At 74.7% G+C, this 51516-nt stretch carries 34 protein-coding genes and 2 pseudogenes (2 of these 36 running past the window's edge); 17 read left to right on the forward strand and 19 right to left on the reverse strand.

Going from position 1 to position 51516, the window contains the following annotated elements:
- On the forward strand, positions 1 to 3 hold the final stretch of the coding sequence (locus AB0G01_RS30470) for a hypothetical protein (protein ID WP_360952601.1). Its footprint begins 357 nt before the window's first position; 3 of the gene's 360 nt are visible here — the last part of the coding sequence; the start codon falls outside the window, past its left edge; it ends in the stop codon at positions 1 to 3.
- A protein-coding gene (locus AB0G01_RS30475; RefSeq protein WP_360952604.1) for a restriction endonuclease crosses the window boundary here: on the forward strand, positions 1 to 1163 show its 3' portion. The gene continues 1 nt to the left of window position 1, outside the view; 1163 of the gene's 1164 nt are visible here — the last part of the coding sequence; only part of the start codon is in view: it crosses the left edge, with 2 bases visible at positions 1 to 2; the stop codon is at positions 1161 to 1163. The genes AB0G01_RS30470 and AB0G01_RS30475 overlap by 4 nt, the downstream gene beginning before the upstream one ends.
- Before the next feature lie 115 nt (positions 1164 to 1278).
- A complete protein-coding gene (locus AB0G01_RS30480; RefSeq protein ID WP_360952607.1) occupies positions 1279 to 1533 on the forward strand; it encodes a hypothetical protein in 255 nt (84 codons plus the stop codon).
- A complete protein-coding gene (locus AB0G01_RS30485) occupies positions 1523 to 1657 on the forward strand; it encodes a hypothetical protein (protein ID WP_360952610.1) in 135 nt (44 codons plus the stop codon). The genes AB0G01_RS30480 and AB0G01_RS30485 overlap by 11 nt, the downstream gene beginning before the upstream one ends.
- A 282-nt stretch (positions 1658 to 1939) precedes the next feature.
- Positions 1940 to 2587 (forward strand): hypothetical protein, encoded by a 648-nt coding sequence (locus AB0G01_RS30490; protein WP_360952613.1) that lies wholly within the window; start codon positions 1940 to 1942, stop codon positions 2585 to 2587.
- Here AB0G01_RS30490 and AB0G01_RS30495 read toward each other — a convergent pair.
- The gene (locus tag AB0G01_RS30495) at positions 2584 to 3708 is read right to left on the reverse strand and encodes a nucleotide disphospho-sugar-binding domain-containing protein (RefSeq protein WP_360952616.1); all 1125 of its coding nucleotides are present in this window, start codon (positions 3706 to 3708) and stop codon (positions 2584 to 2586) included. The two genes, AB0G01_RS30490 and AB0G01_RS30495, sit on opposite strands and share 4 nt — an antisense overlap.
- A gap of 140 nt (positions 3709 to 3848) precedes the next feature.
- Between AB0G01_RS30495 and rfbB the strand changes: the two genes are divergently transcribed.
- The gene (gene rfbB, locus AB0G01_RS30500; protein ID WP_360952619.1) at positions 3849 to 4856 is read left to right on the forward strand and encodes a dTDP-glucose 4,6-dehydratase; all 1008 of its coding nucleotides are present in this window, start codon (positions 3849 to 3851) and stop codon (positions 4854 to 4856) included.
- Between the two features lie 21 nt (positions 4857 to 4877).
- Here the strand turns inward: rfbB and AB0G01_RS30505 are convergent, their stop codons facing one another.
- From AB0G01_RS30505 to AB0G01_RS30530, 6 genes are all read right to left on the reverse strand, one after another.
- Positions 4878 to 6335: an SDR family oxidoreductase gene (locus tag AB0G01_RS30505; protein WP_360952622.1), complete on the reverse strand. Its 1458-nt coding sequence runs from the start codon at positions 6333 to 6335 to the stop codon at positions 4878 to 4880.
- Positions 6322 to 6936 carry a dTDP-4-dehydrorhamnose 3,5-epimerase family protein gene (locus AB0G01_RS30510; protein ID WP_360952625.1) on the reverse strand — a complete coding sequence of 205 codons (615 nt, stop codon included), beginning with the start codon at positions 6934 to 6936 and terminating at the stop codon, positions 6322 to 6324. The genes AB0G01_RS30505 and AB0G01_RS30510 overlap by 14 nt, the downstream gene beginning before the upstream one ends.
- Before the next feature lie 23 nt (positions 6937 to 6959).
- Positions 6960 to 8357 (reverse strand): NDP-hexose 2,3-dehydratase family protein, encoded by a 1398-nt coding sequence (locus tag AB0G01_RS30515; protein WP_360952628.1) that lies wholly within the window; start codon positions 8355 to 8357, stop codon positions 6960 to 6962.
- A 43-nt stretch (positions 8358 to 8400) separates the two neighbouring features.
- Positions 8401 to 9510 (reverse strand): DegT/DnrJ/EryC1/StrS family aminotransferase, encoded by a 1110-nt coding sequence (locus tag AB0G01_RS30520; protein WP_360952631.1) that lies wholly within the window; start codon positions 9508 to 9510, stop codon positions 8401 to 8403.
- Between the two features lie 56 nt (positions 9511 to 9566).
- Positions 9567 to 10100: a GNAT family protein gene (locus AB0G01_RS30525; RefSeq protein WP_360952634.1), complete on the reverse strand. Its 534-nt coding sequence runs from the start codon at positions 10098 to 10100 to the stop codon at positions 9567 to 9569.
- Between the two features lie 207 nt (positions 10101 to 10307).
- Complete coding sequence (locus tag AB0G01_RS30530) at positions 10308 to 11195, reverse strand: aldo/keto reductase (protein WP_360952637.1); 888 nt, start codon at positions 11193 to 11195, stop codon at positions 10308 to 10310.
- 577 nt (positions 11196 to 11772) lie between these two features.
- On the opposite strand from AB0G01_RS30530, the gene AB0G01_RS30535 reads away from it, so the two are divergent.
- Complete coding sequence (locus tag AB0G01_RS30535) at positions 11773 to 12336, forward strand: LmbU family transcriptional regulator (protein WP_360952640.1); 564 nt, start codon at positions 11773 to 11775, stop codon at positions 12334 to 12336.
- A gap of 54 nt (positions 12337 to 12390) precedes the next feature.
- Here the strand turns inward: AB0G01_RS30535 and AB0G01_RS30540 are convergent, their stop codons facing one another.
- Positions 12391 to 13614, reverse strand: coding sequence for a class I SAM-dependent methyltransferase (locus tag AB0G01_RS30540; RefSeq protein WP_360952643.1), 1224 nt, complete (start codon positions 13612 to 13614; stop codon positions 12391 to 12393).
- 280 nt (positions 13615 to 13894) lie between these two features.
- Between AB0G01_RS30540 and AB0G01_RS30545 the strand changes: the two genes are divergently transcribed.
- The 8 genes from AB0G01_RS30545 to AB0G01_RS30580 all read left to right on the forward strand — a co-directional run bounded on the left by AB0G01_RS30545 (position 13895) and on the right by AB0G01_RS30580 (position 35579).
- A complete protein-coding gene (locus AB0G01_RS30545; protein ID WP_360952646.1) occupies positions 13895 to 14455 on the forward strand; it encodes a GNAT family protein in 561 nt (186 codons plus the stop codon).
- 5 nt (positions 14456 to 14460) lie between these two features.
- Positions 14461 to 14727: a hypothetical protein gene (locus AB0G01_RS30550; protein ID WP_360952649.1), complete on the forward strand. Its 267-nt coding sequence runs from the start codon at positions 14461 to 14463 to the stop codon at positions 14725 to 14727.
- A 13-nt stretch (positions 14728 to 14740) separates the two neighbouring features.
- Positions 14741 to 14944, forward strand: coding sequence for an MbtH family protein (locus tag AB0G01_RS30555; RefSeq protein WP_360952652.1), 204 nt, complete (start codon positions 14741 to 14743; stop codon positions 14942 to 14944).
- A gap of 126 nt (positions 14945 to 15070) precedes the next feature.
- Positions 15071 to 26422 (forward strand): amino acid adenylation domain-containing protein, encoded by an 11352-nt coding sequence (locus AB0G01_RS30560; RefSeq protein ID WP_360952655.1) that lies wholly within the window; start codon positions 15071 to 15073, stop codon positions 26420 to 26422.
- Entirely contained in the window at positions 26419 to 32166 is a 5748-nt protein-coding gene (locus AB0G01_RS30565; RefSeq protein ID WP_360952658.1) for an amino acid adenylation domain-containing protein, read from the forward strand. Before AB0G01_RS30560 ends, AB0G01_RS30565 begins: the two co-directional genes overlap by 4 nt.
- Positions 32163 to 33131 carry an NAD-dependent epimerase/dehydratase gene (locus AB0G01_RS30570; protein WP_360952661.1) on the forward strand — a complete coding sequence of 323 codons (969 nt, stop codon included), beginning with the start codon at positions 32163 to 32165 and terminating at the stop codon, positions 33129 to 33131. The genes AB0G01_RS30565 and AB0G01_RS30570 overlap by 4 nt, the downstream gene beginning before the upstream one ends.
- Positions 33128 to 33883 carry a gluconate 2-dehydrogenase subunit 3 family protein gene (locus AB0G01_RS30575; protein WP_360952664.1) on the forward strand — a complete coding sequence of 252 codons (756 nt, stop codon included), beginning with the start codon at positions 33128 to 33130 and terminating at the stop codon, positions 33881 to 33883. The genes AB0G01_RS30570 and AB0G01_RS30575 overlap by 4 nt, the downstream gene beginning before the upstream one ends.
- 16 nt (positions 33884 to 33899) lie before the next feature.
- The gene (locus tag AB0G01_RS30580; protein WP_360952667.1) at positions 33900 to 35579 is read left to right on the forward strand and encodes a GMC family oxidoreductase; all 1680 of its coding nucleotides are present in this window, start codon (positions 33900 to 33902) and stop codon (positions 35577 to 35579) included.
- A gap of 17 nt (positions 35580 to 35596) precedes the next feature.
- Here the strand turns inward: AB0G01_RS30580 and AB0G01_RS30585 are convergent, their stop codons facing one another.
- Together AB0G01_RS30585 and AB0G01_RS30590 are read right to left on the reverse strand one after the other, a co-directional pair.
- On the reverse strand, positions 35597 to 36874 hold the full coding sequence (locus tag AB0G01_RS30585) for an activator-dependent family glycosyltransferase (RefSeq protein WP_360952670.1): 1278 nt from the start codon (positions 36872 to 36874) through the stop codon (positions 35597 to 35599).
- Between the two features lie 13 nt (positions 36875 to 36887).
- Positions 36888 to 38189: an activator-dependent family glycosyltransferase gene (locus tag AB0G01_RS30590; protein WP_360952673.1), complete on the reverse strand. Its 1302-nt coding sequence runs from the start codon at positions 38187 to 38189 to the stop codon at positions 36888 to 36890.
- Between the two features lie 160 nt (positions 38190 to 38349).
- Between AB0G01_RS30590 and AB0G01_RS30595 the strand changes: the two genes are divergently transcribed.
- Complete coding sequence (locus tag AB0G01_RS30595; RefSeq protein WP_360952675.1) at positions 38350 to 39621, forward strand: activator-dependent family glycosyltransferase; 1272 nt, start codon at positions 38350 to 38352, stop codon at positions 39619 to 39621.
- 217 nt (positions 39622 to 39838) lie between these two features.
- On the opposite strand, the pseudogene AB0G01_RS30600 reads toward AB0G01_RS30595, so the two are convergent.
- The 9 genes and pseudogenes from AB0G01_RS30600 to AB0G01_RS30640 form a co-directional block, all read right to left on the reverse strand.
- Positions 39839 to 39964: pseudogene (locus tag AB0G01_RS30600) on the reverse strand (IS5/IS1182 family transposase); the annotation flags it as partial.
- 10 nt (positions 39965 to 39974) lie between these two features.
- Complete coding sequence (locus tag AB0G01_RS30605; protein ID WP_360952678.1) at positions 39975 to 41237, reverse strand: activator-dependent family glycosyltransferase; 1263 nt, start codon at positions 41235 to 41237, stop codon at positions 39975 to 39977.
- Between the two features lie 9 nt (positions 41238 to 41246).
- The gene (locus AB0G01_RS30610) at positions 41247 to 42500 is read right to left on the reverse strand and encodes an activator-dependent family glycosyltransferase (protein WP_360952681.1); all 1254 of its coding nucleotides are present in this window, start codon (positions 42498 to 42500) and stop codon (positions 41247 to 41249) included.
- Entirely contained in the window at positions 42497 to 43777 is a 1281-nt protein-coding gene (locus AB0G01_RS30615; protein WP_360952684.1) for an activator-dependent family glycosyltransferase, read from the reverse strand. The genes AB0G01_RS30610 and AB0G01_RS30615 overlap by 4 nt, the downstream gene beginning before the upstream one ends.
- 19 nt (positions 43778 to 43796) lie before the next feature.
- Entirely contained in the window at positions 43797 to 44786 is a 990-nt protein-coding gene (locus AB0G01_RS30620) for an NAD-dependent epimerase/dehydratase (RefSeq protein WP_360952687.1), read from the reverse strand.
- Positions 44777 to 45727, reverse strand: a complete 951-nt coding sequence (locus tag AB0G01_RS30625; RefSeq protein WP_360952690.1) for an aldo/keto reductase — start codon at positions 45725 to 45727, stop codon at positions 44777 to 44779. The genes AB0G01_RS30620 and AB0G01_RS30625 overlap by 10 nt, the downstream gene beginning before the upstream one ends.
- A 72-nt stretch (positions 45728 to 45799) precedes the next feature.
- On the reverse strand, positions 45800 to 47701 hold the full coding sequence (locus AB0G01_RS30630; protein ID WP_360952693.1) for an ABC transporter ATP-binding protein: 1902 nt from the start codon (positions 47699 to 47701) through the stop codon (positions 45800 to 45802).
- Positions 47698 to 49209, reverse strand: coding sequence for an aromatic amino acid ammonia-lyase (locus AB0G01_RS30635; protein WP_360952696.1), 1512 nt, complete (start codon positions 49207 to 49209; stop codon positions 47698 to 47700). Before AB0G01_RS30635 ends, AB0G01_RS30630 begins: the two co-directional genes overlap by 4 nt.
- Entirely contained in the window at positions 49206 to 50324 is a 1119-nt protein-coding gene (locus AB0G01_RS30640; RefSeq protein ID WP_360952699.1) for a class I adenylate-forming enzyme family protein, read from the reverse strand. The genes AB0G01_RS30635 and AB0G01_RS30640 overlap by 4 nt, the downstream gene beginning before the upstream one ends.
- Positions 50325 to 51229: 905 nt before the next feature.
- On the opposite strand from AB0G01_RS30640, the pseudogene AB0G01_RS30645 reads away from it, so the two are divergent.
- Positions 51230 to 51376, forward strand: a pseudogene (locus AB0G01_RS30645) (helix-turn-helix transcriptional regulator); the annotation flags it as partial.
- Positions 51377 to 51516 lie beyond the last annotated feature (140 nt).

The following is a 51516-nucleotide window of genomic DNA, read 5'->3' on the forward strand; positions in this document are numbered from 1 at the left end:
TGATCTCCCTTGAGGAGAACGACCGGACCGGCGAGCCCGTGGCGCTGACACCCCTCCAGGAGTCCTACCTCCGGGAGTGCGGTCTGGTCGACGTCCGGCCGAACGGCACGACGTTCACGCTGGTCCCGAAGGCCAAGCGGGTGGGTGCCGTGCACGCCTACGGGCTCGACGTGGTGGTGAACCCCAAGGTCGGCATCCCCCGTCTGCTGTTCATGCTCGGGTACGCGAGGAACCCCGGTTTCCGCCCGGAGAACGTCGAGGGCGTGGAAGCGGACGGGTTGTGGGCCATCGTCGCGGAGACCCTGTGCCGCAACGCCGAACGCGCGCTGGCGCGCGGTGTGCTCGCCGGCTACACCACCGAGCACGCGACGAGCACGGTGATCCGGGGGCGGATCCGGGTCGGGGACCAGATCGGCAGGCGGCCCGGTCTCGTGATGCCGGTGGAGGTCACGCACGACGAGTTCACCGCGGACATCCCCGAGAACCGGCTGTTGCGGGCCGCCATCAGGCGGGTGCTCACGGTTCCCCGGGTCGACGACGGCATCCGGGTCCGGTTGCGCCACCTCCTGCACCGGTTGACCGGCATCTCGCCGCTGACGCGCGGCGCTCCTCTGCCGCGGTGGCACCCGCACCGGCTCAACGCCCCGTACCAGCCCGCGCTGCGGATCGCGGAGCTCGTGCTCAAGACGCTCTCCTTCGAGGTCGGCAGGGACGGCCTGTCGATCGCCGCGTTCGTGGTCAACATGGAGAACGCCTTCGAGGACTTCGTGACCACCGCGCTGACCGAGGCGTGGAGCTCGGGACCCGGCCGGACCGAGAGGCAGTTCCCGGCCAAGCTCGACGCCGGGGGTGCGGTGTCGATGAAGGTCGACGTGGTGCACCTGGTGGACGGCGCGCCCCGGTTCGTCGTGGACGCGAAGTACAAACTGGAGGGCAGGTCGGGTGGGTACCCGAACACCGACCTCTACCAGGTCCTCGCCTACTGCACCGCGCTGGAGGTCGACCGCGCCTGGCTCGTCTACGCGGGCGACGACGCGGTCGTCGCCCCGCACCAGGTCCTGAACTCGCCGGTCACGATCACCACCTGCGCCCTGGACCTCGGCGTCCCGCCGCTGGAGCTCGTCGCGCAGATCGAGCGGTTGGCGCGTTCCGCCTGGACCTGACGTGGTGTCGCCGATCCGGTGGGGTGCGCGGGTCGGTGGGTGGTAGGGCCTGCCACACCCCGGTCGGGTCGCGTGCGGGATCGTCGGGGACGGGGTGCGTTCGTAGGTTGGGGTCATGGGCGACCGGGCGGATGTGGATCGGGTTCGGAATTCCGGTGCCGTGATCCACCTGCTGCTGTGGGTGGGGTTGGGCGTCAGCGGGGCGGTCAACGCGCTCGCTCCCCTGGTGGGTGTCGGGTATCCGACGCGGATCTGGGCGGGTGGTGTGACGGTGGCGTGCCTCCTGCTGTTGATCGTCCACAGGCGACTTACGGCGACCGGAATGCCCGGGAAAGACCTACCAGCGAAGGAGTTCTCCCATGCGATTTAGGATTCTCGGCGGGTTCGCGGCCGTGATGGCGGGCACGTTGTTGATCAAGCTGACGCGGCGCGGGTTGCGTAGGCGCGAGGACCGCCGGACGACCGGATCGGCTCCGCTGCGCAGTGTGGCGTGACCGGAGCGGTCTCCGGGAGCCGCCGCCCTCCACGACGTGGTCGCGGAGGGCGGCGGCTCGGACGTTCCGCATCCTTTGTGGACGGTAATGGGCGCGGCAAGGCGATTCGGCGCGAGGTGGAACCCACGGTGGGTGCGGGCCCGGGTGGTGGTGCCGCAGGGCCGATCCTCGGCGGTCCCGCCTAATTCGATACACTCGAAAGGAATCGTCGAAATCCAGCGTTCGAGGGGTATTGAGCACGTGAATCGACCGAATGGCGTCACCGTTGTCGATCCTCCGTGGTTGAGCGCGTTCATGTGGTTCGGGTTCCCGGTGCTGGGGGCCGCCGCGGTCTATTCGGTGAAGCTGCTGGCCGGGTTGCTGCTGAAGCTCCCCTGGGTGCCGTTCCAGGGACCGCTGCAACTGGTCGACTCCATTCCCGAACCCTGGGCCACGATCGGCGCGATCGTGCTCGGGGCGGTGGCCGGGCTCGTGGTCGCGGTGCTCGGGAAGCACGAGAGCCTGGCGCTCTCGGTCGACCCCGGGCAGATCGTCCTCGCCCGCGGGGACGACTCCACCTCGATCCCGGCCGACCGGGTCGACGCGGCGTTCCTCGACGGCAAGCAGATCGTCGTCCTGGGGCGTCGGCAGGAGGAGCTGGCGCGCGAGTCGTCGGACCTGCGGCCCGCCGAGATCGCGGAGGCGTTCCGGGGCCAGGGCTACCGCTGGCTCGACGCGGACCCGCACCGGGAGGACTACCGGCGGTGGGTGCCGGAGACGCCGGGGCTGCCGACCGGGGCCAACGCGCTGCTCAAGGCGCGCGAACAAGCGTTGCGCGGCAAGGAGAAGTCGGCCGACGACGCGCGCGAACTGCGGGACGAGCTCGCGCGCCTCGGCGTGGTCGTGCGCGACGACAAGAACCGCCAGTACTGGCGGCTGGCCGCCGACTAGACCAGCTTCTCCAGCGATTCCACGACCTCGGTCAGCCCGGGTTGGCCCGCCATCTCGGCCGCGACGTCGAGCGCGGCCGAGGTGTAGGCGGGTGTGCGCACCAGCTCCACGCACCGCTCGGCGATCGCGTCGGGGCCCGCCTCGTGCGGGGCGAAGCTCAGGCCCGACCCGGACCGGACCACGGCGTCGGCGTTGCCCCACTGGTCGTCGATGTGCGGCAGGACCAGTTGCGGCTTCCCGGCGTGCAGGCCGGTCAGGGCGGTGCCCTGACCGCCGTGGTGCACCAGGGCGTCGCACGCCTGGAGCACCTGGGCCATCGGCAGCCGCCCGACGTGGCTGACCTGGGCGGGCAGCGCGGGCCAGTCGGCGGCGACCGCGTCGTCCACCGCCACGACGATGTCCACCCCGTGCCGCGCCACCTGTTCCAGCAGCGGCAGCACGACTTCGCGCACGCCGTTCGGGCCGAACTGCGGCAGCAGGGTGCCCAGGGTGATGATCACGCGCGGCGCGCTCCTGGGGCGGAACAGCCAGGCGGGCAACCGGGCGTCGCCGTTGTACGGCACGTAGCGCGCGCTGCGGTGGTGGGCCATCTCCGGCAGGTGCAGGCTCCGGGGCCACGGGTTGAGCACGAGCGCCGGATCGGGCAGGCCGGTCAACCCGCGCCGCTCCAGGGTGGCGGCCAGCGCCTCCTCCGCGCCGGAGCGGTATTCCGCCAGGGTCGCCGCGCCCCAGTGGTATTCGACGGCCGGCACGTCGTGGTCGGCGGCGGCCAGCGGGCCGGCGAACTCGGCCCGCTCGGCGACCACCACGTCCGGCCGCCACGACGCGACCAGGCTCGACGTGCCGGCCAGGGCGTGGTCGGCCAGCGCGCCGAACGCGCGGCCGTGCGACAGCCGCACCCGCTCGGACGGGCCGTCGGCGCGCGGGGTCGGGGCCAGGTCCACGAAGCGGGGCGCGGTGCCGCTGGTCGCGACCGGCAACCCCGATCGGACCACCGAGTCGGCGAAGTGGTCCGACGTCACCACCAGGACCTCGTACCCGAGCGCCTGACAGGCCCACGCCAGCGGCACGAGGGGGAAGAAATGTCCCGGTAGGGCGACGGTCGTGAACAACACGCGCACTGCGACTCCTGGAGTAGTGGGTATCGCCGGGGCGACCGCCGCACAACGGCGGGTCGACCCCCGGAGAGCACCACGCTACCGGTCGAACAATCGGGATCGCCAAGCCTGTCGCGCCGGTAATACGGCACTAATCTGGACTTATGACCTCATTGCTCGTGACCGGCGCGGCCGGTTTCATCGGTTCGCATTTCGTCCGCTATTGGACGGCGGCCCACCCCGACGACGCGGTGGTCGCGCTGGACGCGCTCACCTACGCGGGCGTGCCGGCCAACCTCGACGCCGTCCGCGACCGGATCACCTTCGTGCACGGCGACATCGGCGACACCCCGCTGGTCAGCGGACTGCTCGACGAGCACGACGTGGAGGTGGTCGTCAACTTCGCCGCCGAATCGCACAACAGCCTCGCGGTGCTGGACCCGGCCCGGTTCTTCCGGACCAACGTGCTGGGCACCCAGTCGCTGCTGGAGGCGGCCCGCCAGGTCGGGATCGGGCGGTTCCACCACGTCTCGACCTGCGAGGTGTACGGCGACCTGGCGCTGGACGCCGAGGAGGCGTTCACCGAGAGCAGTCCGTACCGGCCGCGCACGCCCTACAACGCGAGCAAGGCCGGCGGTGACCACGCGGTGCGCGCCTACCACGAGACGTTCGGCCTGCCGGTGAGCATCACCAACTGCGCCAACAACTACGGCTCGCACCAGTTCCCGGAGAAGGTGCTGCCGCTGTTCGTGACGCGCGCGCTGGACGGGGCGGAACTCCCGGTCTACCGGTCGAAGGACAACCGCCGGGAGTGGGTGCACGCCGTGGACCACTGCCGCGCCATCGACGTGGTGCTGGAGCGCGGTCGGGTCGGCGAGACCTACCACGTCGGCACCGGCGACGAGGCGAGCGTGGAGCAGTTGGCCGACCTGGTGCTGGACGAACTGGGCAAGGGCCCCGAGTTGAAGACGACCGTCGCCGACCGGCCCGGCCACGACCGGCGCTACCTGCTGGACTCCTCGCGAATCCGGGAGGAGCTGGGCTGGGAGCCGACCATCCCGTTCGAGGAGGGCGTCCGCGACACGATCCGCTGGTACGCCGACAACCGCTCGTGGTGGGAGCCGCTGCGCGCCCGCAGCCCGGTGACCGAGGGCGGGTGGGCGCGGTCGTGACCCGCGCGGCCGGGCGGGTGCTCACGCCCGCCCGGCCAGCTCCTCCGGGGAGAGCACGGTGAGGCGCTGCTCCCCGTCGCGCAGCACCCAGCCGACGATCGCCGACGCGACCCGCTCGGTCGGCACGGTCCCGACGCGGCCCATCGGACCGTTCGACATGTCGGTCCACATCTTCGGTGCGCGGGCGAGCAGGACGCGCAGCCCGTGGTGGTCGGCGCAGTACCGGCCGAGCGCTTCCAGCGCCGCCTTCGCCATCACGTACTGGGGCCGCCCGGCCGGGGTGTCCAGGACCGCGCCGGAGGACAGCACGGCCAGCCACGCGCCGGGCCGGAGGTGCGCCAGGGCGGCGGTCAGGGGCAGCAGCGCCGAGGTCGCGCTGGTGTCCAGGAACCCGCGCAGGCCGGGCACCTCGTCGACGTGCAGGGAGGCCACCGGGATCGGCGGGCCGGCCGACAGCACCAGGCCGTCCAGCCGGACCCCCTGCCCGGCCAGCAGGTCGAACGCGGCGCGGACCGCGTCCGGGTCGGTGGCGTCCAGCCGCACCGGCCGGACCGCGTCGCCGAACTCGCGGCGCAGCGCCGCCACCGCCCCGGCCGTGCGCTCGGTGGCCCACACCGTCGCGCCCTGCGCGGCCAGCACGGACACCACGTGCGAGCCGATCCCGCGACTGCCGCCGACGACCAGGACGTGTTTGCCCGCCAACGCCTCGCCGGCGGGCAGCACCGAGGTCGCGGTCCGCCGGGTCGGTCCGGGCACCGGTCGGCGCTGGAACGCCCGGATCTCGGCTTCCACCGGACCGGTCACCGCGTCGACCACGACCGCGCCGGACCGCTCGTCGGCCGTGCGCACCTCGGCGCGGTAGCGACCGGTGGCCGCCCCGTCGCCGCGACGCAACCGCAGGCCCGAGACCAGCGCGTCCCGTCCGGGGATCGTCATGCCCGACAGCCGACTCGTCCACGCCAGCGCGCCGAGCAGCCACGGCGGCACCGCGTCGGCTCCCAGCCGGTGCGCGAGCTGCCGCAGTCCCGCCGGGTCCGGCACGCCGTACGGACCGTCCAGCCGGGACCCCTTCGGGTGTGCGGCGATGCCGTCGGCCTCGGGCTCCCCCGGCAGCGCCACCGCCGCCGGGAACACCTCCGCCGCGTCCGGGTCACCGGTCGTCAGCGCGATCGACATCGCGGTCACGTCTCCGCGCCGCACCGAAACCGACGTCCCGTCCACCACCACGCGGTGTGCCGCGTCGACCGCCACCGGCTGCGCGAACCGCGCGGTCACGCCGACCACGCGGGCCAGCACGTCCGCCGGTACCGGGGCCAAGGCCGCGAGCACGCCCAGCGCGTCGTGCGCGGTCGGCGCACCGGACGGCGTGCGCCGGGCGTAGGACACGTCGACGTGCGACGGGTTGTGGTCACCGCTCGCCGCCGCGAACGCCGCGACGTCCGTGGCGGTCAGGCGGAACGAGCGCTCAGCGGACGACATCCGCGGGCACCCGCGCTTCGATCTCCCGGCACGCCTCGTACCTCGGCAGCACGCCCAGCGCCACCGCCTCCTCCAGCGTGGGCGCGACGGTGTCGCGTTCGGACAGGATCGGCTCCACGTCGTCGGGCAGCGGCAGGCCGAGCGCGGGGTCGAGCAGGTTGACCGACAGCTCCAGGTTGGGCACGTAGCTCTCCGAGAGCAGGTAGGACATCACCGTGTCGTCCTCCATCGCGACGAACGCGTGCCCGACGCCGATCGGGATGTAGAGGGCGCGGAAGTCCTCGGGGTCCAGCACCGACGCGTCCCACCTGCCGTAGGTGGGCGAGCCGATCCTGAGGTCCACCACGATGTCCAGCGCCTTGCCCTGGGCGCAGTAGACGTACTTGGCCGCGCCGGGCGGGGTGGCGGTGTAGTGCACGCCCCGGATCACCCCGCGCTGCGAGCGGCTGTGGTTGGTCTGCGCCACGGAGAACAGCGGTCGCCCGGTCGCCTCGACGAAGGCCGGTTCCTGGTAGGGCGAGGTGAACGCCCCGCGCCCGTCGTGGAAGACCTTCGGGGTGAACTCCAACGCCCCCTCGACCGCTAGCCTGCGCACCTGCATGGGATCGCCCTTTCCTCGTGGCGTCAGAGGCTGTGCACGCACGCCAGCAGGCTGCGCGCCTCGATGTTCAGGTAGTGCCCGTGCCGCAACAGGTCCATCAACTGCCGGGTGGTCATCCAGCAGTAGTCCGGCGGCACCTCGACCGGGAACTCCGACCCGACCTCGACCACCCGGTAGCGGGTGAGGGCGTGGTGGAACCGGCCGCCCTCCTCGGAGAGCACGGTGTCGAACCGGGCGCGGCCGACGTGGCCGGTCGCCACGTCGCGCAGGAACGGGTCCACGGCCGAGACGTCCTGGCCGGGCAGCAACTGCACGCTGGGTGCCATCTCCACGCAGTCCAGGAGGCCGTACTCCTCGCGGGCCCGCACCAGGATGTGCAGCACGCCGGCGATGCGCCGGGCGACGAACACCGCGAGCCCCCGGCCGCGCGGGTGCAGCAGCGGCTGGGTCCACCCGGCCACCTCGCGGTTGGCGGCGGCGACCCGGACGGCGATGATCCGGAAGTCCTCGCCGCGGTCGTCGGTGATCTCCTCGGCGGTCCGGGTCCAGTCGCGCACCGAGGACAGCGGCACCAGCCGCGCGGTCCACTCGCACCGGGTCTTGGCCTCGGTGAACCAGCTCAGGATCTCGTCGGTGCCGGCCACCGACCCGTCGGGCGCGTAGGAGCGGGCCAGCGCCTCGCCGAACTCGCCCGGGTCGGACGGTGCGGCCGGCTCCACGAAGGGCATGCAGGACAGCACGGTCCGCGAGTCCATGTTGACCAGGTTGTCCACCCGCATCAGCTCGCGGACCTGCGCGATGGTCAGCCAGCAGAAGTCCTCGTGCAGCGGCACGTCGTCGTCCACCCGCACCACGATGTTGCGGTTGCGCTTGTGCCAGAACCACGCGCCCTGCTCGGACTGGAGCACGTCGACCAGCACGTCGCCGCGACGCGGCCCGGCGAAGTACTCCAGGTAGCGGGTGGCGCTGCCGCGGTGGACCTGGGTGTAGTTGCTGCGGGTGGCCTGCACGGTCGGCGAGAGCTGGAGGGTGTTGACGTTGCCGGGCTCCATCTTGGCCTGCATGAGGCAGTGCAGGACGCCGTCGAACTCCTTGACCAGGATGCCCAGCACGCCGATCTCGGGCTGGTTGATGATCGGCTGCCACCGGGTGGGGCCGTCCTCGACGCGCAGCCCCTCGATGGTGAAGAACCGGCCGCTCTCGTGGCCCAGGTTGCCGGTCTGCTCCTGGAAGCCCCACCGCTCCAGCTCCGCGAACGGGATCGGCGTGACCTCGAACCGGCCGCGCGCCAGGCGGTGCTCCCACCAGCGGAAGAAGTCCTCGGTGGACATCACCGCGCGGTCCCGGTCGGAGGAGGCCAGGGTCAGCCGGGCTCCGGCGCGGCGCGGGCCGTCGTGGACTGCGGTGCCGGATTCGGTCATGGCGGGCCTCCGGGTTCTGCGGTCGGGTGCGCCGGGGTGTGGTTCACCCGGCGGACAGCACGGTGCGCAGGACGTCGATCACCTTGTCCTGGTCGCCGCTGGTCAGTGACGGGTACATGGGCAGCGAGAAGATCTCCTCGGCCAGCGCCTCGGTCACCGGCAGGGAACCGGGCTCGTAGCCCAGGTGCGCGAAGCCGGACTGGCGGTGCACCGGCCACGGGTAGCTCACGGTCAGCGCGATGTCGTGCCGCTTGAGCTCGGCGAGGATTCGCTCCCGCTCCGGGTGGCGCACCACGTAGAGGTAGTAGACGTGGTCGTTGCCCGGTGCCGGCGCGGGGAGCACGAGTCCGCTGTCCCCCAGGGCTTCCGCGTACCGGGTGGCGACCGCGCGGCGGTCCGCGACGTACTGGTCGAGCCGGGTCAGCTTGCGGCGCAGGATCTCGGCCTGCACCTCGTCGAGCCGGCTGTTGTAGCCGGGGGTGGACACGACGTAGTAGGTGCTCTCCATGCCGTAGTAGCGCAGCCGGCGCAGGTTGGCGTCGACCTGCGGGTCGGCGGTGACCGTCGCGCCGCCGTCGCCGTACGCGCCGAGGACCTTGGTGGGGTAGAAGGAGAAGGCGGCGGCCTGGCCCATCGAGCCCGCGATCCGGCCGTGGTGGCGCGCGCCGTGGGACTGCGCGCAGTCCTCCAGGATCGGGATGCCGTGCCGCTCGGCCAGTTCCCGCAGCGGTGCCATGTCGACGCACTGGCCGTAGAGGTGCACCGGCAGCAGGCACCTGGTGCGCTCGGTGATCACCGCCTCGACCTGGGCGACGTCCATCAGGTAGGTGTCGGCGTGGACGTCGACGAACACCGGTGTCGCGCCGACCGCGTCGATGGCCACGACCGTGGGCGCGGCGGTGTTGGACACGGTGACCACCTCGTCGCCCGCGCCGATGCCCAGCGCGCGCAGGCCCAGCACGATCGCGTTGGTGCCGTTGTCCACGCCGACGCAGTGCGGCAGGCCGTGGTAGGCGGCGAACTCGGCCTCGAACCCGCGGACGCTGCGGCCCAGCACGAGCTGACCGGATCGGAAGACGGTGTCGACGGCGTCGAGGACGTCGTCGCGCTCGTCCTCGTACTCTCCCAGGTAACCCCAGACGTATTGGACCATGGCGGCCCGTCACCTCCCGGTCGCGTGAACGGATGTGCGCGTGCGGACGACGGCTCTCACACGATTTCCTTGAGCAGTTCCACGCCGTCGACGTCCCAGTGCTCGCGGTACACGGCGTGCACGTACTGGTCCCACAGCCGGCCCCGGAACCAGAGGTGTTCGGGCAGCACCGCCTCGGTGCGCACCACGGCCGCCCGGTCGCCGGTGAACCCGAATTCGGCGAGATCCGCCAGGTGTGATTCGAAGTATACTTTCCGGATTCGCCACATGGCAAAGGCGAAATTCACCAGCAGGGCCGCCGCGTCGGCCGCGATGCCCTCGCCGGGGTCGGCCGCGGCGAACACCGCCGCCCGCACGTGCCCGGCCACCGCCAGGTCGCTCAGCGCCGCGTGGCCGACCAGGTCGTCGCTGTCCCGCCGGTACACCAGGAATTGCGCCTGCACCCCGCGCTCGAACCGGTCGAGAAAGACGTCCAGCGCGGGCAGGCCGGGTGCGCCCGCCCGGAACAGGACGTCGTACACCTCCGCGCCGTCCGCGCCGGTCGCCGGGCGCAGCACTATCCGCTTCGATTCCACGTACGGGAACAGCACGATTCGCCACCTCTGCTCACAAAGGCCCGCCGGACCGGCGGGTGCGGGCACTGCCGGACATCGCCGACCACATTCGGCCGTCGATGTTATCCTGCTCATTCAACGGCGGAACGAAGACTATGCCGTGAAGTTAGTTCCGACTCGTCGGAGTCGTCAAGGGAATGCACCCCGGGTCGTTTCGGCGGGCATTCGCCGACCGGCCGGGGGTCAGACCGCCCAGGCTTCGGGGGCGGGTCCGCCGCGACCCACCGGCGGGAACAGCGGGTCGAGCCGGGCGAGCAGGTCGGCGGGCGGGGCCGCGTCCAGGACGCGCACCGCGTCGGCGAGCTCGGCCGCCGTGCGGGCCTCGACGGCGGCGGCGGTCACCCCCTCCCGGGACAGCACCCACGCCAGCGCGACCTCGCCCGGGTCCCGCCCCGCCTCGGCGCAGAGCCGCCGGAACGCCGGGAGGGCCGGCACCTCGCGGCCCCGGCCGCGCAGCGCGGCCGACAGCGGCGAGCGGGCGAGCACGCCGATGCCGTACCGGCGGGCGGCGGGGATCAGCTCGGTCTCGGCCTCGCGCCGGGTCGGGTCGTAGTCGCCGACCTGCGCGACCAGGCCGAGCCGCCGCCTGCGGGCGGCGTTCTCCTGCGCGGCGACGAGGTGCCAGCCCGCCGCGCCGACCACGCCCAGGTAGCGGATCTTGCCCTGGTGGACCAGCACGTCCGCGGCGTGCCACACCTCGTCCCACGCGCCGCGCGAGCCGACCGTGGGCACCTGGTAGACGTCGATCCACCCGGTGCCCAGCCGGGCCAGCGACCGGTCGCAGGAGGAGATGAGGTCCCGGGCGGACAGGGGGCGGCCGGGCGGTGGGCGCACGTCGACGCCGAGCACCACCTTGTCCCGCCGGCCGGGTGCGGCGGCGAACCAGCGCCCCAGCGCGCGTTCCACCGGGTCGGCGCGGCCGTCCCGGTCGGTGGTGTCCCACCAGTTGATGCCCAGCTCCAGCGCCGCGTCCAGCGGGCCGTCGGCACCGCCGTCGAGCACCGCCTCGGCCGCGCCCAGGCAGAGCCGACTGACCTGCAACGCGGTCCGGCCCAGCGTCGTGTAGCGCACACCAGCTCCCGCCTCGTGTCCTTGGGGATTGCCCCACAATGGCAGACGTCCCGGGCCGGGGGCACGACCCGTGGTCCGGCCGATTCCGGCACAAGGCGCACCGGCGGTGCGCCCGCCCATTCCCGGCCAATTCGTTTGTCCCGCGCGCGGGACAAAGAGGCCACTACCCGGAGTCACCGCCGGCCGGAACACGTCATCAACATCACCGACGTGCGAGTTGACAACCGCCGCCAGGTCACCCCACGTAATCATTGCGGCCACCGAGCTAAAGCGGTCCACGCCCAGGTCCACCGCGCGGCGGCCAACCGTGTGGCTACCCGAAGCAATCGGTCGACGTGGGCCTTGTCGCGACCGGACGGAAGATGGCAATGTGCGCGGCGGTACCGCGATACGCCTCGGAAAACAGAATCACGGTCCCCGGCCGGAAATTTTACGGCCGATGAACAGACACCTGGGGGTGGTGAGGATGGTGGTTCGACCGGTAGTCGAGCCGACAGTCGGAAGGAGGCCGTCCGCGGCCGGTGGCGTCCCGGGCCAGTACCGCAGAACGCGGAAGCTGAAGCCGGTGCCGTCGTCCATGACGAAATCCACCAGTCTCGCGTTGCCCAACGGCATCCCGTTGGACGAATGGCGTCGAATAGGCGAACACATCTTCACGGTGCACGACTCGTCGTCGTGGTGGCTCGGCGACTGGCTGATCTACGGCCAGACCCAGTACCCGGACCGGTACAAGCTCGCGATCGCCGAGACCGGGCTGGACTACCAGACCCTGCGCAACTACGCCTGGGTCGCCCGGCAGTTCAGCGCGTCCCGCCGCCGCGAGGCGCTGAGCTTCCAGCACCACGCCGAGGTGGCGAGCTTGTCGCCGACCGAGCAGGACGAGTGGCTCGACCGGGTCGAGCGCTTCAAGTGGTCGCGCAACGGGTTGCGCAACCGGCTGCGGACCAGCAAGGGCGCTCGGCCGGCGGAAGGGGACGCGGCGGAGCCCTACGTGCAGATGGACGTGCCGCCCGACCGCCGGCAGCGGTGGCTGGACGCGGCGGCCGGCGACGAGCTCGACCTGTTGACGTGGATCGTGTCGACGCTCGACCACGCCGCCACCGCGTTGCTGGAGCCCCCGCGCGACGACGCCGCGGGCTGACGGCGTCACTGCCACCGCCACCGCCGTGCTCGCGGCGGTGGCGGTGGCGCGTGCTCAGACCACCTGGACGTCGGGCACGTAGAGGATCCACCGGCCGCCGCCGGCCCGGAAGTCGCGCTCCTTCTCCATGATCTCGTCCGCGTGGTTCCACGCCAGCAGCAGCGCGTAGTCCGGGTAGGGCGAGGAGAAGCGGTCCGGCGGGACGACCGGGATGTGCGTGCCGGGGGTCAGCCGGCCCTGCTTGGTCGGGCTGGTGTCGCAGACGAACGGGACCAGGTCCACGCCGATGCCGCTGAAGTTGAGCACCGTGGCGCTCTTGGCGGTCGCGCCGTAGCCGACCACCCGCTTGCCCTCGTCGCGCAGCCGGGTGAGCAGCGCGACCAGGTCGTCGCGGATGCGCTCGACCTTCGCCCCGAAGGCCCGCAGCACGGCGAGGTCGGCCAGACCCTGCCCGGCCTCGCGCTCCAGCAGCTCGGCCACCGCCGGCGACGGGGTCCGCGCGCCGGCGAGCGCGAGCGTGTAGCGGACCTCTCCCCCGTGCACGCCCAGCCGCTCGACGTCGACCAGCTCCAAGCCGAACCGGGCGGCCATGTGCCGCACCGAGCGCGCGGTGAAGAAGTAGAAGTGCTCGTCGTAGATCTGGTCGAACGACGTGCGCTCCACGATGTCGCCCAGGTACGGGTCCTCGAAGACGAACACGCCGCGCGGGGCCAGCAGCCCGGCCACGCCGCGCAGGATCGAGTCCATGTAGGGGATGTGGCACAGGGTGTTCGCCGCGTAGATCACGTCGGCCGGGCCGTCGGTCGCCCGGATGTCGGCGGCCGTGGACTCCTCGAAGAAGTCCTTGCGCACCCGGACGCCCTTGGCGGCGGCCAGGTCGGCGACGCCGCCGGAGGGCTCGACGCCCAGGTGCCGCACGCCGGCGTCCGCGATGGACTTGAGCATGATGCCGTCGTTGCAGCCCAGCTCGACGATGAACGGGTCCTCGGCGGTCAGCTCGGTGGCGAGGAACCGCTTGGCCAGGTCGCTGAAGTGCGACCGCATGAACGACGAGCCCGAGGACAGGTACGGGTAGTCCTCGTGGAACATCCGCTCGCGGGGCACCTCCTCCACGAGCTGCACCATCGTGCAGTGCGGGCAGACACCGACCGCGAGCCGGAAGAAGAACTCGTCGGGAGCCCCGGCGCGCTCCACGAACGCGTCGGACAACGGCTGGCGACCGAAGTCGAAGAATTCCTCCACAACGCTGCCACAAATACGGCAGTTGGGCTCGGCCACAGCGGTCTCCTCGCGTCCTGGTGAATCCGTCGGTGCGGACCAGTATTCCGCCGGACGGCACCGCCCGGAAGGTCCGGCGCTTTCCCTCTCGACGTCCGCCACGGCCTGCCGCGCATTCGTCCGGCGCGGACCGGGACACCCGGGCGGCGGGAAAAACCGTTGCCGCCGTTGACGGTGCGGAAGTGGTCGACCAGGGTTGTGATCGCGGCACGCGGCTGCTCGTCCCGCCGGCGGGACAGCTTCTCGCCACCGGCCGCTCCCGCGGAACGAAGGTGACTCCGTGCTGCATCCCCATGTGAAATCCCGACGGGTCCGACTGCGCCCGACCACGGCCGACGACAGCGCGACGTTCTACCGGACGCTGCTGCACGCGGGCGTCGAGAGCCTGCCGCCGAGGGCGGCGATCGAGCAGGAGTTCGCCCACCTGGACGCGCTCTTCCTGCTGGAACGCCGGGACACCGGGGAGGTGATCGGCTACAGCACCCTGCACGGGCACAACCCGGCGGGGCACATCGAGATCGGGCTGTACACCGACACCACCCGGGCCCGGCACGGTGTCGGCGGCGAGGGCCTGGTGCTCACCATGAATTACGGATTCGCCGTCTACGACGTCGGCAAGATGATCGTGCGGACCACCGAGGCCAGTTTCTCCGGTATCGGCGAGGAGTTCGACGCGGAAGGCCGGGAAGGCGTGCTGCCGGACCACCTGTACTTCCGGGGCGGGCTGTGGGATCTGCACTGCTTCGCCATGCGGCGGGCCGAGTGGGAAGAGTACATGGAACACGTCGGCCCGGTGCTGCGACGGCACGCGGGCCGAGCTGCCCCGACAAACGGAAGGTGACGACGATGAGCGGGTTGCCCGACAGGGAAGAGTTGCGCGAGGCGCTGCTCGGCGCGGCGAAGATGATCTGCGCCGAACAGCCCGACGTGCCGGAGCCGAAGACCGCGCGCGATCTCGACTCGTTCTCCTTCGTGCAGGTGGTGCTGGAGATCGAGAACCACTACGACGTGAAGCTGCTGGAATCGCTGGACGACTTCCGGGGCGAGTCGTTCGACGACCTGGCCGAGTTCGCGATCGCCCGCGCCGGTGCCGCCGACGCGGTCGGGTCCTGAGCGGGGGGCCGGCGTGTCCGACGAGCGCACCTACCTGGTCGTGGTCAACCACGAGGAGCAGTACTCGATCTGGCCCGACGACGCCGAGGTGCCCGCCGGGTGGCGGGCCGAGGGCACGTCGGGGTCCCGGGACGAGTGCCTGGACCACATCGAGCGGGTGTGGACCGACATGCGACCGCTGAGCCTGCGCGAGCGGATGGCGAGCGACTCGCGCTGAGGGGTTCCGGCCCGGCCGGGCCGGGGGACGGCGCACGCCCACACGGAGGTCACCATCAACCAGCACACCGCGGACGCCACGGCTCCGCACGTTCCCCGACCCCGGCCCGCCGCACCGCGCCACGCGGTGCGGGTGGTCGGCCGCCTGGACCAGCCGGCGCTGGCGGCGGCCTTCACCGCCCTGCTCGACCGCCACCCCGCGCTGCGCCCCGGCACGCTCGCGGAGGGCTTCGCCGCCGGGGGTGCCTCGGAGGCGGAACGCCTGGCGGCGCAGCTCCTCGTGAGCGCGGCGGCGCGCACGTCGTCGGCGGTGGTGGTCCACACCTCGGCCGAGGACCACCTGGTGGTGCTGGCGACGGCGGGGCACGACGCGGCGGCGCTGGTCGCGGAGTGGGAGGCGCTGTACCGGGCGGCGGTGACCGAACCGCAGACCCGGCCCGCTGTGCGGTCGGCTTCTGTGCGGTCATCTTCTGTGCGGTCGCCTTCTGGGTGGTCGCCTTGTGGGTGGCAGCCACCGGGCGGGGAGCCGGCCGGCGAGCTCGTGCCGGTGCCCGTGTCGGTGGCCGGGCAGGCCGCCCGCACGCCGGACGCGGTCGCGGTGCGGCACGGGGACGTCCGGCTCACCTACGCCGAGCTGCGGGCGCGGGTGCTGGAGCTCGCCGCGCACCTGGCCGGGCACGGGGTGGGGCCCGGCTCGCTGGTGGCCGTCGCCCTCCCCCGGGGCGTCGACCTGGTCGCCGCGCTGCTGGCCGTGCTGGAGACCGGGGCGGCCTACCTGCCGCTCGACCCGACCCACCCGCGCGACCGGCTGCGCCGCGTGCTGGCCGACGCGGACGTGACGGCGGTCGTCGCCGAGGACGCCTTCGCCGGCCACCGCGTGCTCCGACCGGCCGACGCGCCCGCCGGCGGGTCCGCCGCACTGCCCCCGCTCTCCCCCGACGACCTCGCCTACGTGATCTACACATCGGGCTCGACCGGCACGCCCAAGGGCGTGGCCGTGGCGCACGGCGCGCTGGCGAACCTGCTGGCGTCGATGCGCGAACGCCCCGGGCTCGCCCCCGGCGCGCTGTTCCCGGCGGTCACGACGGTGTCGTTCGACATCTCGGCGCTGGAGCTGTTCCTGCCGCTGGTGGTCGGCGCGACGGTGGTCGTGGTCGACAGCGCCGACGCCCGCGACCCGGACCGGCTGGCGGCGCTGGTGACCGCGCTGGACGCGCGGGTCATGCAGGCCACGCCGACGACGTGGCGGCTGCTGCTGGACTCGGGCTGGCGGCCCCCGCCGGGGTTCACCGCGCTGTCCGGCGGCGAGAAGCTGCCGCCGGCGGTGGCGGCAGCGCTCGGCGACGCCTGGGACCTGTACGGCCCGACCGAGACGACCGTCTGGTCCTCGGCCGCCCGGCTGGCCGCCGGGCGGGTGGTCGACTTCGCGCCGGTCGCGCGCACCGCGTTGCACGTGCTGGACGAGGACGGCCGCCCCACGACCACCGGCGAGCTGCACATCGGCGGCGTCGGGGTGGCGCTGGGCTACCTCCGCCGGCCCGCGCTGACCGCCGCCCGGTTCGTGCCCGACCCGCACGGCGCGCCCGGCGCGCGCCGGTACCGGACCGGCGACGTGGCGCGCCGCCACGACGACGGCCGGATCGAGGTGCTGGGCCGCTCCGACGACCAGCTCAAGATCCGCGGCCACCGGGTGGAACCCGCCGAGGTCGAGGCCGTGCTGGCGGCGCACCCGGACGTGCGGGCCGCCGTGGTGCGCGCGGTGCCCGGTCCCGCCGGCGACCCCCGGCTGGTCGGGTACGTGACCGGGCCGCCGACGCCGGCGGGGCTGCGGGCGTGGTGCGCCCGCGCGCTGCCCGACTACCTGGTGCCGGCCGTGGTCGTGGTGGTGGACTCGTTCCCGACCACCGCCAACGGCAAGGTCGACCGCGCCGCGCTGCCGGTGCCGGCGGCGGACCGGGCGGACGTCGGGCGCGCGCCGCGCGGTGCCGCCGAGGAGGCCGTGGCGGCGGTGTTCGCCGACGTGCTCGGGGTGGCCGTCGGCGCGGACGACGACTTCTTCGCCCTGGGCGGGGATTCGCTGCTGGCGATGCGGGCCGTGGTCCGGCTGCGCGACCGGTTCGCGGTGGACCTGACCGACGTGTTCACCGAGCGCACGGTCGCGCGGCTGGCCCTGAGGCCCGCCGGCACCGCCGGGGTGATCGCGCCCGCGCCGGCCGGTCCCGCCGTGCTGTCGTTCGCGCAGCGGGGGGTGTGGCTGGCCGACCGGCTCGGCGCGACCACCGCCTACCACGAGCCGTTCGCCGTGCGGGTGCCCGAACCGTTCGACCACGCCGCCGTGGAGCGCGCCCTGGCCGTGGTGGTGGCCCGGCACGAGGTGCTGCGCACCCGGTACGTGACGGGGCCGGACGGCGACCCGGTGCAGGTCGTCGACCCGCCCGCGCCGGTGCCGCTGGACGTGCGGGACGCGGAGGCGTTCTTCGCCCACGAGCTGCGACGGCCGTTCGACCTGTCCGCCGAGACCCCGTTGCGGGCCGCCGTCGACGGTCGCCGGCTGCTGGTCGTCGCGCACCACATCGCCGTGGACGACCGGTCGCTGGAGGTCCTCGAACACGAGTTCGGCGAGGCCTATCGCGGCCGGCCGCTGCCGGAGGTGCCGGTGCGGTACGCCGATTTCGCGCGGTGGCAACGTGATCGCCTGTCCGACGTGCGGCCGGAGCGGGCCGCCGGGCCGGGGTTCGCCGAACTGCCCGCCGACCGGCCGCGCGCGGCGGACCGGACCGCCGGGGTGGTCCGCTACCCGCTGCCCGCGCCGCTGGTCTCGGCGCTCACCGCGCTGGGCCGCGCGCTCGGCGCGACCGCGTTCACCGCCCAGTTCGCCGCCTTCGCGGCGCTGCTGGCGCGGCACACCGGGGGCACCGACATCCGGGTGGGCGTGCCGGTGGCCGGCCGGGACCGGCCGGAGCTCCAGGACCTCGTCGGGCTGTTCGCCGACACGGCCGTGCTCGGCGTGGACCTGGCGGACCGGCCGACGTTCCGCGAGGTGGTCGGGCGGGTGCGGGACGCGGCCCCGGACGCCTACCGGGAAGCGGCACTGCCCTACGAGCTGCGGGCGGCGGGCGACCGGCTGTTCCAGGTCGTGTTCACCGCGCACAGCAGGCCCGTCCTGCCGGTGCCCGCCCCGGTGGCCGCGAAGTTCGACCTCGGCTGGCACCTCACGCCGGACGTCGACGGCGGCGTGGAGGTGCGCGTCGAGTACGCCTCGGCGCTGTTCGACGAGGCCACGGTCGCCCGCCTGGCCCGGCACCACGTGGCGTTGCTGCGCGCGCTGGTCGCCGACCCCGACGTGCCCGTCACGGCGGTGTCGCTGCTCGGCAACGGCGACGAGGGCGAGGGCGACGCGGTGCGGGCGCTGGGCCGGGGACCGGCGGCGGTCGGGACGGCGGAGACCGTGCACGGGCTCATCGCCGCCCGCGCGGCCACCACGCCGGACGCCGTCGCGGTCGAGTCCGGCGACGAGCGGGTCACGTTCGCCGAGCTCGACGCGCGCGCCAACCGGCTGGCGCACCGGCTGGTCGCGCGGGGCGCGGCACCCGGCGAGCACGTCGTGGTGCGGTTGCCGCGCACGCCCGAGCTGGTCGTGACCCTGCTGGCGGTGCTCAAGACCGGCGCGGCGTACGTGCCGCTCGACCCCGCCCACCCCGACGAGCGGCTGCGCCGGGTGGTGGCCGACACCCGGGCGGTCGTCGTGGTGGACGGCCCCGGCTCCGTGCCGGGGACCGCCGGCGCGCCCGACACCCCGCCCCCGGTCGAGGTCGGGCCGGACGACCTGGCCTACACCGTCTACACCTCGGGTTCCACCGGCGAGCCCAAGGGCGCGATGGTCACCCACGGCGGCCTGGCCAACTACGCGGTCTGGGCGGCGGCCGCGCTGGAGCCCGGCGACGGGTCGCCGCTGCACACCTCCCTCGCCCACGACCTGGCGCTGACCGCGCTGTACCCGCCGCTGGTGGCCGGCGCGGCGGTCGTCCTCGCGCCGGAGGGCGGCCCCGGCGTGGCGGCGCTGGCCGGGTTGTTGGCGCACCGGGCGTTCGGGCTGCTCAAGCTCACGCCCACGCACCTGGACCTGCTCGCGGCCACCGGCACGCCGGTGCGGGCGCGGCGGCTGGTGGTCGGCGGCGAGCGCTTGCGCGGCGAGCAGCTCGCGGCGCTCGACCCGGACACCGTCGTGGTGAACAGCTACGGCCCCACCGAGACGACGATCGCGTGCGCGACGCACGAGGCGCGGGCGGGCGCGGTGCCGGCCGGGCCCGTCCCGATCGGCGGGCCGCTGCCCGGCGTGGACCTGCACGTGCTGGACGAGTCCGGGCACGTGCCCGTCGGCGTGGTCGGCGAACTGCACGTCGGCGGGGTCGGCGTCGGGCGCGGCTACCTGGGCCGGCCGGGCGCGACCGCGCGGAGCTTCGTCCCCGATCCCTTCGGCGCGCCGGGCGCGCGGCTGTACCGCACCGGGGACCTGGCGCGGTGGCGGGCGGACGGGAGCCTGGAGTTCGTCGGCCGGCTGGACGACCAGCTCAAGCTGAACGGGCACCGGATCGAGCCGGGCGAGGTCGAGGCGGCGCTGACCGCCCACGCCGGGGTGCGGGCCGCCGCCGTCGGCGCGTCCGGCGCGGGCCTGGCGGCCTACGTGGTGGCGGCCGGCGTGGACGCGGCGGCGCTGCGGCGGCACCTGGCCGAGCGGCTGCCCCGCCACCTGGTGCCCGACCGGTGGGCGTTCCTCGACGCGCTCCCCCTGCTGCGCAACGGGAAGCTGGACCGGCGCGGGCTGGCGTCGATCCCGGTCGCCGCCGCCCGGACCGAGGAGCACGTCGCGCCCGCGACGCCCGCCGAGGTGGCGATCGCCGAGCTGTGGGCGGCGGAGCTGGGGGTGGACCGGCCCGGTGCCCGGGACGGGTTCGTCGAGCTGGGCGGCCAGTCGCTGTCGGCCGTGCGGATCGCCACCCGGGTCGGCGCGCACTTCGGCGTGCCGGTGACGGCGGGCGACGTCTTCGCCGCCCGGACCGTGGCGGCGCTGGCCGCCCTCGTCGGGTCCCGGGCGCGGGCGGCGCTGGCCGCCGCGTTCGGCGACGGGCCGGCGGACACCGGGGCCGTGGTGCCCGCCGAGGCCGTGGCCGAGGACCCCGTGGTGCCGGTGCCGCGAACCGACAACGTGCCGCTGTCGCCCGCCCAGCGCGGGTTGTGGCTGCTCGACCAGCTCGGCGACCGGGACGTCGACTACCTGATGATGACCGCGCTGCGGCTGCGCGGGGCGCTCGACGTCCCGGCCCTGCGCGCGGCGCTGACCTCGGTCGTGGCGCGGCACGAGGTGCTGCGCACCCGCTACCCCGTCGGGCCGGACGGGGACCCGGTGCAGGTCGTGGACGCGCCCGCCCCGGTCGTCCCGGTCGTGGAGGACGACGACCCGCAGCGGGTGCTGGCCGAGGAGCTGTCCCGCCCGGTGGACCTGGCGGCCGGGCCGGTGCTGCGCGCCCGGCTGGTCCGGGTCGCCGACGACGAGCACGTGCTGTCCCTGGTGGTGCACCACATCACCGCCGACGGCTGGTCCACCGACGTGCTGGCGGTCGAGCTGGACGCCGCCTACCGGGGGGTCGCGCTGCCGCCGCTGCCCGTCCAGTACGCGGACTACGCGGTGTGGCGCGCCCGGCGGGTGGCCGGCCCGGAGGTCGGGCGGCTGCGCGAGCACTGGCGCACGAACCTGGCCGGGCTCACCCCGACCGAGCTGCCCGCCGACCGGCCCCGGCCGCCGGTCCGCGACGCGCGCGGCGACACCGCCCGGTTCACCGTGCCCCCGGCGCTGGCCGGGCGGGTCGACCGGTTCGGCCGGACCCTCGGCGCGACGCCGTTCATGACGTTGCTGGCCGGGTTCTTCGCGCTGCTGGGCCACTACACCGACAAGGACGACCTGGCGGTCGGCGCGCCCGTGGCGGGCCGCGACCGCCCGGAGGTGCAGGGCCTGGTCGGCTACTTCGTCAACACCGTGGTGCTGCGGGTCGACCTCGCCGACGGCCCCGGCTTCGGCGCACTCGTGACCCGGCTGCGGGACACCGCGCTGGCCGCCTACGCGCACGCCGAGGTGCCGTTCGAGCAGGTGGTGGAGGACCTGGCCCCGGAGCGCGACCTGTCCCGGACCCCGCTGTTCCAGCTCTTCTTCGCGGTGCGCGAGGCCGGTGACGAGCGCTTCCGGCTGTCCGGTGTGGACGTCGAGCCGGAGCCGGCCCCGTGGCGCACGGCCAAGTTCGACTTCCTGGTGGAGCTGACCCGACGACCGGACGGCGGCTTCGACGGCGTGGTCGAGTACGCCACCTCGCTGTTCGACGCCGGCACGCCGCGCCGGGTCGCGGCCCACTACGTGCGGCTGCTCGACGCGCTGGTGGCCGAGCCGGACCGGCCGGTGCGGCGGCTGCCGGTCCTGTCGGCGGAGGAGCGCCGGACGATCGTGCACGCGTGGAACGACACCGCGCGCGAGCCGGCCCCGTGCGTGCCCGAGCGGATCTGGGCGCAGGCCCGGCGCACCCCGGACGCGCTCGCCGTGACCGGCGACGAGGGCCGGCTGACCTACGCCGAGCTCGACGCGCGGGTCGCCCGGCTGGCCCACCACCTGGCGGCGCGGGGGATCGGCGCGGAGGACGTGGTGGCGGTGTGCCTGCCGCGCGGGGTGGACCTGCTGGTGTCCGTCCTGGCGGTGAACCGGGCGGGCGCGGCCTACCTGCCGCTGGACCCCGACCACCCCGCCGACCGGCAGGCGTTCATGCTCGCGGATTCGGCCGCGCGCCTGGTGGTCGCGTGGACCCCGCCCGCGCCCGGCGCGCCGGTGCTGCGCCCGGACGACCCGGACGTCGCGGCGCGGCCCGCCGTCACCGCGCCGTTCACCACCGACCGGGACACCCTGGCCTACGTCATCTACACCTCCGGGTCGACCGGCAAGCCCAAGGGCGTCGCCCTGCCGCACCACGGCATCGCCAACCAGATCGCGTGGAAGACCGAGGGCGTGGGCGTGCACCCGTCCGACCGGGTGCTGTTCAAGACCGCGATCACGTTCGACGCGGCCGGGTGGGAGATGTTCGCGCCGCTGGTGAACGGCGGGGTCGTGGTGATCGCGCCGCCCGGCGTGGAGCGCGACCCCGCCGCGATGGTCGACGTGATCGCCCGGCTGCGGCCGACCGTGCTCCAGGTGGTGCCCTCGTTCCTGCGCCCGCTGGTCGACGAGCCCGGCATCGGCCGGTGCGGGTCGCTGCGGATGATCTACTCGGCCGGCGAGGCGCTGCCCGCCGACGTCGGCCGGCGGTTGCGCGCCGAGCTGCCCGGCACCGAGCTGGTCAACGGCTACGGCCCGACCGAGGCCTCCATCGAGGTGACCTCGTGGACCTGCGGCGAGGGCGACGCGGGCGTGGTGCCGATCGGCTACCCCGGCTTCAACGTGCGCATGGCGGTCGCGACGGCGGACGGCCGGACCGCGCCCGTCGGCGTGCCCGGCCACCTGCACATCGCCGGTGAGAGCCTGGCGCGCGGCTACCTGGGCCGCCCGGCGCTGACGGCGGCGGTGTTCGTGCCGGACCCGGACGGGCCGCCCGGCTCGCGCACCTACCGGACCGGCGACCTGGCCCGCTACCGCGCCGACGGCGCGCTGGAGTACCTGGGCCGGCTGGACCACCAGGTGAAGATCCGGGGCGTCCGGGTCGAGCCCGGCGAGGTCGAGACGGTGCTGGCCGAGCACGAGGGCGTCGCCTCGGCGGTCGTGACCACGCCGGACGGGCCGGACGGGCAGCCGCGCCTGGTGGCCTACGTCGTGGACGCCGCCCGCCCGGCGTCGGACGGCGAACTCCGGGAGCACCTGCTGGCCCGGCTGCCGGAGCACTACGCGCCCTCGGTGGTCGTCCGGCTCGACCGGCTGCCCACGGCCCCCAGCGGCAAGGTGGACCGCAACGCGCTGCCCCCGGCGGACCTGGCGGCGCGCGCGGGCGGGAGCACCCCGCCGCGCACGCCGGAGGAGAAGCTCGTCGCCGGCATCTGGACCGGGGTGCTGGGCGTGCCCGAGGTCGGCGTGGACGACGACTTCTTCGAGCTGGGCGGGCACTCGCTGGTCGCCGGCCGGGTCGCCAACCGGGTGCGCGCGATCACCGGCGTGGACCTGCCGCTGCGCGCGGTGTTCGAGCACCGGACCGTCGCGCGGCTGGCGGCGGTGCTCGCCCGGCACGCGGGCGGGACGGTCGAACCGGACCCGATCACGGCCCGGGAGGTCGACGGGCCGCGCGCGCTGTCCTTCGCGCAGCAGCGCCTGTGGTTCCTCGACCGGCTCTCGCCGGGCACCTCCGAGTACCACATGACGTGGGCGCTGCGGCTGCGCGGCGAGCTCGACCGGGGCGCTTTCACCGGCGCGGTGCGCGACCTGCTGAGCAGGCACGAGGTGTTGCGCACCCGCTACCCCGTCGACGGCGCGGGTGAGCCGGCGCAGGTGGTCGGGCCGCCGGTCGACCTCCTGGTGACCGACCTGACCGGGCAGGCCGAGCGGGACGCCGAAGCGGTGCTGCGCACCGTGGCCGAGACGCCGTTCGACCTGGCGGACGCGCCGCCGGTGCGCCCGCACCTGATCCGGCTGGCCGCCGACCACCACCTGTTCGTGCTGGTGCTGCACCACATCGCGGGCGACGCGCGGTCCGAGGAGGTGCTGGCCCGCGACCTGGCCGGGCACTACCGGGCCCGGCTGGCCGGCGACCCGCCCACGACCACCCCGCCCGTGCGCTACGCGGACTACGCGGACTGGCAGCGGGACCGGCTGGCGGGCGCGGCGGCCCGGCGGGAGCTCGCGGCCTGGCGGGAGAGGCTGGCCGGGCTGAACCCGGTCGAGCTGCCCGCCGACCGGCCCCGGCCCCCGCGACGCGACGGGCGCGGCTCGACCGTGGAGTTCGCCGTGCCGGCGGCGGTGGCCGCACCGCTGGCGGCGTTGGGGCGTCGGCGCGGCGCGACCCCGTTCATGGTGTTCCTCGCGGTGTTCGACGCGTTGCTGGCGCGGCACACCGGTGGCGTGGACGTGGCCGTGGGCACGCCGGTCGCCGGTCGGGTGCGGCCCGAGCTGGAGCACGTGGTCGGGTTCTTCGTCAACACGGTGGTGCTGCGCACCGACCTGTCCGGCGACCCGACCTTCCGCGAGCTGGTCGACCGGGTCGCGGAGACCGCGCTCGACGCGTTCAGCCACGACGAGATCCCGTTCGAGCGGCTGGTCGAGGAGCTCGCGCCGGACCGGGACCCGGCCCGCACGCCGCTGTTCGACGTGATGTTCGAGCTCACCGGGGACCGGGCGCGGGAACCGGAGCTGCCCGGTGTCGAGGTGCGGCGGGTGCGGGTGCCGCGCACGACGGCCAAGTTCGACCTGACCGTGGCGCTGACCGCCGACGGCGCGGGCGGCTACCGGGGCGAGGTCGAGTACGCGCACGCGCTGTTCGACCGGACCACCGCGCGCCGGCTGGCCGAGCGGTTCGTGACGCTGGCCGGCAGCGCGGCGGCCGACCCGGAACGGCGGCTGGGCGAGCTCGACGTGCTCGGTGCCGCCGAACGGGACCTGGTGACCCGCGAGTGGCGCGGCACCCCGTGGCACGGCCCGGCGGAGACGGTGGCGGGCGCGTTCGCCGACCGCGTCGCCGCCACCCCGGACGCCGTGGCCCTGGACGACGGGCGCGAGCGCCGGACGTTCGCCGAGCTCGCGGCAGCCGCCGCGCCCGTGGCGGACCGGCTCGTGGCGGCGGGCGTCGGGCCGGAGCGCCCGGTGGCCGTGGTGCTCCCCCGGTCGTCGGCGGCGGTGGTCGCGCTGGTGGCCGTGCTGCGCAGCGGCGGGGTGTTCGCATCGCTCGACCCGGACGCTCCCCCGGAGCGCCTGGCGGCGCTGCTCGGCGGCCTCGCCCCGGCTGCGGTCCTCACCGACCGGGCGACCCGGGCGCGGCTCGCCGACCTCGCCGGCACCCGGTCGCTGCCGGCGGACCTGGCCACCGCCGCCGTGCTGGTCGACGCCGGGCCCACCGCGCCCCCCGCGCCACCGGCCCGCGTCCTGCCCGACCACGCGGCCTACGTCGTGCACACGTCGGGGTCGACCGGGCGTCCCAAGGGCGTGGTGGTGCCGCACCGGGCCTACGCGCACCACTGCCGGGTCGTCGCCGAGCGGTACGACATCCGGCCCGGTGACCGGGTCGTGCTGCTGGCGGCGCTCGGGTTCGACGTGGCGATGGACCAGATCATGGCCACGCTGCTCGCGGGCGCGACGGTGGTGGTCGGCCCGACCCGGTTCTGGGCCCCGGCCGAACTGCCGGACCGGGTGGCCGGGCTCGGCGTGACGCACGTGGAGATCACCCCGGCCTACTACCGCGAGGTGATGGACCACGTGGTGCCCGGCGATCCCCGGCTGGCCGGGTTGCGGCTGGTCAACGTGGGCAGCGACGTGGTCACCGCCGACGACGCGGCCCGGTGGGCGGCCACCGGTCTGCCCGCCCGGTTCCTCAACACCTACGGGCCGACCGAGGCGACGGTCACCAGCGTCGCCCACGAGGTCACCCGCGCCGAGCGGCCCGGCATGACCCTGCCGATCGGCCGGCCGCTGCCCGGCACCGAGGCGCACGTGCTGGACGCGGACCTGCGCCCGGTGCCGGCCGGGGTGCCCGGCGAGCTGTTCCTCGGCGGCGTCCGGCTGGCCCGGGGCTACCTGGGGCGCGCGGCGGCCACGGCGGCGGCGTTCGTGCCCGACCCGTTCGGCGCGGCCGGCGGCCGGCTCTACCGGACCGGGGACCTGGTGCGGCACCGGCACGACGGCGTGCTGGAGTTCCTGGGGCGGCGCGACGAGCAGGTGAAGATCCGGGGCGTCCGGGTCGAGCCGGGCGAGGTCGAGGCGGTGCTCGCCGGCCACCCGTCGGTGCGCGCGGCGGCCGTGGTGGCGCGGCGCGACGCGGCGGGCGAGCTCGGCCTGGTCGCCCACGTGGTGCCCGACGGGTCGTGGTCGGTCGCGGCGGCGCGGGCGTTCCTGCGGGAGCGGCTGCCCGAGCAGCTCGTGCCCGGCCACTTCGCCGAGCACGCCGCGCTCCCGCTGACCACCAGCGGCAAGGTCGACCGGCGGGCGTTGGCGGCGCTGGACCCCCCGGCCGCCGACCCGGTGCCCGACGAGCCGCTGGACGAGGTCGAACAGGCCGTCGCCGGTGTCTGGGCCGAGGTGCTCGGCGTGGCGGCGGTCGACCCGGCGGAGGACTTCTTCGACCTGGGCGGGCACTCGCTGCTCGCCACCCGGGTGATGGCCCGGCTGGCGCGGTTGTTCGACATGGAGATCCCGTTGCGCGTGCTGTTCGAGGCCCGCACCGTCCGGGCCCAGGCCGCGGCGCTGGTGGAGCTGGCCGAAGCGGTCCCGCACGACGTACCCACACCACCGGCGGAGGTGAGCCACGAATGAGCTCCGAGACGATCGAACAGCCGGGGTCCGCGCCGTTGTCCGGCGCGCGGCTCCTGCAAGACCGGCTGCGCAGGCAGGCCGGCGCGCGGGAGGGCGGCATCCCGGTCGTCCCGAGGGACGCGGAGCTGCCGCTGTCGTTCTCCCAGCGGCGGCTGTGGGCGGTGGACCGGGTCCGGCCGGGCGGGGTCGACTACCTGGTGACCACGGTGGTGCGGCTGCGCGGCCCGCTGGAGCGCGCGGTGCTGGCCGAGGCGTTCGGCGACGTGGTGCGCCGGCACGAGGTGCTGCGCACCCGCTACACCACCGGTGCCGACGGCGGGCCGGTGCAGGTGGTGGACGAGTCCGTCGTGGTCGAACCGGCCTACGACGACCTCGGCACCGCCGCCGACGCGGCCGACCGGCTGGCCGCCCTGGTCGAGCGGGACCGGTCGCGGCCGTTCGACCTGGAGACCGGGCCGGTGGTGCGAGGCCGGCTGGTGCGCACCGGCCCCGACGAGCACCACGTCGTGGTCGTGGTCCACCACATCGCCATGGACGCGTGGTCGAGCGGCCTGTTCGTGCGGGAGCTGGCCACCGCCTACGCCGCGCGCACCGGGCAGGCGGACGCGAACCCGGAGCCGCCGCGCGTCCAGTACGCGGATTTCGCCGCCTGGCAGCGCGACCAGGTCTCGGGTGACCGGCTGGCGCGCGGCGTGGAGCACTGGGAGCGGCGGCTGGCCGGGCTGCCGCCGCTGGAGCTCGCGGCCGACCGGCCGCGCCCGGCGCTGTGGGACGCGCGGGGCGACACGGTGGCGTTCACCGTGCCGGCCGAGGTGGTGGAGCGGGCGCGGGTGTTCGGCCGGGAGCGGGGGGCCACGCCGTTCATGGTGTACCTGGCCGCGTTCTGGGCGCTGCTCGGCCGCTACTCGGGCCAGGACGACTTCGCGGTGGGCAGCCCGGTAGCGGGACGCGGGCACGTGGACACCGAGGAGATGCTCGGCGACTTCGTGAACATGGTGGTGCTGCGGGCCGACCTGGCGGGCGAGCCGTCCTTCGGCGAGCTGGTCGAGCGGGCGCGCGACACCGCGCTCGACGCCTACGCCCACCAGGAGGTGCCCTTCGAGCGGCTGGTGGACGGCCTGGCGGCGGACCGGGACCTGTCCACGCACCCGCTGTTCCAGGTCAGCTTCGGCCAGCAGAGCACCGAGGAGCTGCGCTTCGCGGTCGGCGGGCTGGAGGGCGTGGAGGTCGAGCCGCCCTCGCGCGGCGCGAAGTTCGACCAGACCTGGACCGTCGTCCAGTCGCCGGACGGGTCGCTGTCCGGCGAGGTGACCTTCGCCCGCGCCCTGTTCGACCGCGCCACCGCGACCCGGATGGCGGTCCACTACGTGCGGCTGCTGACCGCCGGGACCGCCGACCCCGGCCGCCGGATCGGCGACCTGCCGGTGCTCGACGCGGCCGAGACCGCGTTCCTGGTGCGCCCGCCGGTCGGCGACGCCCCGGCGGGCCCCGCGCTGCACGAGCACTTCGCCGGGCACGTCCGGCGCGCGCCCGACGCGCCCGCGCTGAGCTTCGAGGACGCCCACCTGACCTATCGCGAGCTCGACGGGCGGGCCAACCGGCTGGCGCACCGGCTGCGCGGGCTCGGCGTGCGGCGCGAGACCCTGGTGGCGATCTGCCTGCCGCGCGGCGTCGAGCTGGTGGTGGCGGTGCTGGCGGTGCTCAAGGCGGGCGGCGCGTACCTGCCGCTGGACCCCGCGCACCCGGCGGACCGCATCGACTACGTGCTGGGCGACGCCGCGACCTCGGTCGTGGTGACCGACAGCGCGCTGGCGGGCCGGGTGGCCGGGCCGGAGCACGTGCTGGTGCTCGACGACCCGGCCGAACGGGCGGCGCTCGCCGCGCTGCCGGACACCGACCCCGAGGCGGGCGCGCACCCGGAGGACCTGGCGTACGTCATCTACACCTCCGGGTCGACGGGCAGGCCGAAGGGCGTCCAGGTCACGCACGCCAACGTGGTGCGGCTGCTGACCGCCACCCGGGGCGACTTCCGGTTCACCCCGGACGACGTGTGGACGCTGTTCCACTCCGCCGCCTTCGACTTCTCCGTCTGGGAGTTCTGGGGCGCGTTCCTGCACGGCGGGCGGCTGGTGGTGGTGCCCGCCGAGGTGGTCCGGTCGCCGTGGGACCTGCTCGCGCTGCTGGACCGGGAGCGCGTCACGGTGCTCAACCAGACGCCCTCGGCGTTCCGGGTGCTGGTGGAGCTCGCGGAGTCCGGCGACCCGCTGCTGGACCGGCTGGCCCTGCGGTACGTGGTCCTGGCGGGCGAGGCCGTGGACGTGACCGCGATGAGCCCGTGGTGGGCGAAGTTCGGCGACGAACCGCCGTTGGTGGTGAACATGTACGGGATCACCGAGACCACCGTGCACGTCACCTACCGGGAGCTGCGCAGCGCCGACCTGGGCGGCGACCGCAGCCCGATCGGCCGGGCGATGGGCGACCTGACCATGCACGTGCTCGACGCGGTGCAGCGACCGGTGCCGCTCGGCGTGCCCGGCGAGATCCACGTCGGCGGACCCGGCCTGGCCCGGGGCTACCTCGGCCGGCCGAGGCTGACCGCCGAGCGGTTCGTCCCGGACCCCTACGGCGGGCCGGGCGCGCGGCTGTACCGCTCCGGCGACCGGGCGCGGGTGCTGCCCGACGGCGACGTCGGCTACCTGGGCCGGCTGGACCGGCAGGTGAAGATCCGCGGTTTCCGCATCGAGCTCGGCGAGATCGAGTCGTGCCTGGCCGCCCACCCGTCGGTGGAGGCGGCGATCGCGGTCGTGCGCGAGCGGACGGCGGGCGACCGGCGGCTGATCGCCTACGTGCGGCCGGCGGCCGGCGTGGTGGACGAAGAGGAGCTGCGGGCGCACGCGGGCCTGTCGCTGCCCTCGTACATGGTGCCGCTGCGGTTCGTGCCGGTGGAGGACCTGCCGCTGACCGTGAACGGCAAGATCGACCACCGCGCGCTGCCCGACCCCGAGGGGGAGCGGGCGGAACCGGTCGGGCCGGCGGACGCCGACGAGCGGGTGATCGCCGAAGCGTGGGCGCGGGTGCTCGGGATCGGGCAGGTGGGGCGGGACGACAACTTCTTCGCCCGGGGCGGCGATTCGATCCTGGCGATCCGGCTGGTGGGCGCGCTGCGGGCGCTCGGCCGCGACCTGACCGTGCAGGACGTGTTCCGGCACCAGACCGTCGCCGGGCTGGCCCGGGTGGTCGGGACCGCGCCGAGCGCGCCGGAGCCGCCCCTGGTGGCCCCGTTCGCGCTGGTGGACCCGGCGGACCGGGAACGGCTGCCGGCGGGGCTCGTCGACGCCTACCCGATGTCGATGGTGCAGGTCGGGATGATCGCGGAGATGGTCGCCGACCGGCGGATGAACCTCTACCACAACATCACCAGCTACCTGATCCGCGACGCCGGCGGGTTCCGGCTGCCGGCGCTGGTGGCGGCGACGCGGGAGGTGGTGGGGCGGCACGACGTGCTGCGCACCGCGTTCGACCCGACGTCGTTCGGCCGGCCGCTGCAACTGGTGCACGAGAACGCCGAGGTGGCGATCACCCACGAGGACCTGCGGGAGCTGCCGGAGGACGAGCGCGACGCCGTGCAGGACGCCTTCCGGGCCCGGGAGCGCGCGGCCCCGTTCGACCTGACAACGGCTCCCCTGCTGCGCTTCCACGTCCAGGAGGTGGCCGACGACCGGTGGGTGCTGCACTTCACCGAGTGCCACCCGATCCTCGACGGCTGGAGCCACAACTCGCTGCTGACCGAACTGCTCGACGTCTACCGGGCGCTGGCCGCCGGGCGCGCGGTGCCGCCCTCGCCCGCGCCGGCCGTGCGGTTCGCGGACTACATCGCGGCGGAGGCCGAGGTCGTGGCGGACCCCGCGCACCGGGACTTCTGGGCGGGGCGGATCGGCGCGGCCGAGCAGCTCGTGCTGCCGGCGGCGTGGGCCGACACCGGTGGCGAGCCGTTCTTCGAGGTGGCGCTGCCCATCGGGGACCTCGATCCGGCGTTGCGGGACTTCGCGGCGGCGACCGGGACGTCGCGCAAGAGCGTGCTGCTGGCCGCGCACCTGGCGGTCTGGCGGGCGATCAGCGGCGAGGGGCCGTTCTTCACCGGCGTGGTGTGCAACAGCCGGTTGGAGCGGGCCGGGGGCGACCTGGTGCGCGGGATGTTCCTCAACACCGTGCCGCTGGTGTCCCCCGCCGGCGCGGGCACCTGGCGGGAGCTGGTGCGCGGGGTGTTCGCCGAGGAGCTCGCGCTGTGGCCGCACCGGCGGTTCCCGCTGCCCGCGATGCAGCGCGCGTTCGGCGACGGGACCCGGTTGCTGGAGCTGAGCTTCAACTACATCGACTTCCACGTGCTGGACCGCGAGACCGTGGACGTGGGCGGCAGCGTGGACGTCAGCCCCAACGAGTTCCCGCTGGTGATCTCCACCGAGCCGGGGTCGCTGGTGTTCTCCGCGCAGTCGTCGCGGATCGGGCGGGCGCGGGTCGAGGCGGTGTCCCGGTTGTACCGCAAGGCGTTGGAGTCCCTGGTGGCCAAGCCCGACGGCGACGTGGTGCGGGCCCTGCTGCCCACCGCCGACCGGCTCGACCTGCTGGTCGAGGACGACGGGGCGCGGCGGCGGATCACGCCGCGCGAGCGGGTCGCGCCGGTCGAGCACGCCCGGCCGCGCCCCGGCGTGGAGACGGCCGTCGCCGGGGTCTTCGCCCGGGTGCTGGACCGGCCGGGGATCGGTGCCACCGACGACTTCTTCGCGCTGGGCGGCCATTCGCTGCTCATGCTGCGGATCATCCTGCGGCTGCGGGCCGACCACGGCATCGAGCTGGCGTTCCGCGACTTCGTGGAGCTGCGCACGCCGCGCGCCATCGCCGAGCGGCTCGCCTCGCGGGCACCGGCGGTGCGCAGGGCGTTGCTGTGGCTGACCCGCGAGGGCGACTTGCCGCCGCTGTTCTGCGTGCACCCCGGCGGCGGCAGCGGCCACTGGTACCGGCCGCTGGCCGAGCGGCTGGCCCCTCGGCGGCCCGTGGCGGCGCTGGAGTGGCCGGGGCTCAACGGGGAGCACGAGGACCCCGGCGACGTGGAGGGCATCGCGGCCCTGTACCTGGCGGAGATCCGGGAGGCGCGCCCGAGCGGGCCGTACGACCTGCTGGGGTGGTGCGGCGGCGGCGGCATCACGTGGGAGATCGCGCGGCGGCTGACCGAGGACGGCGAGCGGGTCCGGCTGGTGCTGCTCGACCCGGTGACCGTGCTGGAGCGGGGCGACCTGCCGACGCCCGGGGAGCTGGTGCGGTTGCGCCGGACCGAGGAGCTGCTGGCCGGGTTCGACCGGCTGGGCGAGGCGGAACGGGCGGAACTGGGCGCGTCGCTGCGCGAGGTGGTGGAGGACGACGGCGGCGTGCCGATCCTCGACGAGGAGGTCGACACCGCCTGGCTGCCCCGGGTGCGGGTGTGGCGGCAGTTGCAGGAGGCGGAACGGGCCTACCGGTTCACCGCCTTCCCCGGGTCGGTGGACCTGGTGGTGTGCGACGAACTGGCCGAGGGCAGGCACGTGGCGATCGTCGGCCGCGCCTACCGCGACTACCTGCGCGACTGGGAGCGGTTCGCGGCCGGCGGGGTCCGGCTGCACCGGGTGCCGGGCGACCACCTCGGGGTGCTGCGCGAACCGCACGTGGCCCGGCTGGCGGCCGAGGTGACCGAGATCCTGGAGGAGTCGTGACCCGACCGCTGGTGGTGGTGCTGGGCGCGTCCGGCTTCCTCGGCACGGCGATCGCCGCCGAGCTCGCCGGGCACCCCGTGCGGCTGCGGCTGGTGGCCCGCCGGCCGGTCGTCGGACCGGCCGGGGCCGAGGTGCGGCGGGTCGACCTGACCGGACCCGGCGCGGTCGCCGAGGCCGTCGCCGGTGCCGACGTGGTGGTCAACCTCGTGGCGCACATCGAGGGCGCGTCGACCTGGCGCGTGGACGAGGGCGACACCGCCGCCGAGCGGGTGAACGTGGGCGTGGCGCGGGACCTCGTCGACGCGCTGCGCGCCCGGCGCGGTGCTCCCCCGCCCGTGGTGCTGTTCGCCGGGTCGCTCTCGCAGGTCGGCAGGTCGACCGGGCCGTTGTCGGGCACCGAGGAGGACCGGCCGGTCACCGCCTACGACCGGCAGAAGACGACCGTCGAGCGGATGCTGTTCGAGGCGGGCGGCGCGGGCGTGCTGCGCGGGATCGTGCTGCGGCTGGGCACGGTGTACGGGCGCGGCAGCGTGCCGCCGGAGCTGGAGCACGGCGTGGTGTCGGGGATGGCGCGGCGGGCGCTGGCCGGGCAGCCGCTGACGGTGTGGGGCGACGGCCTGGTGCGGCGGGACCTGGTGTGCGTGGAGGACGTGGCGCGCGCGTTCGCCGCCGCCCTCGGGCACGCCGACGCGCTGGCCGGGCGGCACTGGCTGATCGGCACCGGCGAGCCGGTCGCGGTGGTGGACCTGTTCTCGATGATCGCCGAGGCGGTGGCCGAGCGGACCGGCGCGCCGGCCGTGCCGGTCGAGCGGGTGGAGTCCGCGCACGCCGGCGACTCCGACGCGGTCGACTTCGTGGTGGGCACCTCCGCGTTCGCCGACGTGACCGGGTGGCGGCCCCGGGTGGGGCTGCGCGCGGGACTGGCGGGCGCGGTCGCGGCGCTCGCCCCGGTGGTGACCGCGTGACGGGCCCCAACCGGCGGCAGGTGATGGCGGCGGGCGCGGCGGCCGTGCCGTTGACGCTGCTGGCCGGGCCGCCCGGCCACGGCACCCCGGCGCGGTGGCGGTTCTTCACCCGGCGGGAGGCCGAGGTCGTCGTGGAGGCCACCGCCCGGCTCGTGCCGGGGCCGCGCGACGACCCCGCCGAGGCCGGGCACCCCGGCGCGCGGGAGGCCGACGTGGTGCGCTACCTCGACGTGCTGCTGTCGTCGGTCGACTTCGCGCCGGAGCGGGTGCACGCCGGCGGCCCGTGGAGCGACCGGGCCGGCGGCCGGGTCAACCACGCCGCCCGGTTCGTGCCGCTGACGGCCGTGCGGCGGATCGCGTGGGAGCGGCGGCTCGGCGGGTGGCGCACCCGCTACCGCACCGGGCTGGCGCTGCTGGACCGCCTGGCGGGCGGCTTCACCGCCGCTCCGGCGTCCACGAAGGACACCGTCCTGGCGTCCGAGGCGGCCCGCCCGTTCGTCGACCTGCTCTTCGAGCACACCATCGAGGGGATGTACGGCAACCCCGAGTACGGCGGCAACCGGGACCTGGTCGGCTGGCGGGACATCGGCTTCCCCGGCGACAGCCAGCCGACCGGCTACTCCCCCGCCGAGGTCGAGCGCTCCGACGGCCCCGACCGCGTGGAACCGAGCCCGATCGTCGCGGACTTCACCGCGTTCCTGGACAACCCCCCGGAGCAGGTCGCCGCAGCGCTGCGGCGACTGCGCCGCTGACCTCGCGGGAGACGACGTGGCACGCAGGGCGATCGTGGTCGGCAGCGGCGCGGGCGGGTCCATCGCGGCCATGGTGCTCGCCGAGGCCGGGTGGGATGTCGTGGTCCTGGAGAAGGGGCCCGACCTGACCACCGGGCCGACCGGACGCGGCCCGGTGGGCACCGAGTTCTCCAACGACGAGCTCAAGAGCCGGTTCCGCCACTTCAACGCCCCCGACCCGCTGGTGCACCCGCAGACGTTCCGGGCCTCCGACGACCAACCGGTCTCGCACGTCGGCATGGTCAGCGCGCTGCCGCAGGTGGTCGGCGGCGGCACGGTGCACTGGGACGCCAAGACCCCGAGGTTCTGGGACCTCGACTTCGCGGCGCTGTCCGCCAACGGCCCGCAGCCCGACGCCGACGTGCGCGACTGGCCGTTCGACTACGCCGCGCTGGCCCCGTTCTACGACGAGGTGGAAGCGCTGCTGGGCGTGCAGGGCGACGCCGACGCGCTGTCCGGCGCGACGAAGCGGCACGCGCCGCGCGGCGGCCCGTTCCCGCTGCCGCCGGGACCGCAGCAGCGGGCGTCGCTGGTCACCGCCGCCGGGGCGCGGGCGATCGGGCTGCACCCGTCCCCCATCCCGGCCGCGATCAACTCGCGGCCCCACGACCACCGGCCGGCGTGCGTCAACTGCGGGTTCTGCGCCGGGTACGGGTGCCCCAGCGACGCGCGCGGCAGCGCGCTGTCGCCGCTGCGGCGGGCGCTGCGGACCGGCCGGGTGGAGCTGGTGCCCGACACGATGGTCACGCGCGTGGTGATGCGCGGACGGCGGGCGGGCGGGGTCGAGTGGACCCGGACCACCCCGGACGGCCCGCGCACCGGGCGGCGGTCCGCCGACCTGGTGGTGCTGGCGGCCTCGGCGACCGAGACGGTGCGGCTGGCGTTGCTGTCCGGCCTGCCCGACGCGTCGGGCATGATCGGCCGCCGGTTGATGCTGCACTCGATCCTGGACCTGTGGGGCGTGTTCCCGGGCGAGCGCCTGCACGCGCACAAGGGCCGCTCGGCGACGCAGTTCGTGGAGGACTTCAACGACCCGGCGTTCCCGGGCGCGGGCGACTACGCCCGGATGCACGGCCTGCCCTACCTGCGCGGCGGCATGGTGGAGCTCGGGCTGGGCTCGGACCCCGTGCACGAGGGGCAGTCCTACCGGCGGCACCTGCGGGAGTTGCGGCCGGACAAGCCCTTCGGCGCGGACTTCAAGCGGTTGATGCGGGCGAGCCTGCTGCGCGACCGGTTCACGCGGGTCGCGATGGTCGGGACGGACCTGCCCTACCTTCGCAACACCGTGACGTTGGACCCGCAGGTGAAGGACGTGCACGGCCTGCCGGTCTCGCGGATCACCTACGCGACCGGGCGGCACGAGTCGCTGGCGCTGGAGTTCTACCTGCCGTGGCTGGCCTGGATACTGCTGGAGTCGGGCGCGGAGGTGGTGACCCGCACCGCCGCGACGACGCACGTGCCGGACAGCATCCACGTCCTGGGCGGGATGCACCTGGGCGACGACCCGAAGACCAGCGTGTGCGACCCGTACGGGCGGGTGCACGGCACCGACAACCTGATCGTCGCGGACGGGTCGGTGGCGGTGACCTCGGGCGGCCACAACCCGACCCTCACCCTGATGGCGGTCGCCCTGCGCTCCCTGCGGCACATCGCCTGACCGGCCGCCGGTGCCCGTCAGGCGGCCCGTCCCCGGTACTTCGCGGTCAGCTCGCACAACGGGTCGACCAGCTCGGCGGGCGTGGGCATGGCGATCATCTCGGCCCGCAGCCGGTCCGCGCCGGCCCGGAACGCCGGGTCGTCCAGCAACCGCACCAGCCGCTCGCGCACCGCCGCGCCGGTGGCGGCGTCCGCCGGCACCGACAGCCCCGCGCCGGCCCGCACCAGCCCGTCGGCCAGGAACGGTTCGTCGTACTGCTTGGGCAGCGCCAGGTGCGGCACGCCGTACCGGGCCGTGGTGCACATCGTCCCCGGCCCGGTGTGGTGGACCACCGCCGAGCAGGTCGGCACCAGCGCGTGCAGCGGCACGAACGAGAGCAGCCGCACGTTGTCGGGCACCCGCCGCAACTTCGCCTGCTCCGACTCCGGCAGGGTCGCCACGACCTCGACGTCCAGGTCCGCCAGGGAGTCCAGCAGGTCCTGCACGTCCACCGGGTACCCGCCGAACTGGTGCACCGCGCTGACCCCCAGCGTCAACGCCACCCGGGGCCGCGCCGGCGGCTCCCACAGCCACCTGGGCACCACCGAGGTCCCGTTGTAGGGCACGTACCGCATCGGCACGTGGTGGAGGTCGGTCGCCATCCGCAAGGAGTCCGGCAGGTGGTCGACGGTGAAGTGGCCGACCACCAGGTCTTCGCTGAAACCCTTGCCCCACTTGGCCATCCGCCCGCCGAGCCACTGCGCGAGCGGGTCCTCGCGGTCGTCGGGGGGCCGCCGGTCGCGCAGGTCGCGGAACAGCGTCCGGGTGCGCCCGAAGTAGTCCAGGCTCCACATCAGCCGGCCGTGCGCCGCGCCGACGACGGAGGCCGCGATCGCGCCCGCGAAGGTGTTCGTCTCCCACACCACGAGGTCGGGCCGCCAGTGCCGGGCGAACTCCACCAGCGGCTCGATCATCGGGTCGTTGATCATGCGGTGCCACCACGGGACCGCCTCGCGGTACCCGGACACCAGGTAGTCCCAGGAGACCTCGTCGGCCGGCAGCTCGGCCGCCGCGTAGGGCGCTGCCGGTTTCCCCTTGGTCTCCTCGAACCGGTCGGGCCGCTTCTCCAGGAACCGCCACAACTGGTTGTCCCGCCCCACTTCCACGGCGGTCAGGCCGGTGCCCGTGACCACGTCGACGAGCTTGGGCTGGGTGGCGACGACGACGTCGTGCCCCGCCGCGCGCAGCGCCCAGGCCAGCGGCACCATGGGGATGAAGTGCGTCTTGTCCGAGTAGGTGGCGAACAGCACGCGCACGGTCGACCTCCGATCAGCCGGCGTGGGTGGCGACGAGCTTCTCCAGGCGGGGCACGAACTCATTGGGCGTCGGCAGGGTCAGCACCTCGTCGCGCAGCCGCCCGGCGCTCGCCCCGAACGACGGTTCGGCCAGCAGCCGGGCCACGCCGTCCCGCACGTCCGGACCCGTCGCGAGCGCGGCCGGCACCGACAGCGCGCTGCCCTGCGCGACCAGGCGATCGGCCAGCGGCGGCTCGTCGAAGTGCTCCGGCAGGGCGAGCTGGGGCACGCCGTGCAGCGCGGTGCTGCTCAACGTCCCGAACCCGGCGTGGTGCACCACCGCCGAGCAGGTCGGCACCAGGGCGTGCAGCGGCACGAACGGCACCACGCGCACGTTGTCCGGCACCCGTTCCAGCCCGGCCCGCACGTCGTCGCCCAGCGTCGCGACGACCTCGACGTCCAGTTCCGCCAACGAGTCCAGCACCTCCTGCGGGCGCAACGCGAACGAGCCGAACCGCTCGGCCATGGTCAACCCGAGCGTCAGCGCGACGCGGGGCCGCGTCGGCGGTTCCCACAACCACCGCGGCACGACCGCGCGCCCGTTGTAGGGCACGTACCGCATCGGCACGGACCGCTGGTCGGTGGTCATCAGCAGCGAGGGCGGCAACTGCTCGACGGTGAAGTGCCCGGTGGTCAGCTCTTCGGAGAACTCCACGCCGAAGCGCGCGCCCGCGACCCGCAGCCAGTCGGCGAGCGGGTCGACGCGCTCGGCCGCCGGCCGGCGGGCCAGCGCCCGCAGGAACCGGTCGCGCGTGCGGCCGAAGAAGTCCAGGCTCCACAGCAGGCGCGCGTGCGCCGCGCCCACGGCCTTGGCCGCGATCGGCGCGGCGTAGGTGCCGGGTTCCCAGATCACCAGGTCCGGCCGCCACTCCCGGCAGAACTCCACCAGCTCGGCGATCATCGGCTCGTTGGCCATCCGGTACCAGGAGGCGACGGTCCACCGGTAGCCGGCGACCAGGTAGTCCCAGGTGACCTCGTCCTCGGGCTCGTCGGCCGCCGCGAACGGCGGCATCTGCCCGCCGCGCACCTTCTCGTCGTAGGTCTGCGGGTGGCGGTCGGCGAGCCGCTTGATGAACCGGTCCTGGATGCGCCACAGGTCGTGGTCGCGGCCGACCGGCACGGCGGTCAGCCCGGCGGCGGTGATCGTGGGCACCAGCTCGGGCTGGCTGGCCACCCGCACCTCGTGCCCGGCCGCGCGCAGCGCCCAGGCCAGCGGCACGCCGACCTGGAACACCGTCTGGGTCTTCTCCGAGTAGGAGGCGAACAGCACGCGCATGGGTCCCGACCTTTCCCGCGCTCCGGATCGCGTCCAGCCTAGGGCGGGCGCGGCGACGGCGGACACCCCGGAGGCGGACAAAGGATTTCCGCGCACCGCGCGTCGATTTCGGCGTGGTCGAGCCATAAAATCGGGTTCTCTTCGGTCTGGGGGAAATCCGATGCGCGTTCTGCTCGCCGCGTACGCCGAGAAGACCCACTTCCTGGCGATGGTCCCGCTGGCCTGGGCGCTGCGCTCGGCCGGCCACGAGGTCCGGGTGGCGACGCAACCCGAGCTGGTGCCCGTGGTGGTCGGCGCGGGCCTGACGGCCGTCCCGGTCGGCGCGGACCACAACATGGCCCGGGTGACCAAGCGGTTCACCGGCAGGTGGTTCGCCGAGCGGCACCCCGAGCTGTACGAGAAGGTCCGGTGGGGCCGGCTGCCGCCGTTCGACCTGCCCGACCGGCCGGACTGGGACTACCTGGTCGACGGGTACGAGCAGGTGGTGCCGGGCTACCGGATGGCCAACGAGCCGATGGTCGACGACCTGGTGGGGTTCGCCCGCGCCTGGCGGCCGGACCTGGTGCTGTGGGAACCCGCGACCTACGCCGCGCCGATCGCGGCCGTGGCGGCCGGTGCCGCGCACGGCAGGGTGTTGTGGAGTCCGGACTTCTACGGCCGGATGCGGCAGGACCTGCGCGGGCTGCGCGCCGGCGGCCGGGAGGGCGGGGACGCCCTGACCTCGTGGCTGGAGCGCACCGCGAACCGGTTCGGCGTGGAGTTCACCGAGGACCTGGTCACCGGTGGGTTCACCGTCGACCAGTTCCCCGCGTCGCTGCGGACCCCGACCGGGCTGCCCGTCGTGCCCGTGCGGTACGTGCCCTACCCCGGGCCCGCCGTGGTGCCGGAGTGGCTGCGCGAACCGCCGGCCCGGCCACGGGTCTGCCTCACCCTGGGGCTGAGCTCGACCGAGCGCTTCGGCGGGTACAGCGTGGGCGTGCAGGAGATCCTGGAATCGGTTGCGGACCTGGACATCGAGGTCGTGGCGACCGTCGCGGAGGCGGAACGGCACCGGCTGGGCGTGATCCCCGGGAACACGCGGGTGGTGTCCTTCGTGCCGCTGCCGGTGTTGCTGCCGACGTGCTCGGCCGTGGTGCACCACGCGGGTTTCGGCACCCTGTGCACGAGTCTGCTGTCCGGCGTGCCGCAGTTGACCATGCCGGAGCAGGAGGACGCGGTCGTCTCGTCGCGCCGGGTGGCCGGTCAGGGCGCGGCGCTGACGGTGCACGCCTCCGAGGTGACCGGCGAGGGGGTCCGGAACCGGGTGATCAGGCTGCTGGGCGAACCGTCGTTCGCCACGGCCGCCGACCGGCTGCGCGACGAGATGCTGGAGATGCCCACGCCGAACGACGTCGTACCGCGATTGGTCGACCGCGTCGCCGCCCTGCGCTGAAGGCCGGCCACGACCGTGGCCCGCAGGACGATCCGCTGCGAGATCCCTTCCGCGATCGGTTCAGAATGAGTCTTCGTAGGCAGAGGATCGAACAGGCCAGGCTGAGGACGGCCTGGTGGACGTCGGTCGGCGTGGAGCCGACGCGGACGACGGCGGGGTGTGCCGACCACGTCCCGGATCGGCGGGACGGCGAGTGGGTGGAGTAGACCAGCATCGCGGACAGGTCCAGCAGACCGGCCGCCCGGAGTTCGGCGAGCAGCCGCTCGGGCAACTCTCGCCACACCCCGGCCTCGTGCCACTCGGTCAACCGCCGCCAACACGTCGCGCCCGACCCGCCGAACAGGACTGATCACTCAGCCGACCGGCACCGCGCGGTGTTCTTCGACCAGCTCCACCAGGGTCCGCACGACGTCGTGCGGCGTCGGCATCGCGACCATCTCGTCCCGCAACGCCGTGGCCCGTTCCCGGTACCCCGGTTCGGTCACCAGCGTTTCCACCCGTGCGCGCACCACAGCGCCGGACGCGTCGTCGGAGTGGACCATCAGCCCGGCCCCCTGCGCCGCGAGCCGGGCCGCCAGTGACGGTTCGTCGAAGTGCCACGGCAGCGCCAACTGCGGCACGGCCGCCAACGCGGTGGTGGACAGCGTTCCCGGTCCGGCGTGGTGCACCACGGCGTCGCAGGTCGACACCAACGCCTGCAACGGCACCCAGGGCACGACCCGGGTGTTGGCGGGCACCTGGGGCACGCGGTGCCGTTCCCGGTCCGCGATCGTCGCGACGACCTCGACGTCCAGGTCCGCCAACGACTCCAGCACCTCGCCCACGCCGAACGTGTAGCCGCCGAACCGCTCCGCCGAGGTCACCCCCAGCGTCAACGCGATCCGCCGGCGCGCGGGCGGTTCACGCAGCCAGTCCGGCACCACGGCGGGCCCGCCGTAGGGCACGTACCGCACGGGCACGTACCGCACGTCCGCCCGCACCGACAACGACGGCGGCAACTGGGTCAGCGTGAACTGCCCGACCGCCAGGTCCTCGCCGAACGCGCCGCCGTGCCGCCGCGCGTACCCGTCCAGCCAGTCCGCCAGCACGTCGGGCTCGCCGGCGGGCCGCAGCCGCGTGTAGCGGTCCCGCGCGACGCCGAAGACGTCCATGCTCCACAGCAACCGCCCGTGCGCCGCCCCGACCGCGCGCGCGGCGACGGCCCCCGCGTACGTGTTGGGCTCCCAGATCACCAGATCGGGACGCCAGTGCCGGGCGAACTCCACGAGCTGCGGGATCATCGGCGTGTTGACCATCTTGTGCCACCACGTCACCTGCTCGCCGAAGCCCTCGGACAGCTCCGCCCACGACACGTCGGGGCGGTCGACCACGTCGTACGGCGACGGCAGGCCGGGGCGCAAGTCCGCCTGCGCCTGCGGGTCCTCCTCCAGGATGCGGATGATCCCGTCGTCCCGGCCCACCGGCACCGCCGTCAGCCCGGCCGACGTGATGACCTCGGTCAGGCCGCGCGGCGCGGCGACCCGGACGTCGTGACCGGCCGCCCGCAGCGCCCACGCCAGCGGGACCGTGGACAGGAACAGGCTCTTGTCCGAGTAGGTGGTGAACAGCACGCGCACGGGCTCTCCTCAGCGACGGTGTGCGGCGGTCAGCTCTTCGAGCGTGCGCACCAGTTCATTGGGTGATGGCAGGGCCGCCACTTCGGCGCGCAACCGCTCGGCACCGGCGAGGAAGCGCGGCTCCTCCAACAACCTCCGCACCGACTCGCGCAGGATCGGCCCGGTGGCCTCGGCGGCGTGCACCGACAACCCGGCCCCCTGCGCGGTGAGCAGCTCGCCCAGCAGCGGTTGGTCGAAGTGGTAGGGCACGGCCAGTTGCGGCACCCCGTGCAACGCCACCGTCGCCATCGTCGCCGCGCCCGCGTGGTGCACGATCGCCGACAACGTCGGTGCCAGCGCGTGCAACGGTACGTAGGGCACGATCCGGGTGTTGTCCGGTACGCGCTTGAGCTCGTCCCGCACGCTGTCCGCGATCGTCGCGACGACCTCGACGTCCAACTCCCCCAACGCGTCGAGCGCTTCCTGGACGCCCAACTGGTAGCCGCCGAACAGGTCCGTGGACGTCACGCCCATGGTGAACGCGACGCGGGGCCTGGCGGGCTTCTCCCACAACCACCGGGGCACGACGGCCGGCCCGCCGTAGGGCACGTACCGGGTGCGCAGGTAGGTCAGGTCCGCCTCGATCTGGAGCGACGCCGGGAACTGGTCGATGGTGAACTGCCCGGTCACCAGCTCCTCGGTGAACTCCAGCCCGTGCGCCCCGACCTGCCCGCCCAGCCACCGGGCGAACGGGTCGACCGCGCCGGGGTCGCGCAGCCGCAGGTGGTGCCCGCGCCCGACGGCGAACACGTCCAGCCCCCAGGTGAGCCGGGCGTGCGCGGCACCGACGACGGCCGCCGCGACGGGGCCGGCGAAGTTCAGCGGGTCCCAGACCACCAGGTCCGGCCGCCAGGCGCGGGCGAAGTCCACCAGGCCGGACATCATCGGGAAGTTGTCCATCTTGTGCCACCAGGTGACCGCGCGCTCGAAACCCGGTTCGAGGTACTCGCGGGTCAGCTTCTCCGGGTGCTCCACCACGTCGTAGGGCGGCGGCACCCCGGCGCGCAGGGTCGCGTTGGCCTCCGCCATCTCCGCCGACATCCGCCACGACTCCTGGTCGCGGCCGACCGGCACGGCGGTCAGCCCCGCTCCGGTGATGGTGGCGGCGAACCCCGGCTGCCCGGCGAAGCGCACCTCGTGCCCGGCGGTGCGCAGCGCCCACGCCATCGGCACCAGGTACTGGAACGGGCTGCGCTCGGGGTTGGCGGTGAACAGGACCCTCATCGCACGGCCGCCGAGCCGGCCGCCGCGTGGGCGACCAGTCGCGGCACGACCTGGGCCGGGGTCGGCAGATCCGCGACCTCCGCGCGCAACCGCCGGGCGTCGGCACCGAACGCGGGCTCGGACAGCAGGCGGCACACCGCGTCGCGCACCGCGCCACCGCCCGCCCCGTCCGGCGGCACGACCAGCGCCGCGCCCTGCCCGGCGAGCAGTCCCGCCGCGCGCTGGCCGTCCGCCTGGTCGGGCACGACCACCTGCGGCACCCCGTGCAGCAGCGCGGTGGACACCGTGCCGGCTCCCCCGTGGTGGATCACCGCCGCGCAGGTGGGCAGCAGCGAGTGCAGCGGCACGTACGGCACGACCCGGGCGTTGCCCGGCACCGCCGCGACCCGGTGCCGCTCCTTGTCCGCGACCGTCGCCACGACCTCGACGTCCAGGTCCGCCAACGACTCCAGGACCTCCTGCACGCCCACCAGGTAGCCGTCGAACCGCTCGGTGGCGCTGATGCCCAGCGTCAGCGCGACCCTCGGCCGCTCGGGCGGACGCCACAGCCACCCGGGCACCACGGCGGGCCCGCCGTAGGGCACGAACCGCAGCGGCAGCCGGGCCACGTCCGCGCCCAGCGACACCGACGGCGGCATGTGGTCGAGCGTGACCTGGCCGACGGCCAGGTCCTCGGTGAACGCGAAACCGTGGCGCTCCCCGTACCCGCCGAGCCACGCGGCCAGGGCGTCGCCGCCGGGCTGGGCCGCGCGGACGTGCCCGCGCAGCGCACCGGCGAAGTCCAGCCCCCAGACGAACCGGGCGTGCGCCGCGCCGACCGACGCGGCGGCGATCGCGCCGGCGTAGGTCGCGGGCTCCCACACCACCAGGTCGGGCCGCCAGCTCCGGGCGAACGCCACCAGGTCGTCCACCATCGGCCCGTTGATCATCCCGGCGGTCGCGACGACGCCCTCGTCGGCGTCGCGCAGGTACTCCGCGGTGATGTCCGCCGGGTCGGCGGGCAGGTCGAACGGCGGGCTCTGGCCGCGCCGGGTCCGCTCGTAGAGCGCCGGGTCGAACTCCTTGACCCGGGGCGTGAGCAGCCGGTCGACCGACCGCCACAGGGTGTGGTCGCGGCCGACCGGCACGGCGGTGAGCCCGGCCTCGGTGATCGTCGCGGTGAGCTCGGGCTGGCTGGCCACCCGCACCTCGTGCCCGGCCGCGCGCAGCGCCCACGCCAACGGCACCGCGCTCAGGAAGTGCGTCTTCTCCGAGTAGGTCGCGAACAGCACGCGCATGGCGGGTCCTCCGGGGTGGTCAGCGGGCAGCGGCGGCGGTCCGGCGCTGCTCGGCGGCGACCGCGGTGCGCAGGCCGTCCGCCAGCCCGACGCGCGCCCGCCACCCGGTGGCGGCGTGGAACCGCGTCGGGTCCAGGTCGAAGTCGAGCAGGTCGGTCGGCAGGGACGGGAGGTCCGGCGGCTGGGACACCACCGGCACGGGCGGGTGCCCGGTGCGCTCGGCGACGGCCGCCGCGATCGCGCCGAACAGGGCGTCGATCCGCACCGGGCGGCCGGTGCCGACCAGCCAGTGCCGCCCGGCCAGGGCGTCGACCGAGTCCAGCGCGGCGGTGAACGCGCGGGCCGCGTCGTCCACGCACAGCAGGTCGCGCCGCACCGACCCGTCGTGCCACATGGTCAGCGGCCGGCCGGCCAGCGCCCTCCGCACCATCGCGGCCACCACGCCCCGGTCGTGCCCGGTGCCCTGGCCGAACAGCGTGGTCATCCGCAGCGTCACGGCCCGCAGCACGCCGTCGGCGGTGGCCGCCTCCAGGGCGTGCTGGGCGGCGAGCTTGTGCCGGTCGTAGGCCGTCACCGGCTCGTCGCGCTCGGTCCCGTCGAGCCGGCCGGCCAGCGCCGTCCCGGCCTGCGACACCGCGCCCGCGAACAGCACCACCGGCGGCCGTTCGCGGCGCTGCGCGCGCACGGCGGCCACCAGGTCCCGCGCGAGGCCGGCGGTGATCCGCTCGGCCTCCCGGTCGCCGTCGGCCACCCGCCACGAGGTGGGGCCGGTCATCCGCGCCACCAGGTGCACCACGGCGTCGGCGTCCGCGACGGCGTCGGCCACCCCGTCGGCGAGGTCGGCCGCGCGCACCTCGACCTGCGCGCGGCAGCCCGCCGGCACGGTCGCGCGCCGCCGCCCGACCAGGCGCAACCGCACCGGCCGGGCGGACAGCTCGCGGGCGACCGCCGTGCCCAGCAGGCCGGACGCGCCGAGCACGACGATCAGCGGGCGCGTGCTCAGGTCCACTTCATGTCGCCCATCGGGTCGGGCAGCGCCTCGATCTCCTTCAGGTCCCGCTCGGAGAGCTCCAGCTCGGCGGCGGCGGCGTTCTCCTCCAGCCAGCGCACCTTCTTGGTGCCGGGGATGGGAACCACCTTCTCGTCCTGGGCCAGCACCCACGCGACCGCGACCTGCGCGGGCGTCGCCCCGATCCGCTCGGCGACGTCGTGCAGGCCGCGCACGATCGCGCGGTTGGCCGACATCGCCTCGCTGGTGAACCTCGGGTCGCGCGACCGCGAGTCGTCCACGCCGAACGTCGCGCCGTCCAGGACGCCGGAGAGGTAGCCGCGACCGAGCGGCGAGAACGCCAGGAAGGCCGCCTCGTTCGCCCGGCACCACGGCAGCACGTCGTCGCGGGTGCCGCGCGCCCAGACCGACAGCTCGTACTGCACGGCCGTCACCGGGAACACCGCGTGGATGCGGTCCAGCTCGGACACCGTGGCGTGCGAGATGCCCAGGGCGCGCACCTTGCCCTCGGCCACCAGGTCGCCCATCGCGCCCCAGGTCTCCTCCAGCGGCACCTCGGGGTCGACCCGGTGGAGCTGGTAGAGGTCGATCACGTCGGTGCCCAGCCGCGCCAGCGAGCGCTCGCACGCCTCCCGGATGAACTCCGGCCGGCCGTTGCGGGTGAGCTTGCCGCCGGGCAGCGGGACCAGACCGCACTTGGTGGCGATCAGCGCCTGCTCGCGGCGGCCGGCGAGCCCGCGGCCGAGCAGTTCCTCGTTGGTGTACGGGCCGTAGATGTCCGCGGTGTCGAACAGCGTGATGCCGAGCTCCAGCGCCCGGTGCACCACCTCGATCGACTCCTCGTCGTCGCGTTCGGCGGGGCTGTAGCCGTGCGACATCGACATGCACCCGAGGCCGATCACGCCCAGCTTGAGCTTCTCCGCTATCAAGGTCTTCCGCATGACCACCTGCACATCTGTCGAATGTGGTTTCCAGGCGCGCCCTACGACGTCGCCCGCGGACAGGGGGTGGGCTCAGCCGACGGGGTCGTCGCCCGAGTCGACGGAGGTCAACAACTGCACCGACGCCAGTTCCCGGTACAGCTCGTCGCCGTCCAGCAGTTCGGCGTGCCCGCCCGCCGCCCGGATCCGGCCGTTGTCCATCACCAGGATGCGATCGGCGCGCACCACCGTGGACAGCCGGTGCGCGACCACCAGGACGGTCAGCTCGCGGGCCAGGTCGGACACGGTCTCGCGGAGCGCGGCCTCGTTGACCGCGTCGAGCTGGGAGGTCGCCTCGTCCAGCAGGAGCAGCCGGGGCCGGCGCAGCAGCGCCCGCGCGATGGCCACCCGCTGCCGCTCGCCGCCGGACAGGCTGCTGCCCCGGTGGCCCACCGGGGAGTCCACGCCGGCGGGCAGCGCGTCGACCAGGGCGGCCAGCCGGCAGCGCACGAGCACCTCGCGCAGCCGGTCCGGCTCGACCTCGCCGACGCCGAGCAGCAGGTTCTCGCGCAGCGTGCCGGCCAGGATCGGCGCGTCCTGCTCGACGTAGCCGATGGTGGCGCGCAACTGGTCCAGCGACCAGTCGCCGACGTCGCGGCCGTCGAGCAGCACGCGGCCGGACTCGGGCCGGTAGAACCGCTCGATCAGGGCGAACACGGTGGACTTGCCCGCGCCGGACGGGCCGACCAGCGCGGTCATGCCCAGCGGCGGCACCGCGAAGTCCACCCCGTCGTGCACCAGCGCGGTGTCCGGTCCCGGGTAGCGGAACCGGACGTCGCGGAACTCCACGGTGGCGGGCCGGGTGTGCCGGGCGGGGGCCGCGCGCGGGTCGCGGTCGAGGTCGATCGGCTCGACCGCCAGGTCGGTCACGTCCCGCACCCGGCGCACCGCGGCCACGCCGGTGCTGAAGCCCGCGCCCGCGCCGATCAGCCCGGCCACCGGTTCGATCAGGGCGAACAGGTAGAGCAGGAAGGCGATCAGGGTGCTGATCGGGATCGCGCCGGAGACCACGCGCGCCGCGCCGACGCCGAGCACCACCAGGTAGGACACGTGGATCGCGAGCAGCGCGACCCCGCCGACGACGCCGCCGAGCCGGGCGAGCTTGAGCCCGTAGGAGTAGGCCTGCCGGTTCGCCCGGTCCATCGCCGCGGCCTCGCCCGGCTCGGAACCGGACGCCTTGATCGTGCGGAACGCGCCGAGCGCCCGCTCCAGCACGGCGTTGAGGTCGGCGACGGCCTCCTGGACCTTGCGGCTGTACCGCTGGAAGTACGGGATGATCACGCCGATCAGCAGGGACGCCGCCACCAGCACGCCCGCCGTGACCAGCAGCAGCACCGGGTCCATCAGGTACATCATCGCCGCGATGGCCAGCAGCAGCACGACCCCGCGCAACGCGTCGACCAGCGTCTGGCTCAGCGCCTCGCGCAGCAGCGCGGTGTCGGACGTGGCGCGGGCCATCAGGTCACCCGGCGGGAACCGGCCCACCTCGGACATCCGCAGCCGCAGGATCCGGCGGACCACGCTGCGCCGGGTGTCGAGCACGACGGACTCGGCGATGCGCGCCAGCACGTAGTGGCTCCACGCCCCCACCACCGCCGCGCCGACCACGATCGCGGTCAGCAGCACCAGCGGTTCCAGCACGCTCTCGCGCGCCTCCAGGGCGTCCACGATCCACTTGGCCACCAACGGCTGCGCCAGCGCGACCAGGCCGCTGACCAACGACAGCACCGCGCCCAGCACGACCGCGCCGCGGTGCGGCACGAGCAGGCGGAACATGTCACGCCAGCCGGACGCCTCCAGCATCGAGGCCCCCGGCTGCCCGGCCGCGCCGGCGGTCGGCGCGGCCGTGACCGGGTCAGCCGGGTCCTGGGTCGCCGAGTCCTGGGTCGCCGGGTCCTGGGTCGCCGAGTCCTGGGCGGCGGCGCTCGAACTCACCGGTCACCGTCCCGTGCCAGCAGCACGGCGGCGTGGTCGGCGAGCAGGTCGCGGGCGGCCCGCACCTCGCCGCCCAGCGGGCGGTCCGCCTCCAGCGGCGCGGACAGCTCGGCCAGCGCGCGCCACGGACCCGCCGCCTCCGGCCGGTGGCCGAGCAGGTGCGTGAGCTGGGCCAGGCCCACCGCCAGCGAGCCGACCACCAGCCAACCCAGGTCCAGCGCCTCGGCCACGCCGGTCGCGCTGTTGAGCGCCATCGGCACGTGGTCCTGGTTCCAGCCGTTGGTGGGCAGCGTGGTCAGCGAGGCGGGCTGCACGAGCTGCCGGATCTTGGACACGAACGAGGTCGCGCTGATCTGCACGCCCGCCAGGCCCGCGCCGCGACCGGGCCGGGGCGTGAGCATCGGCGGCAGGCCGCCGTTGGTCTCCGGGCTCAGCACCAGCCCGAGCTGCCGCTCGGCGAGGTACGCGGTCATGTGCACGGCCAGGCCGGTCTGCTCGGAGGCGAACCCGACCGGCATGGCGTGGAAGTTGCCGCCGTGCAGCACCTCGTCCTCGAACGTGATCGGGTTGTCGGTCACGCCGTTGGCCTCGCGGCGCAGCACCTGGCCGGCGAAGTCCACCTGGTCCAGCACCGCGCCGAGGACCTGCGGCCCGCAGCGCAGGCTGTAGGGCTCTTGCAGCGGCCGGTCCGCGCCGCGCCGCGCCCGGCCGTCGAGCTCGGCGCGGATCCAGTCGGCCGCGACGAGCTGGCCGAGCTGGCCGCGCGCGATGCCCAGGCCCGGCTGGAAGTGCTCGGGGTTGGCCTGGAGCAGGTGGCCCAGCCGCCCGGTCAGCACCGCGACCGCGCGGGTCAGCCGCAGCGCCGAGCGCTGGTTGACGATCGCCGCCGCCAGGCCGACGCCGGTGCCGTTGACGAACGCCAGCGCCTCGCGCACCGGCCAGTCCAGCGGCTCGCCCACCAGCTCGGCCAGCACCCGCTCGGCGGGCCGGGTGTCCCAGCGGCCGGCCTCGTCGCGCACCCACGCGTCGCCGAAACCGGTGTAGGCCAAAGCCGCGTGCGCCAGCGGTTGGAGGTCGCCGCTCGCGCTGACCGTGCCGTCCTGCGGGATGACCGGGGTGAACCCCCGGTTCCACAGGTCGGCGAGCTTCTGCCAGAACTCCGGCGTCACCGCCGAGTAGCCCTTGCGCATGCTGTTGAGCCGCAACCACACCACGAGCCGGCAGACCTCCGGGGACAGCGGACGTCCCTGGGCGGTGGCCAGGTGGGCGATCAGGCTGCGCCCCTGCTCCAGCTCCGACTCGGCCTCGAACCACACCAGCGGCCCGAAGCCCTGGGTGAGGCCGTAGATCGGTTCGTCCGCGTCGAGCCGGCGGGCGATGGTGGCGGCGCTGCGCTCCATGGCCGCGATGTCGTCCGGGCCGCACGGCGCGATCTTGGCGTCCCAGCCCGCGCCGGCCACGATGTCTGCCAGGGTCACGTCGGCCGCGAGTTCGGCGGGGAGTGTCATGCGTCTGCTCCTGCGTGGTTGGTGGGCCGCTGCACGCGGCGGAACTTGCCCAGTTCGGTGCGGTCGATGTGCTCGACGTCGCGCACCCGGCGCGGGCGGACGCCCATCCGGTCGATCGCGGCGGACAGGTCGAGGTCGCCGAGCCGCTGCCCCGGCCGGGGTACGACGAGCAGTTCCACGTGCTCGCCGATCATCGCGTCGGCGACCGGCTGGAGGGCCAGGTCGGCGACGTCCAGCACCCGCCGCGCGGCGTCCTCCAGCACGTCGAGGTTGAGCCGGCGGCCGTTGAGGTTGACGATCCGGCTGCGCCGCCCGGTGAACCGGAACCGGCGGTCGTCGAGCACCTCGACGAAGTCGTCGAGCTCCCAGCTCTCCGGGGCCCGCCCGTCGTCCTGGAAGGCGATCCGCGGACTGCGCACGGCCAGCGGCACCTCGTCGTCCGGGGTGTCCGGAGTGGACCGGGCGAACTCGACGTCGGGGAACAGCTCCCAGTCCGGCGGTTCGCCGCGGGTCCAGCGCCGGGTGGCCACTCCCCCGGACTCGGTGGAGCCGAAGACCTCCACGATCTCCCCGCGCCCGTCGGCCGCGCGCAGGAAGTCGGCCGCCGACGAGGGCAGCATCCCGCTGGCGTGCAGGACGCCGACGTGCTCGCGGTCGCGCACCCAGGGCAGGTGGCGCAGCAGCAGGGAGAAGATCCACGGGATCGCCATCACCGCGCACCGGTCCTGCTCGACCGGCGGCATCGCCCCGGCGAAACCGGGGCGGTACCAGGCGGGCACGCCCAGGTGCGCGGGCACCAGCACGGAGGACAGCGCCCCGTACAGGTGCGAGGGCGGCACGAACGACACCGCCGCGCCGGGACGTCCGGGTGCCAGCAGGCCGGCGAGCATCCCCGCCTCCGCCCACAGGTACTCGCGGGTGCGCGACCAGGTCCGGGGCGCGCCGGTCGTGCCGGAGGTCGAGAACTCGACCACCTCGGGCAGCGACTTGAGGACCAGCTCCCCGACGTCGCCGCGCACCCGGTCCCACCGCACCACCCAGGGCGCGTCGGTCACGTGCGGTGCGGCGAACCCCTCGCCGAGCAGTTCTCGCGGGGTGAGTTCGACGTGGTCCACGGGGAAGCTCCTCGACGTCGTGCGGAGCGAGCCGGATCTGGTGCGGGAAAAGGGTTTCGGGGCGTTCGCGGACGGCCGGAGCGGTCGGCGGCCGGGCGCGGTCGACCGCTCTCGATGTAACACGAGCGCCGCGAGACCGGGCAAGGACGCGCGTCCCACCAAGTACCCGTGCTCCCCGCCCGCTGTCTCGCCGGCGGGACGCGGCGGGTCCGGTGCGCCGCGCGGTGCTCCCGTCGCCCGGTGATCGGCGTGTATGGTCCCGAGTCCGATCCGGATTCCGACCGGGTCAGGCGTCCGGACGACCACAACGCGGACAAGGGATTCGGTGTGTGATGCGGAATCAGCACCAGGGCCTGCTGTTCCTGCTGGACGAGTTCGCGCGGACCGCGCCGGGTCCGGCGACGGTGGTGGCCGGCGCGGCGGCGGTGGCGCGCACGGCGGTCGGCAAACCGGCCGTGTGCGCGCTGTCGGTGACGTGCCCGCCCGGGGCCCGTCCGATGGACACCGTCCGCCGGGTGTTCCGCCGCGCCCCCCTCTCCCCGACGTGGCGGGTCCGGGTCGCCCAGCTCGTGCGGGACGGCGCGCGCCGGGACTGGTCGCCGACCGGCGTGCCGGTGCTGCCGCAGACCAGGATCGCGCACGGCCTGTGGACCGCGCTGGTCCGCCTCGCCGAGTCCCGGCCGGTGCTGATCTCGGTCGCGGACCTGCACCACGGCGACACCGCCTCGGTGCGCTGCCTGCACTACTTCGCCCGCCGCACCCGGTCCTCGCGGGTCGTGCTCGCGCTGGCGTCGACCGGTCCCCGGCCCGGCGCGCTGGGCCCGCTGCACGCCGCCGGCGTCCCGCTGCGGGTCGGCATGTTCGACCAGCGCCCGGCCAACTCGCTGGTCGCCGACCTGAGCCACGCGCTCAGCGACGCCGAACTGCGGGTGGCGTCGCTGGCCACCACCGGCTACTCCAACCGGGAGATCGCCGCCGAGCTGCGGATCACGGTCAGCACCGTGGAGCAGCACCTCACCCGCACGTACCGCAAGCTCGGCGTGCACGGCCGGGACGCCCTGGCGCAGCGGCTGCTGGTGGAGACCTCCGATCGGCGCTGGCCTGGATGTCCGGATCGATCTCACCTCGCCAGAACATGGTCTCCATCTCGCTCATCCGGGGTTCGTCGGCCCAGGAAGGCGGATCGGCGGGA

The sequence above is a fragment of the Actinosynnema sp. NPDC023587 genome (assembly GCF_040640215.1).
Taxonomy (GTDB): Bacteria; Actinomycetota; Actinomycetes; order Mycobacteriales; family Pseudonocardiaceae; genus Actinosynnema.

Bases quoted from the DNA above. Each gene is read 5' to 3' on its own strand.
- AB0G01_RS30480 (WP_360952607.1), top strand. From the start codon at position 1,279: ATGGGCGACCGGGCGGATGTGGATCGGGTTCGGAATTCCGGTGCCGTG.
- AB0G01_RS30485 (WP_360952610.1), top strand. From the start codon at position 1,523: ATGCGATTTAGGATTCTCGGCGGGTTCGCGGCCGTGATGGCGGGCACG.
- rfbB (WP_360952619.1), top strand. From the start codon at position 3,849: ATGACCTCATTGCTCGTGACCGGCGCGGCCGGTTTCATCGGTTCGCAT.
- AB0G01_RS30505 (WP_360952622.1), bottom strand. From the start codon at position 6,335: ATGTCGTCCGCTGAGCGCTCGTTCCGCCTGACCGCCACGGACGTCGCG.
- AB0G01_RS30510 (WP_360952625.1), bottom strand. From the start codon at position 6,936: ATGCAGGTGCGCAGGCTAGCGGTCGAGGGGGCGTTGGAGTTCACCCCG.
- AB0G01_RS30515 (WP_360952628.1), bottom strand. From the start codon at position 8,357: ATGACCGAATCCGGCACCGCAGTCCACGACGGCCCGCGCCGCGCCGGA.
- AB0G01_RS30520 (WP_360952631.1), bottom strand. From the start codon at position 9,510: ATGGTCCAATACGTCTGGGGTTACCTGGGAGAGTACGAGGACGAGCGC.
- AB0G01_RS30535 (WP_360952640.1), top strand. From the start codon at position 11,773: ATGACGAAATCCACCAGTCTCGCGTTGCCCAACGGCATCCCGTTGGAC.
- AB0G01_RS30550 (WP_360952649.1), top strand. From the start codon at position 14,461: ATGAGCGGGTTGCCCGACAGGGAAGAGTTGCGCGAGGCGCTGCTCGGC.
- AB0G01_RS30565 (WP_360952658.1), top strand. From the start codon at position 26,419: ATGAGCTCCGAGACGATCGAACAGCCGGGGTCCGCGCCGTTGTCCGGC.
- AB0G01_RS30590 (WP_360952673.1), bottom strand. From the start codon at position 38,189: ATGCGCGTGCTGTTCGCCTCCTACTCGGAGAAGACCCAGACGGTGTTC.
- AB0G01_RS30595 (WP_360952675.1), top strand. From the start codon at position 38,350: ATGCGCGTTCTGCTCGCCGCGTACGCCGAGAAGACCCACTTCCTGGCG.
- AB0G01_RS30610 (WP_360952681.1), bottom strand. From the start codon at position 42,500: ATGAGGGTCCTGTTCACCGCCAACCCCGAGCGCAGCCCGTTCCAGTAC.
- AB0G01_RS30615 (WP_360952684.1), bottom strand. From the start codon at position 43,777: ATGCGCGTGCTGTTCGCGACCTACTCGGAGAAGACGCACTTCCTGAGC.
- AB0G01_RS30625 (WP_360952690.1), bottom strand. From the start codon at position 45,727: ATGCGGAAGACCTTGATAGCGGAGAAGCTCAAGCTGGGCGTGATCGGC.
- AB0G01_RS30635 (WP_360952696.1), bottom strand. From the start codon at position 49,209: ATGACACTCCCCGCCGAACTCGCGGCCGACGTGACCCTGGCAGACATC.